Below are 57,021 nucleotides of genomic sequence, written 5' to 3'. Positions count from 1 at the left end.
TGTGCGATCGGACTGCTCATTCGCAATACCGATCAGAAGTCCAAGGATTACTCCGCGATAAAAGACCTGTTTCGCCCCGCGCACGCTGATTACACCTATCACCACAAATACGGTGTACGTGACTATCGAGGCGGGGGCCGCAGCTCGGCGCGGGAGACCGCGATGCGCGTGGCCGCGGGTGCTATCGCGAAGAAGTATCTGGCGAGCCAAGGCATTCAGGTACGCGGTTACATGAGCCAGTTGGGCCCAATCGAAATACCGTTCAAAACCTGGGACAGTGTCGAGCAGAACGCCTTTTTCTGTTCTGATCCGGACAAGGTGCCAGAGCTCGAGGCGTACATGGACCAGCTGCGCCGCGACCAGGATTCCGTTGGTGCGAAGATCACCGTGGTGGCCGACGGCGTGATGCCGGGTCTCGGGGAGCCCATATTCGATCGACTAGACGCTGATCTCGCGCATGCGCTGATGAGCATCAATGCCGTCAAAGGTGTCGAGATCGGCGCCGGATTCGCTGCGGTCGCGCAGCGCGGTACCGAGCACCGTGACGAGCTGACGCCAGAGGGTTTTCTGTCCAACAACGCCGGTGGCGTGCTCGGGGGTATCTCGTCCGGTCAGCCGATCGTTGCGCACCTGGCCCTCAAGCCGACGTCCAGCATCACGACGCCCGGCCAGTCCATCGATATCGAAGGCAATCCCGTCGAAGTCATCACAAAAGGTCGCCACGACCCTTGCGTGGGTATCCGTGCGACTCCGATCGCCGAAGCCATGCTGGCCATCGTGTTGATGGATCACCTTCTACGCCATCGCGCGCAGAATGCAGACGTGAAGGTGACGACGCCGGTGCTCGGCCAGCGCTGAGCAGCAGGTCTGCCGCACCCCTACGATGATTCTAAGTTCGAGCAGTAGTCGCCAATGAACACATTTCCTTATTGGCGACTATCGAGTTTTTACCTCTGCTATTTCTCGCTACTCGGTGCAACCGCGCCATTTCTCGCGCTCTACTTTGATTACCTGGGCTTCCCGCCGGCACGCATTGGCGAGCTCGTGGCCATTCCCATGCTGATGCGCTGCATCGCGCCCAACCTGTGGGGCTGGCTGGGCGATCGAACCGGAGAACGCCTTCGAATCGTTCGCTTCGGTGCGATTTGTACATTTCTCAGCCTCGCATTGCTATTCGTTGACCAAAGTTATGCCTGGCTGGCACTGGTCATGGCGCTGCACGCTTTCTTCTGGCATGCCGTGTTACCGCAGTTCGAAGTGATCACGCTTGCGCACTTAAAGGAGCGCACTGCGAACTATAGCCGGGTACGGGTATGGGGTTCCGTTGGGTTCGTGCTGGCTGTGGTGGGCCTGGGCAAGGCGTTCGAGCTGGCCGGGATGGGGATCTACCCATGGACGTTGCTGATCATCGTTGCCGGCATCGTCGTCAGCAGTTTCTGGGTGCCATCGGCGTCTCCTGTCGTTCGGGAACAACGCATCGATGTGGAGGGCTTCTTTGGGCAACTCCGGCGTCCCGCCGTACTGTGCTTCTTTGCCAGCGTCGCGCTAATGCAGTTGTCGCATGGGCCTTACTACACCTTTCTCAGCATTCATTTACAGACCTTGGGTTATACCCGTAGCGTCATCGGGCTGCTCTGGGCGCTGGGGGTGCTTTCGGAAATCGTACTTTTTCTATTCATGGCCAGCATCATTTCCCGTTTCGATGTGCGTCAGGTCTTGGTGGCAAGCTTTCTGCTGGCCGCATTGCGCTGGCTGCTGCTCGGTATATTGGCCGATCATCTTGCGGTGCTGCTATTGGCGCAGTTATTCCACGCTGCGACCTTCGGTGCGTTTCATGCCGCCGCCGTGCATTTCGTACAAGGTGCTTTCGGCCATCGCGAGCAAGGCCAGGGGCAGGCACTTTATGCCGCACTTGCCGGTACCGGTGGAGCCTTGGGCGCGCTGTATTCGGGTTACACCTGGAGCACGCTGGGCGCCGGTTGGACCTTCGCGATAGCGAGCCTCGCGGCGTTGGGCGCGGCGGGCATCATCTGCGTGCCGTCGACGCGGCGGAATCCCATATGAATCAACTCTGAAAAGGAATGGGCCAATGAATGCGTTGACCGTTTATCACGACCTTCACCCGGAGTGTCCTATAAAGATGTTGACGCATCTCGACGACATCGCCCGGACCTTGAGTGAAATCGATGTAGGCTTCGAGCATCTGGATGTCATCACGGCAAGCGCTTTCGCGATGACCGAAGCAGAGATCGCGGACCATTACCGGCGAGAGATCGATCGGCTCAAGACCGCACGGCATTGCCCGGTAGTCGATGTCATTCGCCTCGATCGTCAGGCATTCGATCGAGCAGCGGCGTATCCGGACTGGCGCGTCGAGCACGTTCAGAACGAGCCTGAGCTTTGGTTTGTGGTCGATGGCGCCTGTTTGCTCGCGCTACACGCCAGCGACCGGGTGTTTACGATCCACTGCAAGGCCGGCAACGTCATTGCCGTTCCAGCGGGATATGCCCGATGGTTCGATTTCGGCGAACGCCCGCATTTCGCCGCTATTCGGTTCCACGCTGAAACGAGCGGTCGTTTAACCAAGACATTGGAGAACGGTATCGCCGGGCGCTTTCCAGGGCTTGATGCCTGAGCGGTACAAGGTCCGCGAAGGCGCCATGGCTGAACTAATCGCCACATCGGCTTTCGTATGGCCCGTGGCTCATACCGGAGCAGCCTGCTAAGCTCGCCGCTTCATCGACCCGCTCAAGAGCGTAAGGAACAGGAATTAGCATGAGACAACATCGGTTGGCAGCAGCCGTGGCCCTGGTGGGCCTCGTTTTGAGCGGTTGCGACTCGCAAACCAGCGACAAAAGCGCCGAGATCGAACTGAATACGCCAGCGCAGAAAGCGTCCTATGGCATTGGCCTGAACATGGGCAAGAGCCTTTCCCAGGAAGGCATGGACGACCTCGATTCCAAGGCCGTCGCGCTGGGTATCGAAGATGCCATTGGCAAGAAAGAGCAGAAGATCAGCGATGACGATCTGATCGAGGCGTTCGGTTCGCTGCAAAAGCGTGCCGAGGAGCGCATGACCCAGCTCGCCGGCGAAACCGAGGCTGCAGGCAAGAAATTCCTGGAAGAGAACGGCAAGCGTGATGGCGTGACCACCACGGAGTCGGGCCTTCAATACGAAGTGCTGAATAAGGCGGACGGCGCTCAGCCGAAAGCTACCGATGTCGTGACCGTGAACTACGAAGGCAAGTTGATCGACGGTACGGTCTTCGACAGCTCCATCCAACGCGGTTCGCCAATCGATCTACCGGTTAATGGCGTCATCCCCGGCTGGGTTGAAGCCCTGCAGTTGATGCATGTTGGCGAGAAGTACAAGCTCTACATTCCGAGCGAGTTGGCCTACGGTGAGCAGAGCCCGAGCCCGGCGATTCCTGCCAACTCGGTTCTTGTATTCGAACTCGAGTTGCTCGGTATCAAGGATCCGCAGGAGCAGAACGGGGCAGCCCCAGAAGCGCCCGAAGCTCCGGAGCAAGGCGAAGAGCCTGCTCAGTAAGCGCTGCTTACGACAACGCCCCGCTTAGCGGGGCGTTTTTGTTTGGGCGATGGGGGCAACCGTTGCCGCCGTCGGCGGGTCTGTATTTAAGAGCGCAGCAGGCATACGGATTGGCGCTTGATTCGACCTACGGCAAAGTGGCGATTCATTCGTTCAAACCGCGATATGGATGCCTCAGCAAGCCGTTGGATAGTATCGATACGCATATCGCCACGGATGGTTATGCACATCCTTGTAGATATTCGCAAGACCGTAGCGCTAAATTTTCAGCGTTATGTGGTGATTTATAAGTCGCTGTTATTTAAGCGATTTTTGGATGAGCAAAAAACGCGCGATCTGTATCGGAGCCCCGTAAATCGGGCGATTGCGTAGGTCATCCCATATTTGTGAACAGGTTTATCCACAGCTTCTGTGGGTAACCTTCGCGATACCTTGTACCGCGCAGTATTGGAGGAAGTAATGAAGACGCCCTGGTACCTGCTTAGATTCGTTCCTGTTGCAAGAACGATCATGGCCAGTGGCCGTTTGCCGCTGTTGCTCGCCAATGTCGTTCGCAAAGGGCGCGCGCATGGCACAAGCAATATCAAGGGCGACCTGGGTCTACTCGCCGCATTGTGTCGGGCCTATTGGAAAGGCGAGTACCGCGCTGTCAATCCCAAGGCATTATTGGCGATCGTGGCGGCATTGGCCTATTTCGTTTCGCCGTTGGACCTGGTGCCGGACTGGATTCCCGTACTCGGCTTGCTGGACGACATGGCAGTCATTGGCTGGGTAATGAAAAGCTGGTCCACTGAGTTAGATGCGTTTCGGCGTTGGCGTGATCAGCAGCCGCAAGCGACTCAGCGGGCGTTAGACGCTCCGTTGGAAGGCGAAAGGCTGTAGCTCAGGTGCGGTGTTTATCCTCAGGTCCCCTTTAAGCAGCGCCGACGTTCAAGAAATCAGGGGTGTGGGAAGGCGCGGGGAGTGGATGGCTCAGCAGGTAGCCTTGCACCAGATCAATGCCCATGTCGGCGAGCGTTTGCAACTCTTCTGGCTGCTCGATGCCCTCGGCGATGACTCTCGCGCGTGACGCCTTGGCCATATTCAGAATGGCGCCGACGAATTCTCGTTTGACCGAGTCGTGATGAATGCCGTCGATGAAATGGCGATCAATTTTTACGTACTCGGGCCTGAGCTCGGACCACAGCTTCAAGCTTGAGTAACCCGCACCCAAGTCGTCGAGCGCAATGGCGAAACCTTGCGACCGATAGCAGGCAAGCGCACCGGCGAGCATCGCTGTGTTGCCCGTTGGCATGTCCTCGGTCAGTTCGATGACTACGCGGTGGGCAGGTATTCCGAGTGAGTGCATCAACGCAAGCGTGCTGCCGGATGACTGTTTGGGGGCGAGTAACGCCTCCGGTGAGACGTTCAAGAAAAGTTTGCCCGGCAGGTTCATCTCATGAAACCGCAAGCAGGCAGCATGACGGCACGCACGCTCTAATTCGGTACGCCGTCCAGCGCGCTGCGCCGTTTCGAACAGTGCTTGTGGGGTATGCAAATAGGAGTCGGCTGGGCCTCTGCTGAGGGCTTCGTAGCCATGGAGATCGCGCTGGGCGATGCTGAAAACAGGTTGGAACAGCGTCTGCAGATTATGCTGCGACAACAAGCTATCCAGGGCGTATAGCTGTTCGTCGGGGCTCATGTAAGGGTCCTGAATGAAACGTGCGTCTTAGGTCACTGCAACAAACGACTCGCGCTGACCGCATCGCCGTCCTTCTAACTGTGCTCTTAGGTCGGCGCTATTTCACGACAGTTTCGTGACACTTTAATGACTTGAGAGGCCCGGCAGCGAACTCGAACGAGCCCGCTGCCGAAAGGTAAGGTTACTGCTTGGCGACACGGGCCTGGAGGCCGAGGTAATCAAGCAGGATATGCCCGGTCTCGGTGAGGTACGCATCGTCTTCGGGCTTCACGTCCTTTTCGTTGCCCGTTACCAACGCTTCGTTTTCGTCCTCTGCCGCCAACTTCTTAAGCGGCTCCTCGCCCTTGGCGCGGCGACGGTCGTTTTCGATCGTCAGCTGTTTCGCCTCTATCCCATTCTGATAAGCCCGGCGCTTCTGCTCATTGAGGCTCACCGTGGTGTCCTTCATCAGCTCGCGGTTCAGGCTCAAGCGTTCACGACTGAACACGAAATCAGGATTGGTGGACGTGCGTTTCTCATGCTTGCTCTTAAGGTCGTCGATGAAGGGGCCGAATGGATCGGTGCGCGGACGAATCACTGCGCTGATGCTGTCCCAGGGCATGGCCTCCGGTAGAGCACTTTCGCCGATCTCTTTCGTGTCGACGATCGCAGGATACTCAATGTCCGGAATTACACCTTGGTGCTGTGTGCTCTGACCGGAGACGCGGTAGAACTTCGCTAGCGTCAGCTTCAGCTCGCCATGGTTCAGGGGCTGGATGGTCTGCACCGTCCCCTTGCCGAACGTCTGGCCACCGATAATCAGCGCACGATGGTAGTCCTGCATGGCGCCCGCAAAAATTTCCGACGCAGACGCGGAAAGCCGGTTCACCAATACCGCCATGGGGCCGGTGTAGAACGCATTGGTTTCTTCACCTGCGAGGACGTCGACGCGGCCATCGCTGTTGCGTACCAGAACCGTCGGGCCCTGGTCGATGAAGAGGCCGGTCAGCTCGGTGGCTTCCTGCAACGAACCACCACCGTTATTACGTAGGTCGATGACGATCCCATCGACCTTGTCTTTCTGCAGTTCGCCGATCAGGCGTTTCACATCACGCGTCGTGCTTTTGTAGTTCGGATCGCCCGCGCGGAACGCTTTGAAGTCGAGGTAGAACGCGGGTACTTCGATCACCCCGAGCTTGAACTTCTTGCCTTCATGATCGAGGCTGAGTACCGATTTTTTCGCCGCCTGCTCTTCAAGCTTGACGGCTTCCCGCGTGATCGCAACCACGCGCGTGGATTCATCGTTTGGTGCGTTGCTGGCAGGAATGACCTCTAGGCGAACCTTGGAGCCTTGCGGGCCACGAATCATCTTCACGACTTCATCGAGGCGCATGCCGAGGACGTCGACCATTGCGTCATCACCCTGAGCGACGCCCACGATCTTGTCGGCAGGGGCCAGTTGCTTGCTCTTTTCCGCCGGCCCCGCAGGCACCAGACGTACGACCTTTACGTGATCGTTGTCGCTCTGCAACACCGCGCCGATCCCTTCCAGGGACAAGCTCATATTGATGTCGAAGTTCTCGGCGTTTTCGGGCGACAGGTAGTTGGTATGAGGATCGTAGGTCTGCGCGAAGGCGTTGATGTACGCCTGGAAGATGTCCTCGCCACGAGTTTGCGCAAGGCGTGCCAGTTGGCTTTTATAACGCCGCGTCAGCAGTTCCTGTATCGCTTTCGGTTCCTTGCCGGTCAGCTTCTGCCGAAGGACTTCGTCCTTGACGCGCTTGCGCCAGAGATCGTCCAGCGCTGCGTTGTCCGCGGGCCAGTCGGCATTCTCGCGGTCGACCTGGAATTCCTCGTCAGCCGTGAAATCGATCTTGTCGATGCCGTTCTCGATCAGGCCAAGCGCGAACTCGAGGCGGACTTTCTGCCGATCGAGGTAGCGTTTGTAGATGGTGAAGCCAGGTTCGAGCTGGCCGTCGCGCAGGAAATTATCGAACTGCTTGCGCCAGGGTTCGAACTCGGCGATGTCCGCCGCAGTGAAAAAGCTGCGCGAAGGGTCAAGCATCTTGATGTAGCCGTCGAAGATTTTCTCCGAACGCGCATCATCCAGCGGCGGCTTGTTGTAGTGGTGACGCTTGAGTAACTCGACGACGTTCAGGCTTGCAATGACCTGGTCGCGGTCGGGCTGCAAGGCGTCCCATTCGTTCGTTGCCGGTTTGGCCTGGAGGGAAAAAGATCCGAAGGCCAGGGCAAGGGCAACGGTTGTACTTCCGATGAGTCGCTTCATGTGCATTCGACGCGCTGACAAGTGATAACGCATATTAGGCCGTCTAACAGGGGCGCGGTTCCTTGGGAAACGCGCCAAAAACGCGAAAAGCCAGACGGCAGGCGAAAGGGTTGAACGAAGTCAGATGGCGTCGAGTCAAGCCTGAAGATGCCGATTTCAAGGCGCAACGCGAATCGCTCGTTCAACCGCTCAAGCGCAGCGCTGGATGAGGTTCGGAAGTCACTATGGAGGCAGCGTGAAAGCATTGCAAGGTATTGAAGGGCGAGTGGAATGGGTCGATGCAAGCCCGCTGGCATGTAGCCCGGGGCAGATCAGAATCAAGGTTGCAGCAGCGGGGCTCAATCGCGCAGACCTTCTGCAACGTGATGGTTTGTACCCACCACCCCCGGGCGCTAGCCCTTATATAGGCCTGGAATGCGCGGGCGTCGTTGCCGAGGTCGGCGAAGGTGCGGCTTGGAACGTCGGTGACAAGGTGTGCGCGTTGCTTGCCGGCGGCGGGATGGCCGAAGAAGTGGTCGTGGACGCGCGCCATGCTTTTCCCGTGCCGGACGGACTGACGTTGCACGAGGCAGCGGCAATCCCGGAGGTGTATTGCACGGCGTGGTTGAATCTCTTTGAGCTAGCAGGCTTGCAGCGGGGTCAGAAGGTCCTGCTGCACGCTGGGGCCAGCGGTGTCGGTTCGGCAGGTATTCAGCTCTGCAGAGCCATGGGTAACCCCGTTTGGGTCAGTGTCGGTTCGGCCGAGCGTCTGGCGTACTGCGAGTCCTTGGGCGCCGAGGGTGGTGCCTTGCGTAAAGTCGATCTTGAAAGCCTGCGTGACTTCGCGCCATTCGACGTCATTCTTGATCCAGTCGGTGCGCCATACGCGTCGCTCGATGTCGATCTCTTAGGTATGGACGGCCGTTGGGTACTCATCGGGCTCATGGGTGGGCGCAAGGCTGAATTGGACCTAGCCAAGATCCTGGGCAAGCGAATCCAGCTCATCGGCTCCACCTTGCGCAGCCGGGACGCGGACTTCAAGGCGACGTTGATCGGCGACATGCGTGAGCGCGTCTGGCCGCTGTTCGCGGACCGCCAACTCAAGCCGCAGCTCGAGCGAACGTTCGCGGCGGAGGATGTGAGTGCGGCATTCGAAGCGCTGGCGAGTAACACCGTTTCCGGCAAAGTCGTCGTCGTGATCGATGGTGATTTGCACTGAGCCCGCCTGCGCGGATGGACATACCAGAAGCGGGGGATCGCAAATGAAGATGTTGGAGTTTGCCGATGGCACGCCAGTGCCTCGTATCGGGCAGGGAACGTGGCGGATGGGCGAAGTCCCCAGCGAGCGGCAGCGCGAAGTATCTGCCTTACAGCTGGGCATCGAGCAGGGAATGACCCTCATTGACACCGCTGAAATGTATGGGGAGGGCGGCGCTGAAAAAATCGTCGGCCAGGCGATCGAAGGACGCCGAGATCGTGTGTACCTCGTCAGCAAGGTCTACCCCCACAACGCGAGCCGGCGCGGCGTGATCGACGCCTGCGAGCGCAGCCTTCGCCGGCTGGGTACCGACAGGATCGACCTCTATTTGCTGCATTGGCAGGGTAGCTACCCATTAGAGGAAACGGTCGAGGCGTTCGAGCAACTCCAGCGCGACAACAAGATCGGTCAATGGGGTGTTTCCAACTTCGATACGTCGGACATGCAGGCGCTCGAAGCGCTGGATTTATCGGGATGTGCGACGAATCAGGTGATCTACAATCCGTCGCAGCGCGGGATTGAGTTCGACCTAATTCCCTGGGCCAAGGCCCGGGAGATGCCGCTCATGGCGTACTGCCCGCTGGGGCAGGGCAATGAGTTGCTGACCCGGGATGTATTGGTGGAGATCGCAAGGCGGCATGATTGCGGACCCGCGCAAATCGCCCTCGCGTGGGCTCTTCGCCAAGACGGCCTCATTGCAATTCCAAAGGCGGCGGAACCTGCCCACGTCAAAGCCAACGCAGCGGCGATGGCGCTTGTGCTGACCGCGGATGACCTGGACCTCATCGATCGCGCACTGCCTGCGCCGACGCGTAAACGTCCTTTGGTAATTGTGTGAGCGAGTCACTTCCCTCGCGAGGCGACGCTGACGCCTTCCAAGGTCGCAAATGAGGTGTCCTTCGCCGTTAATAGAAAGTCGCGCATGAACGGCGCATCCAGCATGTCGGCCCGGATGGCCGCATGGAGTGTCGAGAATAGGCCGCGTTCGCCTAGTTTCTTCGCGGTGACGTAGCCACGGGAGCTGTATTCATGCAGCGCCCAGTTCGGCAAGCAGCACACGCCGCGTCCAGACGCGACGAGCTGCATCATCATGACCGTCAGCTCGGATGTACGAATCTGCGCTGGCTCGGCGCCTGCGGGTTCGAGAAAGTGATTGAAGATATCCAGTCGATCGCGCTCGACCGGGTACGTAATCAGGACTTCCGGTTCGATATCTTCTGGCACCACGAACGCCCGTGTGGCCAGCGCATGCTGGTTCGCTACGGCAAGGAGCGCTTCGTAGGTGAACAGGGGGACATAGGTAATGCCTGGGATGTCGACGGGGTCCGCGGTCACCACCAGGTCCAGATCGCCGCGGGCCAACGCGGGGAGCGGTGCGAATGAAAAGCCGGAGGCAAGATCGAGCTCCACTTCTGGCCATGCATCTCGAAACTGGTCGATCGTCGGCATTAGCCATTGGAAGCAGCTGTGGCATTCGATCGCCATGTGCAGCCTTCCAGCAGTCCCACCTGCAAGCCTGGACAGATCGCGTTCGGCGCCGCGCAGTTGGGGCAAGACGTCGTCCGCCAATTGCAACAATCTGAGCCCTGCACTGGTGAATCGAACGGGCTTGGTCTTCCGTGTAAAAAGCTGAATGCCCAAGCGCTCCTCGAGTTCTTTGAACTGGTGGGATAGCGCGGATTGGGTGAGATGCAATCGTTCCGCTGCCTCAACCAGGCTGTCGGTTTCCCGCAGTGCATGAAGCGTTTTCAGGTGACGAATTTCCAGCATTACGGGGATCTCATGCAGGCTGCTCGCAGGGCGGGATACAGCGATAAGGTGTGGGCGTGCATCATGAAGCGCGCTAATGGACGCGAGTGTCGCGCAGGGTGGGGGGTGTGTCGAGGGCTGTGTGACATCGGCGCATCGTTCACCCGCGTGGATAAGGCGGCGCTGTTATCCACCCTACTTAGCTGAGGGCGCAATGTGCAGCGTTCATCTCGTGGGGTGGATGGCCGAAGCCATCCACCGGTGTATCGTGGGCGCGCTATCGAGGTATCTGAATGCTATGACTCCCGCCATTGATCTATTGAAAAAAGCAAAAGCCGAGCACCGCATACTGAGCTATGTGCACGACCCAAAAAGTGCGTCCTATGGGCTCGAAGCGTCGGAGAAACTGGGACTGGAACCGGCGCGCGTGTTCAAGACGCTGCTCGTGGCGACAGAGCGGCATGAATTGCTCGTTGCGGTCGTTCCAGTGACCGGTACGCTGGATCTCAAAGCACTCGCCCAGGCAGCGGGCGTCAAAAAAGTCGAGATGGCTGACCCGTCAATCGCGCAGCGTGCCACGGGTTATCTCGTCGGTGGGATTAGCCCGCTGGGGCAGAAGAAGCGTCTGCGAACCTTTATCGACAGTTCGGCGCAGGCACACGCAGCTATTTACGTGAGCGCTGGACGTCGCGGGTTGGAAGTGGAACTGGCCAGCGGCGTGCTGGCTCAACATGCATCAGCGTCGTTTGCAGCGATCGCTAAGCCCGGCTAGCCGGCGCGATTGGCAATGACTGGGTTGGCAGACCGCCTGGCGCTTCCGTCCGGCCCCTTCTATCGTTGCAGGCAAACGCTTCGTTCGAGTTTGCTCCTTGTATCCGCCAGTTGAGGTCACCATGACGAAATTATTCGAACCGTTCACTCTCCGTGAGCTCAAGCTGCCCAACCGGATCGCCGTATCGCCCATGTGTCAGTACTCGGCGCAGGATGGCGTCGCCAACGATTGGCATCTGGTCCACCTCGGCAGTCGCGCGGTGGGCGGCGCAGGTTTGGTCGTTGTCGAGGCGACGTCCGTTTTGCCGGAAGGGCGTATTACACCCGAAGACCTCGGCATCTGGGACGACAAGCACATCGAGCCATTGCGTCGTATCACGCAATTCCTCGAAGGGCAGGGGGCTGTGGCAGGCATCCAACTCGCCCATGCAGGCCGCAAGGCGAGCACGTGGCAACCGTGGCTGGGCAAGCAGGGCACCGTTCCGCCGAGCGAGGGCGGCTGGGTGCCGGTTGCGCCGTCCGCAATCGGCTTCGGTCCCGATCACGCAGAGCCCGAAGCCCTTTCGCAAGATGAGATTCAGGAGGTGATCGCGGCTTTTGTCGCCGCTGCAAAACGCTCCTTGGCGGCCGGTTTCAAGGTGGTCGAGATTCATGCGGCGCACGGCTACCTGTTGCACCAGTTTCTTTCGCCGCTTTCAAATCGTCGTGAAGATGAATACGGCGGCAACTTCGAGAATCGCATCCGCTTGCTTCTTGACGTCGCAGGTGCGATTCGTGACGTCTGGCCGGCGGCGCTTCCCGTGTTCGTAAGGTTGTCTGCGACCGACTGGGTCGAGGATGGCTGGAATGCCGAAGAGTCGGTCGCGCTCGCGCAGCGTTTGAAGTCATTGGGCATCGATCTGATCGATGTTTCCTCCGGCGGTACCTCGGCCAACGCCGAAATTCCAACCGGCCCTGGGTACCAAACCGCCTTCGCAGAGCAGATCAAACGTGAAGCCGGCATCGCGACGGGGGCGGTCGGCATGATTACCGAGGCTGTGCAGGCGGAGCACATCCTACGCACGGGCCAGGCCGATCTCATTTTTCTCGCGCGTGAGTTGCTGCGTGATCCCTACTGGCCGCTGCACGCCGCAGAGGCGTTGCATGAGCGCTCCGTACCGTGGCCGGCGCAGTACCTTCGCGCGGCGCATCGGGACACCCCTATCCGCGGAGCCTGAGTGCTGCGATCGAGTGCCTGACATCTCCGTCAGGCACTCTGGCGGGTATAGAATTCATCGGTCTGCGCCGGGCGATATCGATCACACCGGCCGCCTTAAAGAGGTGGTATCTGCGATAGGGCAGGCCATCGTGGTTAGCCTTCGATTTGATAAGGATCTGTCATGGCGTGCGAGGACCGTGATTCGCTGATGCAGCGATTCGTTGGTATCGGTGAAATCGAGTGCGTTACCCCTGATCTGAACGGTGTTCCGCGAGGCAAGGTGATGACCGCGGACGGGTTCTTCGAGGGGCGCCGACTGCAGATGGCTCGCGGCGTGTTGTTGCAATGCATCATGGGTGGGTATCCGCCGGCGCATTTCTACGGTGCAGATGATGGTGACGTGGAGATGCGGCCGGATTTGGGTCAGGCGCATCGGTTGACGTGGAGCGCCACGCCCAGGGCGTTGGCCATCTGTGATGCGGTGGAGCTTGACGGTCGCCCTTGTGCGCTTTCAACCCGGACAATTTTGAAAGAGGTGCTGGCGCGTTATGCAGCGGTCGGCCTTGCTCCGGTGGTGGCCACGGAACTGGAGTTCTTCGTTTTTGCACCCAATCCCGATCCGCAGAAATCGTTCGAGGCCCCGATCGGAATGGATGGCCGCCGCGAGATCGGCCATTCGGCGTTCAGTGTTTCTTCGAACAATGGCTTGCGACCCTTCTTCGAAGAGGTGTACCGCGTCATGTCCGACTTCGGCATGCCGCGCGACACGTTCATGCACGAGATGGGCACCAGCCAATTCGAGATCAACCTCCTGCACGGTGACCCGTTGTTATTGGCCGACCAGACGTTCCTGTTCAAGCACGCACTCAAAGAGATCGCGCTGAATCATGGGTTGATCGTGGTATGCATGGCCAAACCGCTGGCAGGTACCGCCGGTAGCTCGATGCATATTCACCAGAGCGTCGTCGAGGCGGACACTGGTTTGAACGTCTTCACCGATAAGGACGGGCAGCCGACGCCGGCGTTCCTGCATTTCATTGGCGGGCTCCAGGCCGCGCTAGGCGATCTGACGCTGTTGCTCGCACCGCACGTAAACTCCTATCAGCGACTGTGTAATCCTTACGCGTCGCCTAACAATTGTTGCTGGTCGCTCGATAATCGCGCGGCCGGTTTGCGCATTCCGGCAAGCTCGCCTGCTGCACGCCGTGTCGAGAACCGTTTGCCGGGGGCGGATGCGAATCCTTATCTCGCCATTGCAGCCAGTCTTGCCGCCGGCTTGCATGGCATGACAAAGCGCTTGGAGCCGGACGCCGCCGTTCAGGGCGACCTTGTGGTGCCGGACCGTTTGGTTTTGCCAAGCACCATGCTCGCCGCGCTGGATCGTCTGAAACGAAGCGAATTGGCCAGAGCGCTATTGGGTGACGAGTTCGTGGACGGTTACGTGGCGACGAAGTCCATGGAGCTATCGAGCTTCTTCGACGAAATCACGCCCTGGGAGCGGCGCGTTCTAGCCGCGCAGGCTTAAGGGTTCCGGTACTGTCAGGCAAGGTCATCCGCGGGAAAAACAAAAATAGCGAGTACGGAGAACGCACCGTATCGGTGCTGTCTCAGGTGTGGATTCATCACGGCAGCATGGACGGTTGCCGTTCACCACTTTGTGTTCTGGGCTCTCCAGTCTCGTCGTTTATTAGCGACGAGCCGGCCGTAGGCCCTTATTGGATCGGGGTTTCAATGCGTCTCATCTGGAAGTCTTTCCGCGCACTTTATTTCGCAACAGTACTCATGCTCCTGGGCTCGGGCCTGTTGAGTACCTATCTCGCATTACGCTTGTCCGAGTCCGTCGACGGGATCTGGGTCGGCGCGATGATGGCGGCGAATTACCTCGGTCTGGTACTTGGCGCGAAGACAGGGCATCGCCTCATCGCACGGGTCGGGCATATTCGCGCCTACGCGGCCTGCGCGGGTGCGGTAAGTGCTGCTGTGCTGGGGTTCGGGCTTATCGACTGGTTGCCGATCTGGCTGGCGCTACGGATGCTCGTAGGCCTATGCATGATGTGCCAGTACATGGTGATCGAGAGTTGGTTGAACGAGCAGGCGGAAGCCAAGTCAAGGGGCATGGTTTTCAGTGCCTACATGGTCGCGTCGTACATGGGATTGGTGCTGGGGCAGATGGTGCTAGTGGTGCACCCGTCCTTGGGCCCGGAATTATTGATGCTGGTGGCGATGTGTTTCGCCCTGTGCCTGGTGCCTGTGGCGCTGACTGGCAAGCTTCACCCGGCGGCCTTGCGACCCGCCCCGATGGAGCCACGGTTCTTTATCGAGCGCGTGCCCTTGTCGCTGATGACGACGCTTACCGCTGGGCTGACCATCGGAGCGTTCTACGGCCTGGCCCCGCTCTACGCTGCACGCATCGGTCTGCCGACCGAGCAGGTGGGCTTGTACATGGGCGCTTGTATCTTCGCGGGCCTGGTCGTGCAGTGGCCACTGGGTTGGTTCTCCGACCGTAGCGATCGGTCCAAGCTGATACGCGCCGCGGCGCTGGCGATGAGCGTGATGGCGTTGCCGTTGGCAATAATGCCGACGATCGAGTTGCCATTCCTCCTGCCGCTGGCCTTCTCCGTCAGCATGTTGCAGTTCTGCCTGTATCCACTGGCAGTGGCCTTCGCCAATGACCATGTCGAGGGCGAGCGGCGGGTATCACTTACCGCGATGCTGTTGGTGACCTTTGGTATTGGGGCGAGTATCGGGCCGTTGTTGGGCGGGCTGCTGATCAAGTACCTGGGTCCCAACATGCTGTACGCGTTCTTCTGCGTGTGCGGCCTCGTGCTTGCCTGGCGCGTCCGTCCCGACAAGGTCACGCATGAGCATCAGGTCGAAAACGCACCGCTGCTCCATGTGCCGATGCAGGACGGGACGGGCAGCTCCCCGCTGAAAGCGGCGCTAGATCCACGTGTCGACGAGCAGGTCGTGCAAGACGTCATGACCGACACGCCCGCCGAAGACTCGGAAGACGTAACGGCTGCGGAAACGGCGGGCAAGGAGGGTCCTGCGGTAGAGGACGTGGAGGCGGGTGTCGATGCTCGTTCGCCAAGCGTCGAGCCTAAGCCCTGAATGGCGTGGGCTCGCGCTCAGAATAGATCGCTATCGAGCTTTCGGGCCTCACGTTGCAATTGATAAACGAAACGCTCGACCTGCCGTTGAGCGGGGCCGCTGATCTGATGGAAGCGAACGCCGGCAAAGGTCGTGTCGGCCGCATCGACGTAATGGCAATGGCGAAGCTCGGCGGCCATCGTCAATTCACCGAAGGGCAGTCTGGCATTCAACGTTTCGTACACCTGGCCGGGTTGAAGCCGCTCGGTCACGTCGCCTGTGAAGCGCAGTTTGCACCCCGTGGCGGAGATATCGAGCATTTGTCCGGTCAGCGCGCCGCGTAACCGTTTTCCGCTCAATCCGACATCTACCAGCTCGGACATCTTGAGCGGGACCCTGAACGCATTTCGCCGCTGGTGATAGACGACCTCGTCCGGTAGATACCCCCAGTAGCACTTGGCGCCGCTCAGCTCACCAATCTGCAAGGCCTGAGTGTAGGTCCAGGAAATCTTCACCCCGTCATGGAAGCCATGCACGTCGAACGCTTCCGCCTCGGCGATGAAGCGTTCGCCGTCGTTGGGAATCAGCTCGTCGAGTGCGTAGACGCCACGCTCTTTGTCCACCGCGACAAGAAAACTCTGAAACACCTGGTTGCGCCCCTCGAAGCGAATGACGAGTGGATCACGACCTTCCTGGAGCAGACGCAGGTTGGCGTGAATTTCCAGCGAAGTCTTGAGGACGCGTGGGGGTTGCGGACCCTCGCTTTCGGCGAAAGGGATGGACACGTACGGCGCTCCCGTCGATTGTTGATCACCAGCATCCTGGCGTGGGCGCAGTATATTGCGTTGCTGCGTGAAGTGAAGGCCTGTCAGGCTTCGCTCAGCGGGCGCTGATAACCGCCTCTGGCGGTCGTGCCGCGACGGTCGTAAAGATTCGGGGTATCGTTACCGCCGCGCAGAATGCTCACAAGCTTGCCCACAGCCGCCTGGTTGGCATTGATAAGCCGGCCATTTCGCAGGTTGTATTCTCGGCAGCGCTCCAGCCGCTCATTGAGGGCTTCGCTTTTTTCGATCAGCAGGGCGCCATCCGGCGAGCGAGCGGCCAAGGCTTCGAGCCCTTGGCGATCCGCACTGAGTTGCGCCTTGCGCATGAGGTCGCCACGCGAGCGTGCGTGCTGGTCCAGCAATGCGAGCAAGGGCTGCTTCTCGGCAAGAATCGTTTGCAGGCGATCCAGCTCACGGTCCCGCAACGCCTCGAATTCGGCGTCGATCAGTTCGACCAGGCGATCAGCGTGAACGATATCTTCTTCAAATAATTGAAGCAGGGCAGTTTGCGGCATATTTAACTCTTCGAATCAGCATCCAATGGGGTCAGCGTCGACCCGATGGATCAACGCTGGGTTTCGAAATCGAGCAGCTTGCTTGCAACTTTCTGGCTGTCGACTTGGTAACTGCCGTCGGCAACGGCTGCCTTGAGTCGGGCCACTTTTTCACTATCCACGACCGGAAGATCTTTCATACGGTCGGTCAGGCCTTGAAGGTCTTGTGCTTCCTGGCTCAGCTGAACCCGTTCACCGCTGGGCGCGCTGGTGTCCTTGGTAACCTGGGTTTCGGCAGTTTTTGCCGTCTTTTCAACGGGTTGATTCGCCGTCGTTGCTGCGGTTCGGCCCGTTGATGGGGACGATGCGGCATTTGGCCGATTGAATTCGATGACCATGTTCCTAAACCTCGTAGTGGACGCTTGCCAAGCTTTTCGGCACTGCCTTAGAAAACTTGAGCGTCTTTTTTTCCCAACTGCCTGGAACGAGCAGCGGGGCCATTCTACACCTCCAGCGCTAGGGCGTCCGTCGCCTGAGGTGATGGCCGTACGAGGAAGGTCCGGATGGCGCTACATATCCACCTCGACCTGGCCTGGCCCGGTCACGCGTGCTTTGACCACGCGTTCGGAGCGTTGATTGCGAACCCTGATCTGTTGTCCTCGGGCACCGTCGGCCAAGGCTTCGCCGGGCATACGTACATCGATGACACCGCTGCGCGCCGAAATCACCACTTGGTCACCTTTATGAATTACCTCAGCTTCATCGAGAAAGGACGGGCTGAGTACCTGGTCCATGACCGTTGGGCGCGTGAGCTTCTTGCCCACGACCTGATCCACGGAAGTGATATACCCTTGTTTGATCAAACCGATGTCCCGTTCCGCCAGTGCGACCTGCTCCGGGCCCACAACAGCTAGGCGTTTGAGCGGTTGTGTCGTGACCACCACATTCCGGAAGAACTTCACTTGTCCGGGTACGAAGACGGTCCAGGGAGCGCTCCCGGTACAGCTGACGCGTACAGTGACTCGTCCGATGGGCTCGACGGGGCTTTCAAGCGCTGCGTCGAGTCCGGTATCGCAATAAGCGAGGCGCAAGCGCGAGTCGATGGAGTTGATGCTGATCTCATGCCGTGCTTCGATTGCGCTACGTTGTAGATAATCTTCCACGGCCCACTCAAGAAACCCTTGGGCAGTGCCGATAAGCTGGTTAGGTGTGGTGCTGGTTTCCTGAGCTTGTGCGGACGGCATCACCATAAGGCCGAGGCAGAGCGCGAACACCGCTACCCCACTCTCTATCGAGCGGTAGGGGATGAGCTGCCGGAAAAGTGACGTGAATGTATTCATATCCGGGTTTTAGCAAGAGGCATGCCTACTGCTAGGTCGGGGAATACGAATTTGTCTTTATGAGGTAATCGGCATGGCCGGTGTATTGGATTCGGTTAACCAGCGCACGCAACTGGTCGGGCAGAACCGTTTGGAACTCCTTCTGTTCCGCCTGGACGGCCCGCAGCTCTATGGCATCAACGTCTTCAAGGTGAAGGAGGTACTGCAGTGCCCGAAACTTGTCGTGATGCCGAAATCCAGCCCAGTCGTACGTGGTGTGGCGAACATTCGTGGCGGTACGCTACCGATCCTCGACCTGTCGCTGGCGACCGGACGTCGTGGGCTCGATGACATCAAGAACAGCTTCGTGATCATTACGGAGTACAACTACAAGGTTCAGGGTTTCCTGGTTCGCTCGGTGGAACGTATCGTCAACATGAACTGGGAGTCGATTCATCCGCCGCCCAAGGGAACAGGCCGCTCGCACTATCTAACGGCAGTGACGCGGGTCGACGACAAGCTCGTTGAAATCATCGACGTGGAGAAAATCCTTGCCGAGGTCGCGCCTACATCGGAAACCATCTCCGAAGGTGTGGTTAGCAGCGAAACGCAAGCCAGGGCGATGTCCAGGAAAGTGCTGATCGTGGACGATTCTTCCGTTGCCCGGAAGCAGGTGAAACGTTGTCTGGAAAGCGTTGGGCTCGAAGTGGTCGCGCTGAACGATGGCCGTCAGGCGCTGGGTTACCTGCATGAGTTGCTTGATGCAGGCAAACAGCCGACCGACGAGTTCTTGATGATGATTTCCGATATCGAAATGCCAGAGATGGACGGCTACACGCTGACGGCAGAGGTTCGGCACGATCCGCGGATGCAGAAGCTGCACATCCTGCTGCATACATCGCTGTCCGGCGTCTTCAACCAGGCGATGGTAAAAAAGGTCGGGGCGGATGACTTTCTACCCAAGTTCAAGCCGGATGAGTTGGCATCTCGTGTTGTCGAACGGATCAATGCGGTTCACGGAAGCTGATAGAGCAGCTTCCGTTCCCTTAGCTTTTCTTTGCGCATGAGGCGACTGAGTGTCATCGACTAACGCGGATTTCGAACAGTTCCGGGTCTTTCTCGAAAAGACGTGCGGGATCCTGCTCGGCACCAATAAGCAATATCTCGTCTCCAGCCGTCTGAATAAGTTGATGGAGCAGCAAAAGATCGGCTCGCTCGGCGAACTCGTACAACGCATGCAGTCGCCCACGCGAGGCAGTTTGCGTGAGCAGGTCGTCGATGCGATGACGACCAACGAAACGCTCTGGTTTCGCGATGCCTATCCTTTCGAAGTCATGAAATCGAAAGTGTTGCCAGAGGCGATCAAGGCCAGCCCAGGACAGCGCTTGCGGATATGGTCCGCCGCCTGCTCTTCAGGGCAAGAGCCTTATTCGCTGGCAATGACGCTCGACGAATTCGAGCGGTCGAATCCAGGGCAGTTGCGCGCGGGCGTACAGATCATTGCGACGGACCTTTCCGGGTCCATGCTGACGGCGTGCAAATCAGGTGAATACGACAGTCTCGCGATGGGCCGCGGTTTGTCCCCAGAGCGTCTGCAGCGCTTCTTCGACCCCAAGCCGCCGGGGCGTTGGGCCGTCAAGCCGCCGATCCGCAGCCGTGTCGAATTCAGGTCGCTCAACTTGCTGGACAGCTACGCGGTGCTGGGTAAATTCGATGTGGTGTTCTGTCGTAACGTGCTGATCTATTTCTCGGCTGAGGTCAAGAAAGACATCCTTACCCGCATTCATGCGACGCTCAAACCGGGCGGCTATCTCTTCTTAGGGGCCTCGGAAGCGCTGAACGGCCTGCCGCATCTCTACCAAATGGTCCAGTGCAGTCCTGGCATCATTTATCAAGCGAAGTAATCTTTTTTTGCCAGTTTGCTGCGAACTGCGTCACATTGCTTTGATTGGGCTTTGCCTAAACTTGCCGTCACTGCCAGGCCCATCAGGCGAGTCTGGCGCAGGATGCGTGCAGGAGCAGGTATGAGCTCGATCAGGCAAGGCGGTATGACCGAGGCGGTGTTTCTCTTTGATCTGGCAACAATTTTCAGGGAGATGCTGTTACCTGAATTTGATGCATTGCTTGACGGTTTCGCCCGCATCGATCGATTCTCCGGCATGCGAGTTAACGCGGCCTACGTGCTGATCGATAGCCACTTGTCCGTACGCTCATTGGTGTGTTTCCAGATCGGTTTCACTGCGACGGGCGTCCCTTCCTCCCAATGGAACCTGCCGCTGCGCCAAATGGCGGATCGTGCACGCTCATGCCAGATGCCTTGCGGCGACGTCATGCGCGTTGCCAGCTATTCGCGCTGCGAAGACAGAACGTTCGCCGATCATCTGTGGGATCCCACCGAGCGGCATCTACACGCCATCAAAGCAAGCGTCGCACGTAATCGACTGGGTATCGTGGCGTCGAATGACGCATCAAGGGATATGGGCGAGCGGCCGTCAAGCGAAACGAATACAGCGGACGCGCACTATATGGCGCGCATTACCGAATTACTGCGCGACCACAAGCGCGCGTTGGCGGCGCTCGAGAAGCAGCATGACGAAGCGCTAGCCCGCGTGCGCGAGGAAGAGCGCGCGAAGACCCGGCATTGGCATCAGACCGCGCTACGCTTGAATCGGGAGCTACTGGCATTGCGTGGCAGTATCGCGCAGGTATCCGATCATGGTGAGCTACGAAACGCCGCGGAGACTGCGGTAGGTGCACCATCGCGGGCTAGCGTGAGTTCCGTCTTCCGGGCAGAGGTGCCGCAGACAGAGATGCCACACACAGAGTGTGCTCCAGGCCGCAGGGATAGCCGGTTTGGCGGATGACTGGCCGCAAGCGCTCCTACAACGTATCGTCTTTCCATGGCTCGTCGATGCGCGCATTGAGCTTGCGGTACTTCGGCTCGATTGCATCGACCCTTCCGTCAACGGCAACAAACCTTTCAAGCTTGCGGGATACCTTGCAGAGGCCCGCGCGCGTGATGCCGACACGCTGATCAGCCTCGGTGGTCCTTATTCCAATCATCTGCATGCGCTCGCCAGCGTGGGTCGTCGAGAAGGCTTCCATACGGTAGGCCTGGTGCGCGGCCACCCTTGTAGAACACCTACGATCGATGATCTGGAAGCATGCGGCATGCACCTGCATTGGCTGGGCTACCAAGGCTACCGCGAACGTCATCGTCCAGGTTTCTGGGACGACTGGTTAGCGCGTTATCCCACCGCTATGGAGATTCCGGAGGGTGGCGGTGGACTCATGGGCGCGGTCGGGTGCAGTCCGATCGTCGACCTGATCCGTAAAAGCCTGCACGCGGTGGACTGGCCTGAATACGATCAAATCTGGATTGCGGCTGGCACGGGTACCACGCTGGCGGGGCTTGTACTGGCAGAAGCGGGGGCTCATCCGGTAGTCGGGGCGCTTGCCGTCCCTTGCGATCACGGCGTGCCAGAAAACGTTGGCCAAATATTCGCAGCTGCGATGCGGACGAATATGAGGTATCGACTCGTGGACGCCAGTCGACGCGGATTCGGACGGGTCGATGATGAACTGCTTGGGTTCATGCGCACATGTGAAGCGCAATGCGGCGTTCCGCTAGAGCCTATCTACACCGCGAAAACCCTGCTGGCGCTCAAGCAGGCGGTGGAAGCGAATGCCCTTGAAGCGGGCAGTCGTATCGTATTCGTCCATACCGGTGGCCTTCAGGGCCGTCGTGGGTTCGATGTCTACTGATTGCTGCTTCTTGCGCTACGGTGAGGAGGCTTGCGGCTCGTGCTCGAATTCTGGCCAATGATCATCCATCATCAGCACACGCTCCACCTCCTGCCAGGTAAACGCATCCTTCCGTTCGAAGCGTGCCAGCATCGTTCCGGGTAGCGGCTGTGGGCGTGCGTTGAGCCATGCCCCCGTCATCGTGTTATCCCAGCGTTCCTCATTCGTGCACAGTATCGGCGCGAACCATTGGCGACGGGTCAACGGCTGCCATTCGCCTGCGTCCTGAAGCGATTCCCATGCGAAGCGGCGTAGCCAACGGCTGCGAAGATGCAGTGGATGAACGCCCAAAGGGGGCGAGCACGGCGGCTCGGGATAAAACAAACATCCGCCCATCCACATCGATGCGCGAGGAATCACGTCCGTATAGGCGTTTAAAGCTGCTTGGCCTTCAGGCGTTCGTGTGATCGCCAATTGGCGGTTGCGTAGGCGCTCTACCTTTGTGCCCAACTGGTCCGTGACGTCAGTGCCTCGCCAGGCATACAGATCCGTAGCTTCTTGGGTTTCCGGGCCCAGGTAGAACTTCACGGCGAACTCGACATGGTGAACGCCTGCGTCATCTTGGTAGAGCAGATCCATTTCGCCGAGTGTGCGGCCGTGATCGCGTACTGGGACATTAGCCGCGACGACGGTGATGCCAGGCGCATGCGCCAAAGCAAACTGCCAGAGCGCCTCGTAGTAATGCCCAAGGCGGCGTGAGCGCACGCGCTCGACGTACGCCGTCAGACTGCTGTCATCGTGATCGAGCGCAATCAGCCAGTCGTTCAGCTGATCGGGCTTTTCGCTCCAGGTACTCGCACTGAGTGGATGTCGTTGATCTTCGGGTGAATGCAGCAGCGGTGGTGCGGTCAGAACCCAAGCGAGGTCACGAACCGTGGCGGAGCGCAGGCGGCCAAGCAGTTCAGGCCCTGTTTCGAAGATTGTCATGGTTACCGTGCCTTCATAGGGTCAACAGACCCTTGGGTTTGCCGCTGCGTTGTTCAGTGCTCATAATTCGTCCGATCCGCCTCAAGCCCGGGAGTCCCATGGAGCAGTTTCGCAATATTGGCATCATCGGCCGCCTCGGTAGCGCGCAGGTCTTGGACACGATTCGACGGTTGAAACGGTTTTTGTCCGACCGGGGGCTCAACGTCATCCTGGAAGAAACGATTGCCGATGTATTACCCGGGCACGGAATGCAGGTGTCCTCTCGCAAATCTTTGGGTGAAGCCTGCGACCTCGTCATCGTAGTGGGTGGCGATGGCAGCTTGCTGGGCGCCGCACGCGTCATGGCTCACCACAAAGTGCCGGTGCTCGGTATCAACCGCGGCAGCTTGGGCTTTCTGACGGATATTCGGCCAGATGAGCTGGAAGTGAAAGTCGCAGAAGTGCTGGAAGGCCAGTACATGATGGAGAGCCGCTTCCTATTGGAGGCGGAGGTCCGGCGTCAGGGCGAGCGGATCGGCCAGGGCGACGCGTTGAACGATGTGGTGCTGCATCCAGGCAAGTCGACCCGAATGATCGAGTTCGAACTGCACATCGATGGCCAATTCGTCTGCAGTCAGAAGGCGGACGGCCTGATCGTCTCCACCCCGACGGGCTCTACGGCTTATGCATTATCCGCAGGCGGGCCGATCATGCATCCCAAGCTCGATGCCATCGTCATCGTGCCGATGTATCCCCACACGCTGTCTAGCCGACCTATCGTGGTCGACGGTAACAGCGAATTGAAGATCGTCGTCTCACCCAACATGCAGATCTATCCGCAAGTGTCGTGTGATGGGCAGAACCATTTCACCTGCGCGCCGGGCGACACGGTGAAGGTGAACAAGAAGCCGCGAAAACTGCGGCTTATTCATCCGCTCGATCACAATTACTACGAAGTGTGCCGGACGAAACTCGGCTGGGGGAGTCGATTGGGCTCGTCGGGGGAGCAGTAGATGATGATGCTTGACCCTGCGAGAGGGTACGACCTGATCGGTGATGTTCATGGCTGCGGCCGAACGCTCGAGCACCTGTTGGAGCGTATGGGCTACCGCCGCAGCGGCGGCGTATGGAAGCACCCGCGCAGAATGGCCATCTTTCTCGGCGATATCCTCGATCGAGGCCCGCGTATCCGCGAGGCGCTGCATCTCGTTCACGACATGGTGGATGCCGGGCAGGCGATTTGCCTGATGGGCAATCACGAATACGACGTGATCGGCTGGCACACCTTGGCACCCGCTGGGAGTGGACGGCGGCACATCCGCGAGCACAGCGAGCGTAATGCCCGGATCATCAGCGATACGCTGCAACAGTTCGAAGGGCATGCCGGTGACTGGCGCGACTTCATGGCGTGGTTCTACACGTTGCCTGTTGCTGTGGATGCCGGAGCATTTCGCGTCGTGCACGCCTGCTGGGATGCAACGCTCACTGCAGCGCTGTTCGAACGCTTCCCTGAAGGGTGTGTGGACGCCGCTTTCGTCGAAGCGTCCGGGATTGCCGACAGCCTGGCCTGCCGCACCTTCGACAGGCTGCTTCGCGGAACGGGCATGCGCTTGCCGGATGGGCGTACGATTCGTGGGCGCGACGGGTTCGAGCGTTCCGTGTTCCGAACCAAATTCTGGGAGCCGGCGCCACGTACCCTTGGCGATGTGGTGTTCCAACCCGACGGGCTCCCCGCGGACATGATCAATTGCGAGCTGTCAGACGATCAGCGTAACCAGCTATTGTGCTATGGGCGGGACGAGCCGGCGCTGTTCGTCGGGCATTACTGGCGCAGCGGCACACCCGAGCCCATTACGCCGAACCTCGCCTGCGTCGACTACAGCGCTGTGCTGGGCGGAAGGCTTGTCGCCTATCGCTATGACGGCGAAGCAGCCCTGCGTACGGACAAGTTCGTTTGGGTGGACGTCGAGCGACCGGAGGCGGGGCCATGAGATCGGTTGAAGCGTTCCGCGTTGCACTCGATGTCGATCTGCGTGACTTCGTCAAGTTGCTGCGCGCGCTGCGTGTTCCGCATCGGGTCGTGGAGGCGGGTGACGCTCAGATTCTGCTCGTTACCGACGAACAGGTCGCCCAAGAGGTGCGCACGTTGTACGCCACCCATCCCAACGGCGCCGACCCTGCTGGAGTGGTCGTTCCCGACGCGTTGCAGGCGCACGTGGGGCGGGGCAAGGCGACCGATCAATTGCGCAACCATCCGATGACGGCGGCGGTGCTTCTGCTGACGTTCGCCGTCGCGGTCTTCACCGGTTTCGGGGATCAGTTTTCGACGATCCGCTACCTGAGCTTTCTTGATTTCCGCATCCAGGGCCAATACCTGTATTTCGCGCCCATCGACCACACGCTCAACTCGCAGTGGTGGCGCCTGCTCACCCCGATGTTCCTGCATTTCGGCTTTCTCCATCTCGCCATGAACGGGCTCTGGTTCTGGGAGCTGGGCAAGCGCGTCGAAAAGTGGCACAACGCATCGATCCTCGTAGCTTTAACGCTGTCGATCGGGCTGCTTTCCAACGTCGCCCAGTATCTCTATACCGGGCCGAGTCTTTTTGGCGGGCTTTCCGGTGTGCTCTACGGTTTGCTGGGTTACTGCTGGATCTATCAGAAGCTGGCGCCCAATCCGGTGTTCCGGCTCCCTCCCGGCGTTGTGGCGATGATGCTGGTCTGGTTGGTGGTTTGCATGAGTGGCCTGGTGAGTGCGCTGGGGTTTGGTGCGATCGCCAATGCAGCGCATGTCAGCGGGCTGATTGCAGGGTGTGCCTGCGGCGCGATTGGCGGCTTGATCGGACGGCGAGGCCAGGGCAGCGCCAAGAGGGACGATCGCTAGCCGCTTGGCCTGTGGGCGCTCGACGATAGGGGGTGCAGCCCCTAGAATGCGCGCTCCACGCTTTATGCCGAGGCCCGCATGTCCTCTTTCGCTCAGTTGATTCAAAACATCACGCCCGATATCTACGAGAGCCTGAAACTGGCTGTCGAGATTGGCAAATGGTCCGATGGTCGCAAGTTGACCCAGGAACAGAAGGAGCTCTGTTTGCAGGCGGTCATCGCCTACGAGGCCAAGCACCTGCCCGAGGACCAGCGTACGGGCTACATGGGGCCTCAGGAATGTAGCTCCAAGAGCACGCCGATCGAGAACATCCTGTTCAAGTCGGACGCCATACACTGATGATGGAACTCGCTCGCGGCACTCTCGAAAAGATGAGGGTGCATCTGGATGCCCCCGTGCAGTACGCATTTCGTCTGGGTGATACGGAAATTCCGGTCAACCCGCTGATCGGTAAGCAGGTGCGGCTCGAATACCTGGGCGCGATTCATTGCACGCATTGCGGTCGGAAGACCAACAAGAGTTTCAGTCAGGGCTACTGCTATCCCTGCTTCAAGAAGCTCCCTCAGTGCGATACCTGCATCGTTAGCCCGGAAAAATGTCACCACGAACTGGGTACCTGCCGCGATCCGGACTGGGGCATGCAGTTCTGCATGACCGATCATATCGTCTACCTCGCGAACTCTTCGGGTGTGAAAGTCGGTATTACTCGGGCGACCCAATTGCCGACACGCTGGCTGGATCAAGGCGCAACGCAAGCCTTGCCGATCCTGCGCGTCGCCACTCGGCAGCAATCAGGCTTGGTGGAAGATCTGTTGCGTAGCCAGGTCGCCGATCGCACCAATTGGCGCGCCATGCTCAAGGGCGACGCGGTCGACGTCGATCTCTTCGCGGTTCGCGACGCGCTGTTTGAGGGCCTGGCCGCGGGTATTCAAGTCTTGCAGGCGCGCTTCGGCCTACAGGCTTTGCAGCCGTTGACCGATGCCGAGGTGGTTACCATGCGCTATCCGGTGGATGTGTATCCCACGAAGATCGCCAGCCTGGACCTGGAAAAGACGCCTGTCGTGGAAGGCACGCTGATGGGCATCAAGGGCCAGTACCTCATGTTCGACACGGGCGTTATCAACGTGCGCAAGTTCACGGCTTACAACGTCGCGGCAAGCGTCGCCTGATCTCGGGTTGCCCGGTTTCTGCGCTTGGCCGCGCAGTAGCGCTTGGGTAATGTAGCCAGACGAAGCCATTCTTCCGCGCGCCTGATCTTACAGGCGCGCGTCACCACCTATGCGCGGCCTTGTCTATGGGCGGTCGCCGATAAGGAGTTCCCATGCGCACTGATCAGCCGAAAGTCATCCATCTCAAGGACTACAAGGCGCCGGACTACCTGATCGACGAGACGCATCTCACGTTCGAGCTGCACGAAGACCACACCATGGTCCATACGCAGTTGGTGATGCGCCGCAACCCCGAGCGGGCCGGTGAATCGGCGGACGTGGCATTGCCGCCACTGATGTTGGACGGTCAGGAGCTGGAGCTGGTCAGCCTGTTTCTCGATGATATCGAGCTGACCCGGACCGATTTCGTGCTCGACGACAGCCACCTGACCCTGCAGCCGACCGCCGAACGTTTCGTCGTGGACAGCAGCGTGCGCATCCATCCGGAGCTCAATACCGCGCTCGAAGGGCTCTACAAGTCTGGCAAGATGTTCTGCACGCAGTGCGAGGCCGAAGGGTTTCGGAAGATCACTTATTACCTCGACCGCCCGGATGTCATGAGCCGGTTCACGACGACCGTCAGTGGCGAGCAGGAACGCTACCCCGTACTGCTATCCAACGGTAATCCGATCGCCAGCGGCACCGACGAGTCCGGACGCCATTGGGCTACATGGGAGGATCCTTTCAAGAAGCCTGCCTATCTGTTCGCTCTGGTCGCGGGCGATCTCTGGTGCGTCGAAGACAGCTTCACCACCATGAGCGGCCGCAGTGTCGCATTGCGGATCTATGTCGACCCGGAAAACATCGACAAATGCCAGCACGCCATGGACAGCCTGAAGAAGTCGATGAAGTGGGACGAGGAGGTCTACGGGCGCGAATACGACCTGGATATCTTCATGATCGTCGCGGTAAACGACTTCAACATGGGCGCGATGGAGAACAAAGGGCTCAACATCTTCAACTCCAGCGCCGTCCTGGCGAAAGCCGAGACGGCGACGGATGCAGCTCATCAGCGGGTCGAAGCCATTGTTGCCCACGAATACTTCCATAATTGGTCGGGCAATCGGGTCACGTGTCGGGACTGGTTCCAGCTGTCGCTGAAGGAAGGTTTTACGGTATTCCGTGACGCCGAGTTCAGCGCCGATATGAACTCGCGCACGGTCAAGCGTATCGAGGACGTCGCCTACCTGCGCACGCACCAGTTTGCGGAAGACGCCGGCCCTATGGCGCATTCGATTCGCCCGGATTCCTTCATCGAAATCTCCAACTTCTACACCCTGACGATCTACGAAAAGGGTTCTGAAGTCTTGCGAATGATCCATACGCTGGTGGGCGCGGAAGGCTTCCGCAGAGGATCGGATCTGTATTTCGATCGTCACGACGGGCAGGCCGTGACCTGCGATGATTTCGTCAAGGCGATGGAAGATGCCAACGGTGTCGACCTTACGCAGTTCAAGCGGTGGTACAGCCAGGCAGGTACGCCACGCTTGGATATCAGTGAACAGTACGATGAAGCCGCCGCGCGCTATGCCCTGACGTTCCGTCAAAGCTGCCCACCGACGCCTGGGCAGGCGGAGAAATTGCCATTCGTGATTCCCGTCGAGTTGGGCTTGCTGGGAGCAGGCGGTCGTGAAATCCCGCTGCGACTGGAAGGCGAGGATTCAGCATCTGGGTTGAACAGGGTGCTTTCGGTCACCGATCCTGAACAAACATTCGTATTCGTCGATGTAACGGAAAAGCCGCTGCCTTCGCTTTTGCGGGGATTCTCGGCGCCGGTAAAATGGAGTTTCCCCTACACCCGCGATCAACTGATGTTTCTGATGCAGCACGACACTGACGGTTTCAATCGTTGGGACGCGGGCCAACAACTATCTGTACAGGTCTTGCAGGGGGTCATCGATCAGCACCAGCAAGGCGCCGTGATGCAACTGGATACGCGCCTGGTCGATGCATTTGCTCACGTACTGGCGGATACGTCGCTGGACCAGGCGATGGTAGCCGAGATGCTTAGCCTGCCGTCCGAGGCGTATCTGACAGAAGTCGCCCAAGTTGCCGATCCTGACGCCATTCATGCCGCACGCGAGTATGCCCGGCGCTTCCTCGCTGGCGCATTGTTCGATGTGCTGTGGAAGCGCTACGCGGAGAATCGCGCGATTTCGAAGGCCACGCCATATCGAGCGGAAGCCAACGAAATTGCCCGTCGGAGTTTGCAGAACATTGCCTTGTCCTATCTCATGCTCGAAGGGCAGGAGCAGGTCGTCGCGGCTTGCCTGGATCAGTTCGACGATAGCGACAACATGACGGAGAAGCTGTCGGTCATGGCCGTCCTGGTCAATTCCCCGTTCGAGGAAGCGCGGGCCGATGCGCTGCGGCGTTTCGCGGATACCTTCAAGGACAACCCGCTGGTGATGGACCAGTGGTTCAGCGTTCAGGCAGGCAGCCCGTTGCCCGGTGGGCTGGACCGGGTCAAAGCGCTGATGGAGCATCCTGCGTTCACCGTGAAGAACCCGAACAAGGTCCGCGCCCTGATTGGTGCGTTCGCTAACCAGAACCTGGTCAACTTCCATCAGAAAGACGGAAGCGGCTATCGCTTCCTGGCCGACCAGGTCATCACCTTGAACGCGCTCAATCCTCAGATAGCGTCGCGCCTGCTGGCGCCCCTCACGCGCTGGCGCAAGTACGATGATGCCCGTCAATCGCTGATGCGCGGCGAGTTGGAGCGCATTCTAGCGTCGGGTTCGCTGTCCAGTGATGTGTATGAGGTGGTGAGCAAGAGCTTGGCGTAGAGGGGGGAGGTGCATGCCTACAGCGACAAAGTGGCACTTTTTATTTGCACATCGGTGCGGCAGCCACCGAACCCTGTAGGGGCGACTTTAGTCGCGAAGGCGACTGCAAGTCGCCCAATACCGTGTCTAGCTGATTCAGCGCGTGTAACGGGGGAGCATCTATAAAAAGGTGAGCGAGAGCGTTAGCCATGGCGGCGAAATTAGGTCGTCTTCTAATCCATTAGGGCGGCTATAGCCGCCTTCGCGACTAAAGTCGCCCCTACAGGGCACCTCTAAAAACTACCTGAGTTGTCATCGCAGCGTTGAAAACATGCTCGAAACGCTCAGAACGCTCATTTACCAATCGTAAACTGCGCTTCCTCGCGTGTTTTTGCGGGGGCGCCGAGCTCTTGCACTAGCTGCCTCGCCCACGTTTTTAGAGGTGCCCTACAGGGAGCAGTGGCGTGCAGCAGTGGCGACGCGATCGCACTGGCTTGCGAATACGAATAATGCTCGTTAGGTTGCTTTGCTAATACAGGCGCGACCGGGCTGAACCCAAACTACACATCCATCAACGCCGCGTCGGTTGGCGCAGGATATACCCGGTGACAAACACGGCGCACGCCAGCAGGATCGCGCGCACGTAGGCAAGGTCGACTGTCCACGCCGAGAAACCGATGCCCAGCCACAGCAGAGCGATTGCCATGACTTTCGCTTTGACAGGCACGCCGCGGCCTTCGAGATAGTCGGCAATCCAGGGCCCCAGGTATCGATGGTGAATCAACCAGCGGTAAAAGCGCGGCGAACTGCGTGCGAAGCATGCGGCGGCGAGCAACAGGAAGGGCGTGGTGGGCAACAAGGGCAGGGCAATTCCAATGACGCCTAGCCCAATACTGACCCAGCCTGCAGCGAAGAGAAGGTGGCGGACGAGTGGATGGCGGCGCAGGGGCGCGCCGTCATCGTAGGGCACGCTTAGTGGCGCGGCTTGAGCAGGGCGGGCTTTTCATCCGGCGCGTTGCACAGCAGGTACAACGCGGTGAGCAGTTCCGGAATCTGTTCCATCATGCTGTCGACGAGATCGGCGTCGGCGGCGATATCCGCGAACTCGGCCTGCTCCTCGAACAATCCCGACCCCACCATGATAGGCAGGAGCAATTCGCTAACTTCGTCTTCCGAGCCTTCGAACCAAGTGGCTTCGCGGAGAAACACGCCTTCCATGAAGCCAATGCACCAGCCTCTGAGATCTGAGTCATCAGGGTCTTCGCCTAGATCGAGGTCGCAGGGCAGATGCATGTCCTCATCGCTGGCAAGTTGTCGGGCGATATGGGCCTTGAGTGCGACCAGCGCATTTTCGATGTCGTTACGCTCAGCGTCGTCGCGATAATGCGGCGGCTCGGCAAACAGGGCATCGATCCATTCGCGTTCGGGAACGTCGTCAGGACAGATGCACAAGGCGGTCAGGTAACCATGCGCGGCCACGTAGTCGAGCGCTTCCTCGTGCAGATCGTCGGCATCGAGAAATGCCTGAAGGCGGGTGAATTGCTCAGCGAAGGACATCGGCGGTTACCTGGTGATTTGAAACGGTGGAGGATTCTAGCCCGGATAGCCCAACGGGCGCGCCCGTCGATGAACTTTTTTGATGGCCATCGGTAGACCACGCGTCGGCGAAAAGTTGCTACTGCGGCATGCGTCCCGCCCATTGGTCCTATTTCAGGTCCGTGATCCGTATAATGCCGGCGTTTCTGCCACGGCCTTGCGTGGCGATTTACCGGAGTGTTCATGCTCGACCAAGCCCAACGCATACTTAAAGACGTGTTCGGATACGACGCTTTCCGGGGCGATCAGTCCGCGATCGTCGAGCAAGTGGCCGAGGGTGGTGATGCGCTGGTGTTGATGCCCACTGGGGGCGGCAAGTCGCTTTGCTACCAAGTGCCGGCGTTGCTCCGGGATGGATTAGCCGTCATCGTCTCGCCTTTGATCGCCTTGATGGATGATCAGGTTGCGACATTGGACGAGCTGGGCGTTGCCGCGGTCGCCTTGAATTCGACGCTGGATGCGAGCGCACAACGCGACATCGCGTTCCGCATTCGCCGTGGCGAAATCAAAATGCTGTATCTGGCGCCAGAGCGCCTTGTACAGCCGCGCATGCTGGATTTTCTGCGCGACTTGAACATTGCATTGTTCGCCATCGATGAAGCGCACTGCGTGTCGCAATGGGGTCACGACTTCCGCCCGGAATACCTGCAGCTGGGTCAGCTGGCCGAGCTGTTTCCCAGTGTCCCTCGCGTTGCGCTAACGGCAACGGCGGACCGGCGCACTCGCGAGGAAATCGTCCAGCGTTTGCAGTTGAGCAACGCCAAGCGCTTTCTTTCCAGCTTTGACCGGCCCAACATTTTTTATCGGATCCTGCCGAAGGATCAGCCGCGCAAGCAGCTTCTCGCCTTTCTCGGGCAACGCAAGGGCGACGCCGGCATTGTTTACTGCCTGTCCCGGCGTAAGGTAGAAGAGGTGGCGGCGTTCCTGTCCGAGCAGGGCTTCCCAGCATTGCCCTACCATGCGGGGTTATCCAACGAGCTTCGCGCACATAACCAGCGGCGTTTCCTCAATGAGGAGGGGCTGATCATGGTCGCGACGATCGCGTTCGGGATGGGCATCGACAAGCCCAATGTTCGCTTCGTCGCCCATATGGATTTGCCCAAGTCGTTGGAGGCCTATTACCAGGAAACCGGGCGGGCAGGGCGTGATGGTCTGCCGGCAGATGCCTGGATGGTGTATGGGCTGCAGGATGTGATCTTCCTGAAGCAGATGCTGGCCAATTCGGAAGGCGATGACCGTCACAAACGGGTCGAACAGCACAAGCTCGATGCGATGCTAGCGTTGTGCGAAGAGACGCGATGCCGTCGTCAGGCGCTGTTGGCGTACTTCGATGAAGACATGCCTCAGCCCTGCGGCCACTGCGACAATTGCATCGATGGCGTGCAGAGCTGGGATGCTACGGAACCGGCACGCCAGGCCCTTTCGACCATTTACCGCAGCGGCCAGCGGTACGGCGTCGGGCACCTGGTCGATATCTTGCTCGGGCGTGACAACGAGAAGATCCGTGCGGCGGGCCACCAGCATCTAGCGGTGTTCGGGATCGGCAAAGCGATGAACGAGGCGGACTGGCGCACGTTGTTTCGCCAATTGGTGGCACGAGGTCTGGCGGATGTCGATCTCGAAGGGTTTGGTGGTTTGCGCTTGACGGACAGCTGCCGACCGCTGCTGCGTGGAGAGGTCACTCTGGCATTGCGCCGTGACCTCAAGCCCCAGGCAGCCAAAGCCAGCGCCAGTGCGGCGAGCCAATTGGTGCGTGGAGAGGAGCGCGAGCTGTGGGAAGCGTTGCGTACGCTACGGCGAAAACTGGCGGAAGAGCATTCCGTCCCGCCATACGTCATCTTTCCCGACGCAACGCTGCTGGAGATGCTGCGCAGTCAACCACGCGATCTGTCGGAAATGGCACAAGTCAGCGGCGTTGGCGCGCGTAAACTAGAGCGGTATGGCCAGGCGTTTCTCGAGGTGCTCCAGGGCGGCGGCAATGCAGAGCGCGCGTCGGCGCCAACGGAGGCAAACGACTTGCGGCACGAACTCGTGAGCCTCGCGCGTGCCGGCATGACGCCGATGCAGATTTCGACGCAGCTGCAATGCAGTGAACGCAATGTCTATGCGCTCCTTGCCGAGGCGATAGCGGCGCAACAACTTACCCTGGATCAGGCCCTCGACCTGCCCGAGGAACTGCTTGAGGAGATTCAGGAAGCGTTCCTTGATGGAGAAGGCGAGTTGCCGCCGGTTGCGGCCATCGCTGAGCTGTTTCAAGGTCGGGTACCCGAGGCTGCTCTTCATTGCGTGCGCGCCGCATTGCAGGCGGAATTCGAAGTTTGAATCGGGTGGTACTTCGCACTTGAGTCTCTTCCGAACCATCAGTGGGTACGACAGGTCCGCTGTAGTGCCGATATTCAAGCGCCATTTCGAGGCGCGACGTGGGTTATCTCGTGGAAGCTCGAGATACGCCCTCAATTTTTTGCATTTGCTCCAGCCCCAGCAGTAGGAGATTGTCCATGAGCGATGTTCGCCTGATCGATCCATTCGGCCGGCGCATCAGTTATCTGCGATTGTCGGTGACCGATCGTTGCGATTTCCGCTGCACGTATTGCATGAGCGAAGACATGGTGTTCGCGCCTCGGTCGCAAATCCTCAGCCTCGAAGAGCTGGAGATTGTGGCGAACGCCTTTATAGACTTAGGTGTACGGCGCATTCGGATCACTGGCGGCGAACCCTTAGTGCGGAAGGGATTGGTCGGCTTGCTGGAAACGTTGGGCGCGCGAGCGGAGCTCGAAGACCTTTCCATTACCACGAACGGGTCGCAGCTCGCGACGCTTGCGCCCGCGCTGAGGGCAGCCGGGGTCGATCGGCTCAACATCAGTCTCGATTCGTTGGATCGCGAACGGTTCGCGGCGTTTACCCGGCGTGATCGCTTGTCCCAAGTGCTGGATGGAATCGAAGCGGCACGAGTAGCAGGGTTCAAGCGGATCAAGCTCAACAGCGTTGTGCAGAAAGGCAAGAACGACGATGAAGTGCAGGCGCTGGTAGCGTTCGCGGTCGAGAAGGGCCTCGATATCAGCTTCATCGAGGAAATGCCGCTGGGTACGGTCAGCAGCCATGAGCGAAAGGTGACGCTATGTACGAGCGAAGAAGTACGTCAGCAGGTCGAATCGCGCTTTGAATTGCTACCAAGCAGTCACCGTACCGGCGGGCCATCCCGGTATTGGCAGGTTGCTGGAACGCGCACGCAGGTTGGGTTCATTTCGCCCCACAGTCGCAATTTTTGTGGCGATTGCAATCGTGTCCGGGTCACGGCCGAAGGAAAACTGGTGCTTTGTCTAGGGCACGACGGCGCATTGGATTTGAAGGCTTTGATTCGTCGTTATCCTGGTGAGCCCGAACGCCTTCGCGATGCGATCATGACGGCGCTTCGCCTGAAGCCAGAGCGTCATCACTTCGAGGCAGATCAACAGGTTCAGGTCGTACGCTTCATGAGTGTAACGGGCGGCTAAGGGTTCCGACGGCAGTTGTGAGCTGTTCGGCATGCTTGTATGGAACTTTTTGCAATGGCTTGCCTGAGTCGTTCGTTTTGCCCGCTCCGAAAGCCCGGATCTTGCAAATTGCAATGCAAAGGTCTGGGCTTTTATTTTTAAGTAACTGATTTATAAAGATTTATAGTTTTTACGGTAATGGCACGGCAGCTGCAACTCAGTGTGCATCCTAGAATTGCGTCAATGGGAGCACATAAAAATGACCAGCATCGTCCAGCACATCATCAGCTCTTTCCCTGATTATTCGATTGCTAGCAAGCAACGCCCGGATGGCTTTCTCCTGGAGTTCACCCGCGCGGACAACAGCATCGAGTTTCGTCGTGTCCTGCCAAAGCAGTGCGCCTCTCAAACCGATACGGACGCCTTCATTCACGGCGTACGACGCGATCTGGCGTTATTGAACGGCCAGGTTCCGCCGCGCGATTCGCTCCGTAAGCTTCGTAACATCGGCCTGCCAAGCTATATGTAACCAGGGTTCCCTCCGGCACGGATGCCGTTTCACCGTGACGCGGTGTTTAGCGAGCTGGCGTGGCTATGTTCAGACGCAGCCAACCGCTCGCCATTTCTCTCCTTCTCAAGCCATATCAGGCTCTATTCCTCCAACGGATCAAGCGCCGCTCAGGTGTTGACCCATATCAATACCGTCCAAACGTGCCAAGCGCAGGCTGATGCTATCTCTCCCTCAGGAGTTCGGCATCATGTCCAGCCTCGTCGCGATTCACTTCCGTAGCGTTTGGAACCATGTTCTTACCTCTGTTCTGCTTGCTGTCATGGGACGCGGTCCCTCGCTTTTGATAGGACGCACGAGCTCGTTAGAAGCCTTTCGCCGTGAATTACGCGAGAAGGCAGAGTGCGCCTGCGGCGCACTGGGTGCCGTTGGCGGTTGATCTGGCATTGATCGGTTTTAACTGAACCAGGGATATCCGAATTGGGTCGATTGAACTAACAAAAGCCACTTTCGTGGGGCTTACGTCAGTTATCAACGCCAATTCGGAGGCGCCATGGATAATGCATCTGTCGTCTCTTTACTCAATGGGCTGATTGAAACGAGCCTAGATGGGGAGAGTGGTCTTCGCGAATGCGTTGACGACCTCCAATCTGCGCATTTTCGGCGAAACATTGATCTCTATGCTCAGCACTGTGCGCTTGCGGCCAACGAGTTGCAGCAGCTCGTTCGCGCCATGGGCAGTGATCCCTGTGCATCCGGTACCGTTTCTGGTGCGGTTCGTCGGAGCTGGGCAGGACTGAAGTCCTCGGTGGTCCGTCGTGACGACGCTACGATTCTCAGCCACTGCGAGCACGGCGAACGCCGTGCACAACAGCATTACCGAGAGGTACTTTCACAAGACCTGCCGGCCAATGTCCGCTTGATCGTGGAACGGCAGTTTCTAGGCGTTCAGCGCGATCGCGATGAGGTCAAGGCGATGTGTTTGCAAGCCAGGGTCGTCTGATGAGCAAGATTGATCTCTGCTAGGGCTCTTTCGAAAGGTCCCGACGGGACTGCCGTACACTCCAACGCCAAGGTTCCTATTCGCGCATTCATCTCTTGGGTTTACGCCAGGGCTGCATACATGCAGACTCTCGGGCTCGTGCGTCTGGCTGCAACTCGACGAGTCCCTTCCGCGATGTTGGCACCATATGCGTGCCACCCGCGAATATTACGTTGGATGCAGCCGAATGGAGCGCCGCCCCTGTACGCCTTAACGAGGAGACGCATTTCCGGTGTCTAGTCTGACTGCAGCTGAACTCGCGCTTGCCAGTGAAAATTGCGCGAAAGAGCCGATCCATGTCCCTGGAAGTATCCAGCCGCATGGCTTCATGCTCGTGTGTGACCAAGAAACGCGCGAAATCTTGCAGGTTAGTCAGAATGCAACGGAATGGCTCGGCATTGATAACGGGGCGCTGCTCGGCCGTACCCTTGACGAATTGATCGATAACGCACCGGTCGCGGTGGCACGAATGGATGAGCTCGTCGGTCAGGAAAACAACCCGTTTCATGTGGCCGACGTCTTGTTCAATACAGGCAGTAATACGCCGCAGACCCTGGCGATGCTGGCTCATCGGCACGATGGGTTATTGATCACCGAGTTCGAGCGACCGGTAGACGTCGAGTCGGCGTACAGCACGCTTTATCCGCTGATCCGGACCTATCTGGACGATTTGCAGGTTGCTGAGGATGCCGAACATCTTTGTCGGCTCTCTGTGGACGAGGTGAAGCGCATCTCAGGCTTCGGTCGTATCAAGGCGTATCGCTTCGATGCCGAAGGCAACGGTACGGTTATCGCTGAATGCGCTGACGACGATTATCCGCGCTATCTCGGGTTGTGTTTCCCCGTTTCGGACATACCGCAACAGGCGCGCCGCCTGTATTGCGCCAACCGCATACGGGTGATCGAGGACGCCTATTATCAACCGTCGCCGATCGTTCCTGAGATCAACCCGCGCACAGGGCGCCCGCTGGATATGAGCTTCGCCGCGTTGCGCAGCGTTTCGCCGGTCCATCTGCAGTACATGCGTAACATGCAAACACGTGCCTCGATGTCCATTTCGATCGTGGTGCGGGGCCAACTCTGGGGCCTCATCTCCTGTCACGACCTGGAGCGCCGCTCGGTCGGGTCGCAAACGCGCACGGCTTGTGAATTGCTGGGGCGCGTGTTGTCGCTGCAGATCGAGGCGAAGGAGGCCAACAGCAAGACGCAACGGTTGCTCGAATTGCGCCGCGATATCGTTCGCATGCTTTCGGCCATGGCCGACGTCGATGGCGTCAGCGAAGGGCTTTTAAGTTGTCCGCAAACGTTCGTTAACTTCGTCAAGGGCACGGGAGCGGCGATCGTAACGTCCTCGCGGTGCGAGTTGGTTGGGCAGACGCCCCCTGCCGCCCAGGTCAATGCGCTGGTGAAATGGCTGTCGAAACGCGATAGCTCCGATGACGTCTTCCATTCGGACAACATCGCGCGTGACATCCCGGAGGTGACCGAACTATCGCGGCATGCGGCAGGTGTCTTGGCCGTCGCGATTTCCGAGATCCACTCGCACTACCTGATCTGGTTCCGCCCGGAACAGGTGCGCACCGTCAATTGGGCGGGAAAGCCCGAGAAAATAGTGAGCGAGACCGGCAAGCTGCATCCACGGCATAGCTTCGATCTTTGGCAGGAGATCGTTACTGACTATTCTCTGCCATGGGATCCACTGGAGATCGAAGGCGCCTGGGAACTGCGGACCGCTACGCTGGGCATCGTGTTGCGCAAGGCCGAAGAGCTTGCCCAGCTCGCAGGCGAGCTGAAGAAGTCGAACAAGGAGCTGGAAGCCTTTTCCTATAGTGTGTCCCACGATTTACGCGCGCCGCTTAGGCATATCGCCGGCTATGCCGAGCTACTCGGTGATTTCGAAGGTAGCAAACTGTCCGAGCGCGGCATGCGCTTCCTCGATCATATTGGCGACTCGGCGCGTTTCGCCGGCACCCTGGTCGACAATCTTCTCAGCTTTTCGCAGATGGGGCGCTCGGCCCTGCGTCACTCGGACGTGGACTTGCAGGCCTTGGTAACCTCGATTCAGGCCGAGATGCAACCTGACTACGAGGGGCGCCGGATCGAATGGAAGCTCGACGCGTTGCCGGTCGTGATCGCCGACGCTGCGTTCCTGCACCTGGTCTTACGAAATTTACTCTCCAACGCCATTAAGTACACGCGTGGTCAAGACCCGGCCGTGATCGAGGTAGGTGTACGCGAAAACGCCGATGAAGTGGTCGTTTTCGTCCGCGACAACGGTGTTGGATTCGATATGGCTTACGCTAACAAGCTGTTCGGCGTCTTCCAGCGCTTGCATCGTATGGAAGAGTTCGAGGGCACCGGTATCGGTCTCGCAAGCGTAAGACGTATCATTGAACGGCACGACGGACGTGTCTGGGCGGAAGGCGCGCTGGGCGAGGGCGCTACCTTCTACTTCAGCCTGCCGAAGCGCGGGTACTCCGCGAACAATTCCGCTGATATCGACGAGAACGCCGATGCTCAAACCGATTCTCCTGATCGAGGATAACCCTCGTGATCTCGAGCTGACCCTGGTCGCACTCGAGCGCAGCCAGCTGGCTAATGACGTCATCGTCTTGCGTGATGGGGCTGAGGCCCTTGATTACCTGTTTCAACGGGGTACCTATGCGACGCGCGCAGACGGTAACCCAGCCGTCTTGTTGCTTGACCTGAAGTTGCCGAAGGTCGATGGGCTGGAGGTGCTTAAAGCCGTTCGCGAATCGAACGAGTTACGTAGCATCCCGATCGTGATGCTGACTTCGTCCCGAGAAGAGCCCGACCTGCAACGTGCCTACGAGCTTGGCGTGAACGCCTACGTCGTCAAGCCGGTCGAGTTTCGTGATTTCGTTGCAGCCATTTCTGAACTGGGCATTTTCTGGGCGGTCCTTAACGAGCCCCCGCCCGGTTCGCTGCGTCTACAACGGCACCGTTCGTCTGGGAACCAGACGCCTGACTGATACGGCTTTAGATGCTGCCCGAGAACTTAGAACTACTATTGATCGAAGACAGCTCGCATGATGCAGAGCTTGCCCTGCTGACGCTTGAAAAGAGCCTGGGTGCTTTCAAGTCGACCGTCGTACACGATCATGTCGGTGCTGAGCGGGCACTGCGAAGCGGACGTTTCGACGTCATTCTTTCGGATTACCTGCTCCCGGGTTCGTCTGGGGCGAAGACACTTCAAATCGCCCGTCAGCTTGCGCCGCAAACCCCGTTCATCTTTCTTTCCGGCATTTTTGGCGAGCAGCATGCCGTCGAAATGATGCGTTCAGGCGCTGTCGACTATGTCCTGAAGCAGAATCTTGCGTTCCTGCCAAAAGCAGTTGAGCGCGCGCTTGCGGAAGTGCATGAGCGGCAACAACGGCGCAGGGCCGAGGAAGCGTTGCAGGAAGTCGAGATGCGCGCACGGCTCGCCATTGACGCTGCGCGAATGGGGATGTGGGATTACGATCCGTCCTCGGATCGGTTCATCTGGGACGAACGAGGCCTCGAACTCTACGAGTTACCCCAGGCGACCGAATTGTCGCTGGAATTGTTCTTCCACCATTGCCATATCCAGGATCGTGACGCGCTCCGCCAGAAGGTTCACGAGGCGCTTTCCGTGGATAGCGGCAACGAATATCTCGCCGAATTTCGCCTTCAACTCGCCAGTGGCGCCGAGCGTTGGGTCTCCACGCGTGGCCGAGCGTTCTTCGAAAGCGGCATGTGTGTACGCTTCATGGGCGTTCTGACGGACGTCACGGAGCAAAAGCAAGCGACCGAAGCGTTACAGCGGTTGAATGAAATGCTCGGTGAACGCGTCGAGCGGCGAACCCGTGAGCGGGATCGTACGTGGGAGCTGTCGCGCGACCTGTTGGCCGTGATGCACTTCGATACCTCGCCTGTCGCACTGAACCCCGCGTGGGCCGAAACACTTGGTTGGACTCGCGAAAATCTCATGAGCGAACCCATGTGGAAGCTCATTCACCCGAGCGACGTTGACGCCACGCTTGCCGAGGCCAACAACGTGGCTGCAGGTAATGTCTCCTCGAGGTTCGTGAACCGCATGCGGCACGCGAATGGGGATTACCACTGGTTGTCCTGGACCATCGTTCCCGATAGTGGGTTGATGTATGGGTCAGCGCGAGATATCACCAGCGAGCGAATGGCCGTCGAGGAACTCGCGGCGACGAACCAGCGTTTGCGCGAGCAGATCGAGGAGCGTGAGCGGGTCGAGGCGACACTTCAGCAAATGCAACGGCTAGAGGCGGTAGGTCAACTTACTGCTGGCGTAGCCCACGACTTCAATAATCTGCTCACGGTCATCTTGACGAGCACCAGCTTCCTGATCCGGGACCTGGACTCGGGCAACTTGCAAAAAGCGCCCTCCAGGCTCCAGAACATTCGCGAAGCCGGCGAGCGCGGCGCGAAGCTCACCGCGCAATTACTGGCATTCTCCCGCCGGCAGCGTCTCGCTCCGGAGCCCGTCAATCTCAACGACACGGTATTGGGAATGCTCGAGCTCCTGCAGAGTACTCTTGGCGGAAGCATCTGGATCGAAACGCGCACGGCTGAGGACGTCTGGTATGCATTGGTCGATCCAACCCAGATCGAACTGATCATCCTGAACCTCGCGATCAATGCACGGGATGCCATGGGTATGAGCGGCACACTGCGCTTGGCGACCTTCAACGAGCGGATCGACGATTTGCCGGTTCGGCCCGAAGATCCGGAGCCCGGCCATTACGCTGTGCTTTCCGTTCAAGACTCTGGAAGTGGTATGACGGACGAAGTGCTGGCCAAGGCATTCGAGCCGTTCTTCACCACGAAGGAAGTCGGTAAAGGCTCGGGACTTGGGCTTGCGCAAGTGTTCGGGTTCGCCAAGCAATCAGGGGGCGGTGCAAGGATTTTCACGGAGGTCGGCGTTGGCACCACTGTCAATGTCTATCTGCCTTGCGTCCGCAACGGGTTGAACCAGGCATGCGCCGTCGACATCGAACCTGATCGAACGCTGAGCGATGGACGTCAGCACACGGTGCTTCTCGTCGATGACGATGCAAGTGTGCGCGAGGTGACTGCACTGATGCTGGATACCTTTGGGTATCAGGTGATCGAAGCTGACAGCGCGAGTGCAGCATTGAAGCTACTGGATGAGACGGTCGATCTCCTGCTTGCCGATTTTGCGATGCCGGGTATGAACGGCGGGGAGTTGGCAGAACTGGTACGCCAGTCATATCCGGCCCTGCCCATCGTATTCGTCACCGGCTATGCCGAGATCGAAGGCTTTGCCTGTAACGATACGCTTATCGTGCAAAAGCCCTATCGTGGCGACGAACTCGCGGAAAAATTAAGCCAGGCGCTGAATAATGCAGTGGGTAAACGGGAGTCGTAAATGAGCGCGCGGGCCTTTCTAAAGCAAGCAAGTGCGTCGTTGCACGAAGACGTCGACCAGGCGTTTTCGTCCTATTCGCTGGCGACACGTGACGGTTATCTTGGCTTTTTACAGGCGCATGCGTGGGCACTTTCACAAATCGAGCCGACGATCGAGCAGGCGGGTGTCGATCGTATCGTGCCCGATTGGCACGCGCGTCGACGTCGGCATGCCATCGCAGAAGATATCTGTGCGTTGGAGGCGGCACCTCCAGAAGCTAATGCACTTGCGGTCGAGATCGACGATGCGACGCTGTGGGGCATTCTCTATGTGCTTGAAGGGTCGCGATTAGGTGCGCGTTATCTGTCACGACAGGTGGGCAATGGCGCGGATTGGCAGGCCGATGAGCCGCCTCCGCTTGCGTACCTGACGCACGGGCAAGACACCGCATTGTGGCCGCAATTTCTGCAACAACTGGAGGCGGCGTCCGCCGAGCTCGATCAGGAACGGTTGCTGGAAGGTGTTCGCTGGTGTTTCTCAGTGTTCCTGGCTTCCGCTCGTAAAGGCATGGACAGGCCCCATGAGCGCCCGTAAGCACACCATCCTTTCAGGCTAGATACGCGATGTAACCGAAGGTATGCGGCTGTTAGCCGGTCCTAGGTCGTTCTCGGTAACGTTCAGAAATCGCCCAGTGCTAGTGCTCTCAGATGGCTTGCCAGATCGCTCGCGCCGGCCAGCAATAGCCCTTTACCCAGGGCCGCCGCTTCCGGGTTTTCCCGAGGAAGAATGAGGTATTCGACTGCTTCGGTGCGGCCCAGTGGTGCTAGTCGCGCATACGGCATGCCACTTTCGACCAGTAACGATAGCAATTCGGGATTTCCCCAACTTTCACTGGCAACCGCGAGTACGTAGTACCGCGCTGCAAGATTGCGCAGGCCAGCGTCGGAAAACGTGTAGCAGGTCAGGTCTGACACGAGCGGTACGTCTAGCTGCCGATGGCGAGCGTAGACCGCGGCGCTCGCCAGTGCTTCGACATCTTTGACACCCCCAACGTAAAACCCGTCGTCGCGCCAACCGGCTTGCCATGCGTTCACGTGTTGCGTTCCGCCGGGTAGGGCGCGGGCAAGGGCTTTTTGAAAATCGTTGTAGCTGATAATGCGCACGCTGCGTTTTTCGCGGCTGGCAAGGTAGGCGTCGAAGCTCTGAAATGCATCGAGGTCATCATCATCGGAGACGACGCCTCGAATACGTTTTATATCGATCTCGACGCCTTGGTCGAATGTACGATTAATTGTTCTGATGAGCGCGGCACGTGCTTCGGCTTTGTCCTCTTGAACAGGGCCTGCCAGCGCGCCGTGAGGCAGTTCATGTAGGCGTTGCCAAAGGGTGCCACTGTACCAGTTGATGCTGGTGATATCGTTGCCCAGCGCAGGAAAGCGCAGACGAAGCCGGCCTGCGGTTTCCATGATTTGACGAGGCGTCTGAGGCTGAAGCCCGAGGCGTTGCGCCAGGGACCCAAACCGGGCAGATAATCGCGAGGGAAGAAGACTCATGATGCGTTCATCCTCTGACAGAGTCTGGCGCCGGAGCAACACTAGGAGGCTCGGTGACGCGTCCTTGCTTTGATTCGATGGAAGCCTTCCCGCCGCATCGAGCCGTTCGCGTACGGCTATTTCGATATGTGCGGTCCGAATACCGTGGAGACGCTACACCATTACGGTAAAGCGAGGCTATGTCTGGCGACATGATCGACAAGGCAATTTCGGACCTGCGTGCATACGTATGGTTCCATCGGTCTTCGTGTTGCGGCTGTAAGCACTTATACCGTGACCGTGGCGGTGCCCCTATTGGCCCGTCTCACGATAGGGTCGAGCCAAGAGCGACACTGTTATAATCGCCGCTCATTCATTTCTGGCAGCCACGTCTTCATGTACAGCCTGGCACGAAACGCGCTATTCAAGCTCAATCCGGAAACATCCCACGACTTGACGCTGGACCTACTCGGTGCAGCCGGACGCCTGGGGCTCGCCAGGCGCTTCGTGCGGCAACCGGCGAACTTTCCGGTGACCGTTATGGGGCTCGACTTTCCCAATCCCGTTGGGCTCGCGGCAGGGTTGGATAAGAATGGCGATGCAATTGACGGCCTAGCCGGGCTTGGCTTCGGATTTGTGGAAATCGGCACGGTCACGCCTCGTCCGCAGCCGGGCAATCCGCGGCCACGTCTGTTTCGGTTGCCGCAGGCCGACGCGATCATCAACCGCATGGGCTTCAATAATCGTGGTGTCGATTATTTGCTTCAGCGGGTAGGTAACGCGCGTTACAACGGGATCTTGGGAATCAATATCGGCAAGAATTTCGACACACCCGTCGAGCGTGCCGAGGACGATTACCTGATCTGTCTGAACCGTGTCTACGACGCCGCAAGCTACATTACCGTCAATGTGAGTTCGCCCAATACACCGGGTCTGCGCAGCCTTCAATTCGGTGATTCCCTAAAGCAGTTGCTTGCATCCTTGAGCGTTCGCCGGGAAGCACTCGCGTTGGCTCGCGGGCGGCGTGTGCCAGTCGCGATCAAGATTGCACCGGATATGACCGACGAAGAAACAGCCTTGGTCGCCATCGCGATCCGTGAAGCCGGCATGGACGCAATCATCGCAACGAACACCACGTTGAGTAGAGAGGGTGTGGAGATGCTCGCGCATGCCAACGAAGCAGGCGGTTTATCCGGTGCGCCGGTGCGCGAGAAGAGCACGCATACGGTTAAGGTGCTCGCTGACACGCTTGGCGGTTCCCTACCGATCATTGCGGTGGGCGGTATTACCGAAGGCGCGCATGCGGCGGAAAAGATCAAGGCTGGCGCGAGCTTGGTCCAGCTGTATTCCGGCTTCGTATACCGCGGCCCGGATCTGATTCGGGAATCGGTGGATGCGATAGCGGCAGGCTTGGTTTGATCGGAGGGAAGGGACTCCATATGGAGTCCCTGGGCTTTTGGCCCGACGCCCGGGTAGGGCGCGCTGGTCGCTGAATGAATGCGGAATGAATAGGTCAGCGCGATCCTCTGTCAGCCAACAGCTCTTAACTCGTTTAGTCGATGAATGCCGGCGGTGCCGATCAGTCCATCCCAATTGTCACCTCGGCCCTCACGCCAGCCGTTGATCCAGGCTTGACGCGTATTGGGATGGGTGAAAGGGCAATTATCCCGGGATTTTCCGTGTATGCCATGCTGATAGCCGCGTAGAAATGCTCGTTCCAACGGATCACGCTTGAGTCTTCTCATAGGGTATCGCCCTCTAGTAATGACTGTTGTCCCGTTTGTTGCATTTCGCCCGGTTGGGCGTGGCGAATGGATCGCCTGCGATACGGGCTGCCGGCGTAGCCCATATCTGCCGCCGCCATTGCGACAGCGACTTAACTGAGTTCTAAACCAGTAAACCTGCCATGTGAACGATCTTTTTGTCATAAGAACGAAATGCAGTTGTGATGCACGTGGTCATCGGTGAGTGGCCTAGAATGACCACACGATACGTCGAGTCACGAAGTGAGCGATCCATCGTTCGTTTACCGACCGCATCCTTTAGCACGTGAATACCCCTTGAACCGCGCGATGGGGAGGATCGAGGCCATCACCGAAGAGAGCCTTGCTTGCTCCGTATGCGCCAATGCGATTCGCGTTAAAGTGGATTTTTTTAGCGCCGAAAGATGACGCTGGAGGGGTATAAGGCGTCATCTTTTTCCATATGGGTCATGTTGCCCTCTCTATTTTTCTGACTGGCGGACGTCTTTTTCGATTAGCCAGCCAAACTGACTTTTCCAGGAATACCTGATGTCGCTATTGCAAGAATTGGTTTTAACCTGCCCCAAAGGCCTCGAAGGGCTCCTAAAAGACGAAGCCACCGCGCTTGGTATGAACGAGACCAAGGAGCAGACGGCCGCTGTCAGAGGCGTCGCCGACATGGAGACCGCTTACCGGTTATGCCTGTGGTCGCGGCTGGCCAATCGGGTGTTGCTGGTGCTCGGGCGCTTCCCGGTTGAGAACGCGGAAACACTGTATCAGGCCATACGGACAGTCGACTGGAGCGAGCATCTGGACCCGACGGGTACGCTCGCCATCGAATTCAGTGGGCAGGGCTCGGGCATCGACAATACCCACTTTGGCGCGCTGAAAGTAAAGGATGCCATCGTCGATCAGTTGCGCGAGCGTCATGGACAGCGCCCGTCGGTCGACAAGATTCGCCCAGATCTCCGTATACATGTTCGCCTCGACCGAGGAGAGGCCGTGCTATCGCTGGACCTGTCCGGGCAGAGTCTGCACCAGCGTGGATATCGGCTTCAGCAAGGTGCGGCACCGTTGAAGGAAAATCTTGCAGCGGCCGTCCTGATCCGGTCGGGGTGGCCACGAATCGCTGCCGAGGGCGGTGCGCTGGTTGATCCCATGTGCGGCGCGGGTACCTTTCTCGTCGAAGCGGGCCTGATGGCAGCGGACATTGCGCCGAACATTCGACGCGAGCATTGGGGATTCAGCCGTTGGTTGGGCCATGTGCCTGCGATCTGGAGCCGGTTGAAGGAGGAGGCCGCTGAGCGTGCCGCTGCGGGGCTCGCACGCGCACCGCTGTGGATTCGCGGTTACGAAGCGGACCCACGTCTCATTGGCCCTGCACGCAACAATATCGAACGGGCAGGGCTCGCCGATTGGATCAGGGTGTATCAGGGGGAGTTGGCAAACTTCGAGCCGTCTCCTGACCGCAACCAGGCGGGCCTTGTGATATGTAACCCTCCGTATGGTGAACGTCTGGGCGACGAGGCGAGCCTGCTCTATCTCTACCAGCACCTTGGCGAGCGTTTGCGTCGCGTATGCGTCGGTTGGGAGGCCGCTGTGTTCACGGGCGCGCCGGAGCTGGGTAAGCACATGGGGCTACGGAGTTACAAACAATATGCGTTTTGGAATGGCGCGCTGCCCTGCAAGTTGCTGCTCTTCAAGGTGCAAACTGAGTTCTTCGTAACTGGTAACCGTGAGCGACCCGAGGCGGCGGCCGCGCCGCAAACGCAGCCCGCCGAAGATGCGACAGCGCCAGCCCGCCTGTCCGAAGGTGCGCAGATGTTTGCCAACCGGCTGCAGAAGAATGCACGGCAGTTGGCCAAGTGGGCGAAGAAAGACGGCGTCGAATGCTATCGACTGTACGATGCGGACATGCCCGAGTATGCGGTCGCCGTGGATCGCTACCGCGATTGGGTACACGTTCAAGAGTACGCAGCCCCGCGATCGATCGACCCGGAAAAAGCCAAAGCGCGTCTGCTCGATGCGCTGGCCGCAATCCCGCGAGCGCTCGAGCTCGATCCTGCCAAGGTCGTGGTGAAGCGCCGCGAGCGTCAGGGGGGAACCCGCCAGTACGAGCGTCAGGCCAATACCGGACGCTTCCTCGAAGTGACCGAAGGGCAGGCCAGGCTACTGGTCAATCTGACGGACTATCTCGACACCGGCCTGTTTCTCGATCATCGCGCCATGCGCTTACGGATCGCACGCGAATCTTCCGGCAAACGCTTCCTCAACCTGTTCTGCTACACGGGCACGGCGACCGTCCACGCGGCGCTGGGCGGCGCTCGGCAAACGGTGAGCGTCGATATGTCGCGCACCTATCTCGATTGGGCGCGACGCAATCTGTCGCTCAATGGCCTATCCGACAAGCATAAGCTGGTGCAGGCCGATGTCGTCGCCTGGTTGGACGAGGACAGGGAACAGTACGACCTTATCTTCATCGACCCGCCGACCTTCTCGAACTCGAAGCGGATGGAAGGCGTGTTCGATGTACAGCGTGACCACGTTTCGCTGCTCGATCGGGCAATGGCGAGGCTTGCGCCTGGGGGCACGCTTTATTTCTCGAACAACTTCCGACGTTTCGAGCTGGAGCCGCATGTAAGCACGCGTTATGCGGTCGAAGAAATCAGTCGGCAGACGCTGGACCCAGATTTTGCGCGTAACCCGAAAATTCACCGCGCCTGGAAGATCACGACGCGCGGTTGATCTGGAGAAGCGGCGCACTCGTGTGGCGGTAGTCCCAGGGTGCGCCGCCCCCAATGCTCGGGGCGACGTTTCCCTGACCGAACACGCTTATCGCCCGGTCTTCGGCTCGCGATAGACGTCCAGCAACACCTGATCCAACGTTGCGGCAGCGCCCCATGGACGTGGATGGTTAAGAATCGCAACGACCGCCCAACTGTTGCCGTTGCGGTCCCGGGTGAAGCCCGCAATGGCCCGGACATTGTTCAAAGTGCCGGTCTTGATGTGCGCTTGCCCCTGCATTTCGGTGGTGCGTAGACGTCTGCGCATCGTGCCATCCATGCCGGCGAGGGGTAACGAGCTGATGAACTCCGCCGCGTAGGGGCTGCGCCATGCGGCCCGTAGGATCAACGCCATTTCCCGTGGGCTGATGCGTTCGTCACGAGACAGCCCAGAACCATTCTCAAGTACCAGATGCGGCGCGGTGATTCCCTTGCGCGCGAGCCAGTCGCGAATGACCCGTTGCGCGGCTTTCGAGTCGTCCGCATCTGCGCTGGTGCGGTAGCGCGCGCCGATGCTCAGGAAAAGCTGCTGCGCCATCGTATTGTTGCTGTACTTGTTGATGTCACGAATGATCTCGACGACATCGGGCGAGACGGCGCGCGCGAGCAGACGCGCATCGCTCGGTACGCTTGCCAGGCGATTACGGCCCAACAGGGTACCGCCCAGCTCCTTCCAGATGGCCCGCACCGTGGCCGCGGCATAGCCCGGATGGTCGAGAAGGGCCATGTAGGCTTGCGCGTTGCATCCCTCGGCCAATTTGCCGGTAGCCATGACGGTGACGCCCTCGACGCCACTGACCGGGCTATAGCGGATCTCGGGATATTCGCTGCATTTGCCCGCGGGCAGGGAGGTGATGCGACTTTCGATACGAACACCATCGAGTGTCGGCTCGCTTACCACTCTGACCGTACCGCCTTCGCTGCGCGCGATCATGCGCACGGATTTAAGGTTGACCAGCAGCGAGTCGGGACCGACCAGATACGGCTTGTAGGGGTCGTCACCGTCGTCGTTGAACGGCTTCAACTGCGGGTGCTTGAAATAGCTGCGATCCATGATCAGGTCACCCGTGACCTGACTCACACCGTTGTTTCGAAGATCGCGCATCAGCAGCCAAAGCCGCTCCATGTTCAGCTTGGGGTCGCCGCCGCCCTTGAGGTACAGGTTGCCGTGCAGCACACCGTTCTTGACCTGGCCGTCGGTGTAAAACTCCGTTCGCCACTGATAGGTCGGGCCGAGCAGTTCCAGTGCGGCGAACGTGGTGACGAGCTTCATGGTAGACGCCGGATTAACCGATACATCCGGGTTGATGTAGGTTTCGATGCCGGGCGCAGAGAGTGGCAGGGTCACCACCGACAGTGCGTCGTTGCCTATCTTGGCGGACTTCAACATCTGCTGAACGCTCTCGGGAAGCGTGGCATTCGACGTGGATGTTTGGGCGGGAGCGGAAAGGGGCAGAAGGCCAGCGATGACGAGTAAAAGCAGTCGTTTCATAGGAAAGAATACAAGGCAGGTGAAAGAAATCCGTCCGATAGTTCGAGAGGTAACAGACGGTACGTCGGTAGCGGTGAACGTGTGACGCGCGCCGCATTATGACGATCGATCGTACGTACGCACAGTGCCAGTACGGACACGCAACCGGGAGATCGACGGGCTGCCGTGGCGTATACGCCGCCAGCGCGGTCAGGGAACACGGTTTGGATCGTCGCTGGCGTGGGTTTCACATGGGATAGAACTCCCAGGCTCTCCACTCGTTGCCGCTACAGAAGAGGCGGTCGACGCAAGTATCCGCGCGTCTCGTCGCTCGCCCCATTTCTGGCTGAGGCGATCTGCGATCAGCACCATCGTGAGCGCGATAGCGGCACCATAGACGCCATTTTCCAAGCGCTGCATCGCGAAGTACCAGTCGCGAGACAGCGCTTCTGCGAGAAGCACGAAACACACCAATACCTGGAGAATGTAGGCCGCGTAGCGTCTCGCGAGAAAGGCGCGAGTGGCGTACACCAGCGCCAGGATGACCAATACGAGATGCTGAGGGCTTTGCAGGCTGTGACCAAGCACGGAGACTAAAAGCAGCACGACGAGCGCGACAATTGCGGCACGCAAGGCATTGCGCGCACTGAAGCGTGGGTCCAATTGCAAGACCGCGAAGGTGGCCAGGGTCATCCAGTAGTCTCGAGGGAGCTCGAAAAATGTCGCGATGAGCCCTGCCAGTGCCGTGCTTATGGCCGCGACGGTCGCAAAGAGAACCCAGCGGTAGCGGGGCAGCTGGCGATTGTGCCGTCGCTGAACGCGGGACACCACGCGAAGGCTTGGCAGGTCGGGCCACATGCGCAGGCCATGGATGCCGCGCAGGCCGAAGCCGAGAAACATGACCCAGCAGCCGCCCAATACGAACAACGTGCCTACGGCTAAACCGCTGTGCAGGGCGCCGATTCCATGTTGACCATGGCCTAGGCATAGACAGATCGCCAGGCAAAAGCCAAATTTCCCAGCTTCACGTCCTTGGCGTTGCAGCCATGCGAACACCAAACCGTAAAGGCCGAAAAGCAGCCCGCTTGCAACGGGGTCGCGGTCGCTCCAGAAGCCTATCCCCGCGCTGACTGCACCGAGGCCGACGAGCAGGCACATGTGCAACATACCGAGCCGCTGGAGCGGTTTCGCCAACGCAGCGATGAAGGCGCCGGTCGCTGCCCAGATAAAGCCGCTGTGCCCACTGAACAGCCCGAGGAGCAAAGGGAGCGCGCAACCCAAGGTTGCAATCAGTGCCGGGCCGAAAGCAGGCGTGGCGGGCTGCCAGCCCAGGCGGCGAACGATATGGGAGGGGGTGTAGGCCATGCTTAGGTTGGACTAGAGCGACCGGTCATTTCACGAGCCATTTCGGTTGCGTAACTGTCGGTCATGCCGGCGATGAAGTCGATGACCCTCATGAACGCCTCGTAAAGCGATGCGTCGACGCGTGGGGCGTTGTTGCCAAGAAGGTCGAGGATACGTCGGTTCTTGAAAGAAGGCGAACGCCCGCCATGCTGCTCCAGGGAGGCGCCGCAGAACGCATTGAGCAGGATTTCCAGGGTGGTGTAGGCGCCAATTTCATGCAGGGTCTTGCGCTTGTCCTGGAAGATTTTTTCGCGAGCGATGGACTTTGCGCGCTGTACGCATTGCTTGGCCGGTCCATGCATGTGCTCGACCAGATCGCCTTGCAGTGTTCCAGTCAACAACGCGGTGTGCTGGGCAACGAAGGCGCGCGCCGCAGCATTGGTCAGGTGCTCAATAGCCTTGCCGCGGAGAATCGCAAGCTTACGGCGCCGAGAGTCTTGCGGGCCGAGTTGGCGATAAGTCTCAGGCAAATCATCGCCGACCAGATCGAGCAGCAGCGCTTCGACTTCGGCGTAGGCGAGCAACTCCATCTCCAGGCCATCTTCCAAATCGATCAGCCCGTAACAGATGTCATCCGCCGCCTCCATCAGGTACACCAGTGGATGCCGTGCCCAACGCTGCTCTTCGATGAGGGGAAGGCCGAGTCGTTGGGCAATTTGTTCCAGCAGCGGCAGCTCGCTCTGATAGCAGCCGAACTTGTGCTTCTTATATCCCAAGGCCTCCGCGTGACGCGCAGTCCACGGGTATTTCAAATAGGTGCCCAGGGTCGCGTACGTCAGCCGTGTACCGCCATCGAACTGGTGATATTCCAGCTGCGTAAGGACGCGGAAGCCTTGCGCATTTCCTTCGAAGTTCAGAAAGTCGCCGCGTTGCTCGTCGGTCATGTCGTCCAACCAACCTCGGCGCGCAGCCTGCTGGAACCAATGCCGGATCGCGTCCTCGCCTGAATGGCCGAACGGCGGGTTGCCAATATCGTGCGCCAGGCATGCGGACTGAACGATCACGCCCAGATCGCTAGGCGAGCACCAGTCCGGCAAGTCATCGCGCAACATCTCGGCGACGCGCATACCCAACGAACGGCCTACGCAGCTGACTTCCAGGGAGTGCGTCAGCCGGGTATGGATATGATCGTTGCTCGAAACCGGATGGACCTGTGTCTTGCGTCCGAGTCGCCGGAACGCACCGGAGAAGATGATCCGGTCATGGTCTTTATGGAATGGACTGCGGCCAAGCTCTGCGGTGCTATGGCTGGCTTTGCCGAGCCGTTCTCGCGTTAGAAGTGTATGCCAGTCCAAAACCGGTCCTCGTGACGCAGTGAATACAGGGCTGCCCCGTCAAGTGCGAATCGAGAGAGGGCCGCTAGAGCTTCGTCGCAAAGCACGACTTACGCAAGTAGGCCCGGCAATGCCGGGCCTACTTGTTGGGCGGTCGAGCGAACGCCTTACCTGGGGGATTTGATCTTCAGCACGAGGGGATACGCGGTGATGGCGAGACGGGCCAGCTTGCCCACCTTGCCAAGCCGCTTTCCGAACAACGCGAGAAAAACCGTAGCTGCGCCAATCCACATCGGGCTACCCGCCGATTCCTCGCCGACCTTCGACGAGCGATTGCTGGAGAACAGCAAACTGGTGATGCCAGAAAGCGGATGCCGCACAGGTTGAGAATGATAGAGCAGCTGTTGACGGTACATATCCATACGTAACCGGATTAGATCCTTGCGCATCTTGCGTTCAGCTGAAGTCGACATGGCTTTACTCATGGCAGCAAGCGCTCCCTATTACGTGCCAGTTCTTCCAGCGTAGCGTGGAATGGAGCCTCTCCACGGCGGACCAATTGGATCGCCCGGAAAACGCATGCCAAAAGCCCGAGGCCATACAGCAGGCACAGTCCGAGGACCGCGCTGAGCCGATATTCATCCCAGCAGGCAACTAGGATGGCCGCCGAGGCACCAATGATCACGAGCAAGCCGAAGATCAAGCTGAGCCCCGAGAAGATGAACAGCTGGAACGTCCGCGACTTCTCTTCCTGCAGCTCAATCCCCAACAGTTCCAAGTGGCTCTGAAACAACCCGACGGCGGCGCCGCCGAGACGTTTCAGCGATGGCCTCGGTGCCTCCTGCGATGGCGGAACAGGGCGCTGCGCAGTGATCTCGTCGTCCATCGGGTGCTCCAAAGTCAACGGCGGGAAGACAGCAGACCCAGCAGGAAGCCTACGCCTGCGGCAATGCCCACCGATTGCCACGGATGCGTGACGACATACTCTTCGGTCGCTTGCGCTGCTGCGCGGCCTTGCTCACGCAGGCTCGCTTCTTGTTCCTTCAACGCAGCCTTGGCGCGCTCTAGGTTTTCGTTCAGCTTCACGCGCAGTTCGTCCGCTTGGTCGCCGGCCGCGTTGGCGGTGCGCTTGAGCAACTTCTCAGTGTCGTTCACGAGCGTACGGAACTCCTTGACGAGTGCGTCCTGCGCTTCGTTCAGATTGCGTTTGTGCGCGTCCTTGTCTACGACCGGCTCTTTCAGCGATGCGGCCGTGCCTGGAGTGGTTCCTTCAAGGGGGCTGTTGACGGTCATATTGATCTCCTCAAGTGAATGGTGCCGTAGTGGATGATGCCGCACTGGATCGTCTCATTGAAAAGTTCGAACCTTCCGACACGTTGGAGGTTCCGCCCGTCTTGCTCATAAGGTGCATCGTCGATTGCATTGGACAGTGAGGGGCGGGAACATTGGCACCCTTCGAGCCAAGAGGACGGGATGTGCTGATACAGGGCTACTTCGATTTGCGCTTCGAGCGCGTCCGCGATTCATTCGCGGCCTTGTTCGAGAATCCACAAGAGCGCGGTGCGGCATTGTGCATCCAGGTCAGCGGCGAAACGGTGGTCGATCTCTGGGCGGGGGCGATGGATAGGGATCGCGAAGCGACATGGCGCGAGGACACATTGGTCAACGTGTTTTCTTGCACCAAGCCGTTCGCAGCCGTGGCGCTTCTGCAAGCGGCTGCCGATGGTCGCTTGGATCTGGATGCACCCGTCAGTCGCGTCTGGCCGGAATTTGGGCAGGCCGGCAAAGAGGGGATCACCGCACGCCACTTGCTCAGCCATACCGCTGGGATGCCCGCGATTCACGAATCGCTACCACCAGAAGCCCTATACGATTGGCATCGGGTTACGGTCGCGCTTGCTGGGCAGTCATCCTGGTGGACGCCAGGGGCCGAGCATGGTTATTCGCCGATTACCTATGGATGGACGATCGGTGAGCTTCTCCGGCGTATCGATGACATGGGGCCAGGCAAAGCGGTCGAGGCGCGAGTCTGTCGACCGCTTGGACTCGACTTCCATATTGGCCTTGCCGAGGGGCAGTTCGAACGCGTCGCGCATGTCGGCCGTGCCAAAGGGTGGACGGGAGATGCGGCGGCGCAACGCATGTTGAATGCCATGATGCGCGAGCCGAATTCGCTCAGTACGCGGTCTTTCACCAATCCACCTGGTGTGATGACGAGCACTAACAAGCCTGAATGGCGCGGTCTGGAGCAGGTTGCAGCCAGCGGGCATGGTAACGCTCGAAGCCTGGCTGGTTTCTACGCAGGTCTTTTGAGTGGGGCATTGTTAGATTCGGAAATGCTATCTGAAATGACCCGTGAGCATGCGGTCGGAGACGACCGAACATTATTAACCTCGACGCGTCTCGGCCTAGGGTGCATGCTCGACCAACCCGGGGTAGCCAACGCAACCTACGGCCTCGGCCCAAGGTCCTTCGGGCATCCAGGTGCTGGCGGTTCTACCGGATTCGCCGATCCGGATCTTGATATCGCGTTTGGTTTCGTCACCAACACTTTAGGGCCATATGTGTTGATGGACCCTCGAGCACAAGCGCTGGCCAGGGCCCTTGGTGATTGCCTGGATGTCAGTGCTGCGTAGCGTGCCGACCGAAATGAGGACGACGTCGTTTGTCTACCGTGTTTGAGATTTGAGCAGGACGCGTCGGTTGGTCATCTACCGAGTGATCGGACGATGGATGATGGCGCCTTGCAATACGAAGCATGCCCCAGAGCATTGCGATTGCGACCGCGAACCAGCCTAAAACCATTAATGTGAGCGTCAGGGCGGGACTAATCATGATCTACCTCCGCGTCTTTGCTGCGTATAAGGTAGACCCACGCCGTAGATTTCGGTTTGAGCGTGCTGACCAATGGTAGCGAAGCGGCATCACATCAAAATCTGTGGTCGATTTTTCCCCGCTGCGCTCGACGAGCGGAGCGCACGCGCCTGACAGGTGCGTTTTTGAGCGGCTACACTGGCTTGCAGGACGCATAGAGGAGCAACGCTGATGGATACGTCGACGAGCAATCTGCTCGAAGTGGTTTCCGGTGGAACGGAGACACGCTCAAGCAGGGCATTCATCGACAAGATTTTGCATGCCGTACGCCTCCACTTAGGGATGGATGTTGCGTTCGTATCGCGATTCAGAAACGACGAGCGAGTCTTCACACACGTCGATAGCGTCAGCTCTGGACCCTTGAAACAAGGTGATGTGATGCCGCTGGATGATGGCTACTGCAGTCGTATCACACGTGGTGAATTACCTGAGTTGATTGCTGATACTTCGATGATTTCTGGAGCCCAAGCGCTCCCGGAAACGGCGAACGTCCCGATCGGGGCGCATATCGGCGTACCGATATGCCTCGAAAACGGGCGCCTTTACGGCACGTTTTGCTGCTTTAGTTACAAGCCTGATCTCACGTTGAGCGAGCGTGACCTAGAGATTGTCCGGGTATTCGCCGAACTGATTGCCGACAAGATAGACAGTGAACTGACGCTGACAGACAAGCTGGACGAGAAAGAGGCGCGAATACGTCGAATCATCGCGGCGAACCAGCCAATCGTGTTCTATCAGCCTATCTATTCGCTGGACGACATGCGGATTACGGGGTGGGAGAGTCTTTCTCGTTTTCGGTGCGAGCCGGTTCGAAGCCCGGATGTTTGGTTTCAGGAAGCGGCCGAAGTCGGTTTGGGGAAAGTGCTGGAGTTATGTGCGATCCGTACCGCGCTCAAGGGGCTGACGTTACTACCCGCCAATACCTACGTTTCATTCAATTGCTCCGCCGAGACAATGCTGGACGGTGAGTTGATGCATCTACTCGACCCGGTCCCACTGGATCGGGTCGTGCTGGAAATTACCGAGCATGACGTCGTGGCTGATTATGAGGCGATCGTCAAAGCGCTCGCGCCTCTGCGGAAACGCGGTATGCGGCTGGCTATCGACGATGCAGGCGCGGGTTACTCCAGCCTGCAACACATTCTTGAATTGGATCCTGATCTCATAAAGCTGGACATGAGCCTTGTGCGCGAGATCGATAAGGATTCACGGCGTCGGGCACTAGCCTCCGCATTGATCGCTTTCGCCCGCGAAACCAACACCTTCATCGTCGCAGAAGGTGTGGAAACACCTGAGGAACTTGCCGCATTGCGCGCACTGGGCGCCGATAAAGGACAGGGCAACTTGCTCAGTCGTGCGGTAAACCTGGAGGAGGCATGTCAGTTGCCTAGGCGCTCATTTCAGGGCGGTCAAACATTCAGGTAGTAGGTGTCGATACGTGCGGCATTTCGGATCGGATAAGAATCGACATCTCGCGCGGTCACCGCGGCGGCGTTTTTAGGCTGAACGCGGTGGCAGTGTGTAACTCGTATCCGTAAGCGGGCAAGTGATCACACGTTAGCGTGAACGCTTTTGTAAGTCGCCGTTTCCGTTGCCTCGTTTCCATCGATGCGCCAGCTCCTTGCGCATGATGACGAGTTCACGAGGCGCTCGAATCGTCAGGCGTACGCTGCCGCGCTGGATAGACACCTGGATTTGTAATGGGTGTCTGGCAAGTTGCTCGATACTGATGGCGCGTGTGTCGTCGATGAAAAGCACAATTTCCTCGCCCACGTAGCGACCGAGTGACAGTCCACCGAAAGGCGTGTCGAGCAATGAGTCGACTTCGAGTATGCGCATTCCCGGCGGCGTCTCGACCTTTATGTGCGCCTGATTACGAGTGGCGCTGACAACCTTGATATTGATGCCGGTACGCTGCAAGTCGTGAAGCAAGTCTTGTGGGTCAGTGCGGGGTTCGAGTGTCAAGACGATTGCTTGATTAGTGGAGCGACTACTAACTGACATTCCCATCCGGTGGTTTCATCTCTGCAGAAGGTGTGCAGGCCGGAATACAATGCTCGGCCGAATAATGTGATCTTATTCACATTTTTCGAAAAAAAGGAGGTCTGTTCGGCTAAAACTTTTACATCGTCACATCTAGAAAAGGTTGCACGCTTGATGGGGGCATTGTGCAGGCCCAGTGAGGCTAGTGGTATTT

At 58.8% G+C, this 57,021-nt stretch carries 52 protein-coding genes and 1 pseudogene (1 of these 53 running past the window's edge); 34 read left to right on the top strand and 19 right to left on the bottom strand.

The features are described from left to right. From aroC to IEY47_RS07305, 5 genes are all read left to right on the top strand, one after another. A protein-coding gene (gene aroC / locus IEY47_RS07325; protein WP_188982515.1) for a chorismate synthase crosses the window boundary here: on the top strand, positions 1–858 show its 3' portion. 234 nt of this gene lie to the left of the window's left edge; the window shows 858 of its 1,092 coding nt (coding positions 235–1,092); the start codon falls outside the window, past its left edge; its stop codon occupies positions 856–858. A gap of 54 nt (positions 859–912) precedes the next feature. Then, entirely contained in the window at positions 913–2,064 is a 1,152-nt protein-coding gene (locus IEY47_RS07320) for an MFS transporter (protein ID WP_188982514.1), read from the top strand. A 25-nt stretch (positions 2,065–2,089) separates the two neighbouring features. Continuing rightward, positions 2,090–2,635: an acireductone dioxygenase gene (locus IEY47_RS07315; protein WP_188982513.1), complete on the top strand. Its 546-nt coding sequence runs from the start codon at positions 2,090–2,092 to the stop codon at positions 2,633–2,635. Between the two features lie 140 nt (positions 2,636–2,775). Then, positions 2,776–3,549 carry a BamJ family beta-barrel-assembly machinery protein gene (gene bamJ / locus IEY47_RS07310; RefSeq protein WP_188982512.1) on the top strand — a complete coding sequence of 258 codons (774 nt, stop codon included), beginning with the start codon at positions 2,776–2,778 and terminating at the stop codon, positions 3,547–3,549. A gap of 459 nt (positions 3,550–4,008) precedes the next feature. Further along, entirely contained in the window at positions 4,009–4,431 is a 423-nt protein-coding gene (locus tag IEY47_RS07305) for a YkvA family protein (RefSeq protein WP_188982511.1), read from the top strand. Positions 4,432–4,501: 70 nt separating this feature from the next. Here the strand turns inward: IEY47_RS07305 and IEY47_RS07300 are convergent. Next, positions 4,502–5,230, bottom strand: a pseudogene (locus tag IEY47_RS07300) (EAL domain-containing protein); the annotation flags it as partial. Between the two features lie 181 nt (positions 5,231–5,411). Next, positions 5,412–7,496, bottom strand: a complete 2,085-nt coding sequence (locus IEY47_RS07295; RefSeq protein ID WP_373293534.1) for a carboxy terminal-processing peptidase — start codon at positions 7,494–7,496, stop codon at positions 5,412–5,414. A 235-nt stretch (positions 7,497–7,731) separates the two neighbouring features. On the opposite strand from IEY47_RS07295, the gene IEY47_RS07290 reads away from it, so the two are divergent. Both IEY47_RS07290 and IEY47_RS07285 read left to right on the top strand, forming a co-directional pair. Further along, complete coding sequence (locus IEY47_RS07290) at positions 7,732–8,694, top strand: NAD(P)H-quinone oxidoreductase (RefSeq protein ID WP_188982508.1); 963 nt, start codon at positions 7,732–7,734, stop codon at positions 8,692–8,694. 43 nt (positions 8,695–8,737) lie between these two features. Further along, positions 8,738–9,571, top strand: coding sequence for an aldo/keto reductase (locus IEY47_RS07285; protein WP_188982507.1), 834 nt, complete (start codon positions 8,738–8,740; stop codon positions 9,569–9,571). 5 nt (positions 9,572–9,576) lie between these two features. Here the strand turns inward: IEY47_RS07285 and metR are convergent, their stop codons facing one another. Beyond that, positions 9,577–10,503, bottom strand: coding sequence for a transcriptional regulator MetR (gene metR / locus IEY47_RS07280; RefSeq protein WP_188982506.1), 927 nt, complete (start codon positions 10,501–10,503; stop codon positions 9,577–9,579). A 277-nt stretch (positions 10,504–10,780) separates the two neighbouring features. On the opposite strand from metR, the gene ybaK reads away from it, so the two are divergent. The 4 genes from ybaK (at position 10,781) to IEY47_RS07260 (ending at position 15,562) form a co-directional block, all read left to right on the top strand. After that, a complete protein-coding gene (ybaK, locus tag IEY47_RS07275) occupies positions 10,781–11,254 on the top strand; it encodes a Cys-tRNA(Pro) deacylase (protein ID WP_188982505.1) in 474 nt (157 codons plus the stop codon). A 121-nt stretch (positions 11,255–11,375) separates the two neighbouring features. Further along, positions 11,376–12,470, top strand: coding sequence for an NADH:flavin oxidoreductase/NADH oxidase (locus IEY47_RS07270; RefSeq protein ID WP_188982504.1), 1,095 nt, complete (start codon positions 11,376–11,378; stop codon positions 12,468–12,470). A gap of 162 nt (positions 12,471–12,632) precedes the next feature. Next, the gene (locus tag IEY47_RS07265) at positions 12,633–13,976 is read left to right on the top strand and encodes a glutamine synthetase family protein (protein WP_188982503.1); all 1,344 of its coding nucleotides are present in this window, start codon (positions 12,633–12,635) and stop codon (positions 13,974–13,976) included. Between the two features lie 206 nt (positions 13,977–14,182). After that, complete coding sequence (locus IEY47_RS07260) at positions 14,183–15,562, top strand: MFS transporter (protein ID WP_188982502.1); 1,380 nt, start codon at positions 14,183–14,185, stop codon at positions 15,560–15,562. 17 nt (positions 15,563–15,579) lie between these two features. On the opposite strand, the gene IEY47_RS07255 is transcribed toward IEY47_RS07260, so the two are convergent. The 4 genes from IEY47_RS07255 to flgA form a co-directional block, all read right to left on the bottom strand. Beyond that, a complete protein-coding gene (locus tag IEY47_RS07255) occupies positions 15,580–16,326 on the bottom strand; it encodes a flagellar brake protein (RefSeq protein WP_188982501.1) in 747 nt (248 codons plus the stop codon). Positions 16,327–16,409: 83 nt separating this feature from the next. After that, entirely contained in the window at positions 16,410–16,880 is a 471-nt protein-coding gene (locus IEY47_RS07250) for a flagella synthesis protein FlgN (RefSeq protein WP_188982500.1), read from the bottom strand. Between the two features lie 50 nt (positions 16,881–16,930). Further along, entirely contained in the window at positions 16,931–17,257 is a 327-nt protein-coding gene (gene flgM / locus IEY47_RS07245) for a flagellar biosynthesis anti-sigma factor FlgM (RefSeq protein ID WP_188982499.1), read from the bottom strand. A gap of 171 nt (positions 17,258–17,428) precedes the next feature. Then, the gene (flgA, locus tag IEY47_RS07240) at positions 17,429–18,199 is read right to left on the bottom strand and encodes a flagellar basal body P-ring formation chaperone FlgA (RefSeq protein WP_188982498.1); all 771 of its coding nucleotides are present in this window, start codon (positions 18,197–18,199) and stop codon (positions 17,429–17,431) included. Between the two features lie 73 nt (positions 18,200–18,272). On the opposite strand from flgA, the gene IEY47_RS07235 reads away from it, so the two are divergent. The 4 genes from IEY47_RS07235 to IEY47_RS07220 all read left to right on the top strand — a co-directional run bounded on the left by IEY47_RS07235 (position 18,273) and on the right by IEY47_RS07220 (position 21,943). After that, complete coding sequence (locus IEY47_RS07235; protein ID WP_188982497.1) at positions 18,273–19,205, top strand: chemotaxis protein CheV; 933 nt, start codon at positions 18,273–18,275, stop codon at positions 19,203–19,205. 49 nt (positions 19,206–19,254) lie between these two features. Next, complete coding sequence (gene cheR, locus IEY47_RS07230) at positions 19,255–20,082, top strand: protein-glutamate O-methyltransferase CheR (RefSeq protein WP_188982496.1); 828 nt, start codon at positions 19,255–19,257, stop codon at positions 20,080–20,082. A gap of 120 nt (positions 20,083–20,202) precedes the next feature. After that, positions 20,203–21,042 (top strand): hypothetical protein, encoded by an 840-nt coding sequence (locus IEY47_RS07225; RefSeq protein ID WP_188982495.1) that lies wholly within the window; start codon positions 20,203–20,205, stop codon positions 21,040–21,042. After that, entirely contained in the window at positions 21,032–21,943 is a 912-nt protein-coding gene (locus IEY47_RS07220) for a 1-aminocyclopropane-1-carboxylate deaminase/D-cysteine desulfhydrase (RefSeq protein ID WP_229779300.1), read from the top strand. The genes IEY47_RS07225 and IEY47_RS07220 overlap by 11 nt, the downstream gene beginning before the upstream one ends. A 15-nt stretch (positions 21,944–21,958) precedes the next feature. On the opposite strand, the gene IEY47_RS07215 is transcribed toward IEY47_RS07220, so the two are convergent. Next, a complete protein-coding gene (locus tag IEY47_RS07215) occupies positions 21,959–22,909 on the bottom strand; it encodes a DUF1853 family protein (RefSeq protein ID WP_188982494.1) in 951 nt (316 codons plus the stop codon). A gap of 98 nt (positions 22,910–23,007) precedes the next feature. On the opposite strand from IEY47_RS07215, the gene IEY47_RS07210 reads away from it, so the two are divergent. The 6 genes from IEY47_RS07210 (at position 23,008) to pepN (ending at position 29,763) form a co-directional block, all read left to right on the top strand. Then, positions 23,008–23,901 (top strand): NAD(+) kinase, encoded by an 894-nt coding sequence (locus tag IEY47_RS07210; RefSeq protein ID WP_188982493.1) that lies wholly within the window; start codon positions 23,008–23,010, stop codon positions 23,899–23,901. Positions 23,902–23,907: 6 nt separating this feature from the next. Next, entirely contained in the window at positions 23,908–24,879 is a 972-nt protein-coding gene (locus tag IEY47_RS07205; RefSeq protein ID WP_188982936.1) for a metallophosphoesterase, read from the top strand. After that, positions 24,876–25,769, top strand: a complete 894-nt coding sequence (locus tag IEY47_RS07200; RefSeq protein WP_188982492.1) for a rhomboid family intramembrane serine protease — start codon at positions 24,876–24,878, stop codon at positions 25,767–25,769. The genes IEY47_RS07205 and IEY47_RS07200 overlap by 4 nt, the downstream gene beginning before the upstream one ends. A 78-nt stretch (positions 25,770–25,847) precedes the next feature. Continuing rightward, the gene (locus IEY47_RS07195; protein WP_188982491.1) at positions 25,848–26,108 is read left to right on the top strand and encodes a YeaC family protein; all 261 of its coding nucleotides are present in this window, start codon (positions 25,848–25,850) and stop codon (positions 26,106–26,108) included. Then, positions 26,108–26,938: a DUF2797 domain-containing protein gene (locus IEY47_RS07190; protein WP_188982490.1), complete on the top strand. Its 831-nt coding sequence runs from the start codon at positions 26,108–26,110 to the stop codon at positions 26,936–26,938. The genes IEY47_RS07195 and IEY47_RS07190 overlap by 1 nt, the downstream gene beginning before the upstream one ends. Before the next feature lie 152 nt (positions 26,939–27,090). Further along, positions 27,091–29,763, top strand: a complete 2,673-nt coding sequence (gene pepN / locus IEY47_RS07185) for an aminopeptidase N (RefSeq protein WP_188982489.1) — start codon at positions 27,091–27,093, stop codon at positions 29,761–29,763. Between the two features lie 550 nt (positions 29,764–30,313). Here pepN and IEY47_RS07180 read toward each other — a convergent pair. Together IEY47_RS07180 and IEY47_RS07175 are read right to left on the bottom strand one after the other, a co-directional pair. Beyond that, positions 30,314–30,712: a YbaN family protein gene (locus tag IEY47_RS07180; RefSeq protein ID WP_229779295.1), complete on the bottom strand. Its 399-nt coding sequence runs from the start codon at positions 30,710–30,712 to the stop codon at positions 30,314–30,316. A gap of 2 nt (positions 30,713–30,714) precedes the next feature. Next, positions 30,715–31,299, bottom strand: coding sequence for a UPF0149 family protein (locus tag IEY47_RS07175; protein ID WP_188982488.1), 585 nt, complete (start codon positions 31,297–31,299; stop codon positions 30,715–30,717). A 222-nt stretch (positions 31,300–31,521) separates the two neighbouring features. On the opposite strand from IEY47_RS07175, the gene recQ reads away from it, so the two are divergent. From recQ to IEY47_RS07130, 9 genes are all read left to right on the top strand, one after another. Then, complete coding sequence (recQ, locus tag IEY47_RS07170) at positions 31,522–33,660, top strand: DNA helicase RecQ (RefSeq protein WP_188982487.1); 2,139 nt, start codon at positions 31,522–31,524, stop codon at positions 33,658–33,660. Between the two features lie 176 nt (positions 33,661–33,836). Beyond that, positions 33,837–34,832 carry a GTP 3',8-cyclase MoaA gene (gene moaA, locus IEY47_RS07165; RefSeq protein ID WP_188982486.1) on the top strand — a complete coding sequence of 332 codons (996 nt, stop codon included), beginning with the start codon at positions 33,837–33,839 and terminating at the stop codon, positions 34,830–34,832. Positions 34,833–35,070: 238 nt separating this feature from the next. Then, positions 35,071–35,340 carry a DUF3509 domain-containing protein gene (locus IEY47_RS07160; RefSeq protein ID WP_188982485.1) on the top strand — a complete coding sequence of 90 codons (270 nt, stop codon included), beginning with the start codon at positions 35,071–35,073 and terminating at the stop codon, positions 35,338–35,340. 229 nt (positions 35,341–35,569) lie between these two features. Then, positions 35,570–35,758, top strand: coding sequence for a hypothetical protein (locus IEY47_RS07155; RefSeq protein WP_188982484.1), 189 nt, complete (start codon positions 35,570–35,572; stop codon positions 35,756–35,758). Positions 35,759–35,872: 114 nt separating this feature from the next. Continuing rightward, a complete protein-coding gene (locus IEY47_RS07150) occupies positions 35,873–36,322 on the top strand; it encodes a PA2169 family four-helix-bundle protein (RefSeq protein ID WP_188982483.1) in 450 nt (149 codons plus the stop codon). Between the two features lie 271 nt (positions 36,323–36,593). Further along, complete coding sequence (locus IEY47_RS07145) at positions 36,594–38,906, top strand: ATP-binding protein (protein WP_188982482.1); 2,313 nt, start codon at positions 36,594–36,596, stop codon at positions 38,904–38,906. Then, positions 38,875–39,354, top strand: coding sequence for a response regulator (locus tag IEY47_RS07140; RefSeq protein ID WP_188982481.1), 480 nt, complete (start codon positions 38,875–38,877; stop codon positions 39,352–39,354). The genes IEY47_RS07145 and IEY47_RS07140 overlap by 32 nt, the downstream gene beginning before the upstream one ends. Positions 39,355–39,365: 11 nt before the next feature. After that, entirely contained in the window at positions 39,366–41,765 is a 2,400-nt protein-coding gene (locus IEY47_RS07135; protein WP_373293532.1) for a response regulator, read from the top strand. Beyond that, positions 41,766–42,338 (top strand): biliverdin-producing heme oxygenase, encoded by a 573-nt coding sequence (locus IEY47_RS07130; protein ID WP_188982480.1) that lies wholly within the window; start codon positions 41,766–41,768, stop codon positions 42,336–42,338. It abuts the gene before it with no gap. 83 nt (positions 42,339–42,421) lie between these two features. On the opposite strand, the gene IEY47_RS07125 is transcribed toward IEY47_RS07130, so the two are convergent. Further along, the gene (locus tag IEY47_RS07125; RefSeq protein ID WP_188982479.1) at positions 42,422–43,297 is read right to left on the bottom strand and encodes a DUF6685 family protein; all 876 of its coding nucleotides are present in this window, start codon (positions 43,295–43,297) and stop codon (positions 42,422–42,424) included. Positions 43,298–43,672: 375 nt separating this feature from the next. On the opposite strand from IEY47_RS07125, the gene IEY47_RS07120 reads away from it, so the two are divergent. Further along, on the top strand, positions 43,673–44,695 hold the full coding sequence (locus tag IEY47_RS07120; RefSeq protein ID WP_188982478.1) for a quinone-dependent dihydroorotate dehydrogenase: 1,023 nt from the start codon (positions 43,673–43,675) through the stop codon (positions 44,693–44,695). A 110-nt stretch (positions 44,696–44,805) separates the two neighbouring features. Here IEY47_RS07120 and rmf read toward each other — a convergent pair whose 3' ends face one another. After that, positions 44,806–45,021 carry a ribosome modulation factor gene (rmf, locus tag IEY47_RS07115; RefSeq protein ID WP_188982477.1) on the bottom strand — a complete coding sequence of 72 codons (216 nt, stop codon included), beginning with the start codon at positions 45,019–45,021 and terminating at the stop codon, positions 44,806–44,808. Between the two features lie 546 nt (positions 45,022–45,567). Between rmf and rlmKL the strand changes: the two genes are divergently transcribed. Beyond that, positions 45,568–47,763 (top strand): bifunctional 23S rRNA (guanine(2069)-N(7))-methyltransferase RlmK/23S rRNA (guanine(2445)-N(2))-methyltransferase RlmL, encoded by a 2,196-nt coding sequence (gene rlmKL / locus IEY47_RS07110; protein WP_188982476.1) that lies wholly within the window; start codon positions 45,568–45,570, stop codon positions 47,761–47,763. 87 nt (positions 47,764–47,850) lie between these two features. On the opposite strand, the gene dacB is transcribed toward rlmKL, so the two are convergent. The 6 genes from dacB to IEY47_RS07080 form a co-directional block, all read right to left on the bottom strand. Then, positions 47,851–49,293 carry a D-alanyl-D-alanine carboxypeptidase/D-alanyl-D-alanine endopeptidase gene (dacB, locus tag IEY47_RS07105; protein ID WP_188982475.1) on the bottom strand — a complete coding sequence of 481 codons (1,443 nt, stop codon included), beginning with the start codon at positions 49,291–49,293 and terminating at the stop codon, positions 47,851–47,853. Positions 49,294–49,482: 189 nt separating this feature from the next. Continuing rightward, positions 49,483–50,637 carry an FUSC family protein gene (locus IEY47_RS07100; protein WP_188982474.1) on the bottom strand — a complete coding sequence of 385 codons (1,155 nt, stop codon included), beginning with the start codon at positions 50,635–50,637 and terminating at the stop codon, positions 49,483–49,485. A gap of 2 nt (positions 50,638–50,639) precedes the next feature. Continuing rightward, entirely contained in the window at positions 50,640–51,971 is a 1,332-nt protein-coding gene (locus IEY47_RS07095) for a deoxyguanosinetriphosphate triphosphohydrolase (protein ID WP_188982473.1), read from the bottom strand. A 146-nt stretch (positions 51,972–52,117) separates the two neighbouring features. After that, positions 52,118–52,435, bottom strand: a complete 318-nt coding sequence (locus IEY47_RS07090) for a hypothetical protein (RefSeq protein ID WP_188982472.1) — start codon at positions 52,433–52,435, stop codon at positions 52,118–52,120. After that, on the bottom strand, positions 52,432–52,836 hold the full coding sequence (locus IEY47_RS07085) for a phage holin family protein (RefSeq protein ID WP_188982471.1): 405 nt from the start codon (positions 52,834–52,836) through the stop codon (positions 52,432–52,434). Before IEY47_RS07085 ends, IEY47_RS07090 begins: the two co-directional genes overlap by 4 nt. Positions 52,837–52,850: 14 nt before the next feature. Continuing rightward, positions 52,851–53,243, bottom strand: coding sequence for an ElaB/YgaM/YqjD family protein (locus IEY47_RS07080; protein WP_188982470.1), 393 nt, complete (start codon positions 53,241–53,243; stop codon positions 52,851–52,853). A 182-nt stretch (positions 53,244–53,425) separates the two neighbouring features. Between IEY47_RS07080 and IEY47_RS07075 the strand changes: the two genes are divergently transcribed. Both IEY47_RS07075 and IEY47_RS07070 read left to right on the top strand, forming a co-directional pair. Further along, complete coding sequence (locus IEY47_RS07075; RefSeq protein WP_188982469.1) at positions 53,426–54,586, top strand: serine hydrolase domain-containing protein; 1,161 nt, start codon at positions 53,426–53,428, stop codon at positions 54,584–54,586. A gap of 409 nt (positions 54,587–54,995) precedes the next feature. Then, positions 54,996–56,249: a sensor domain-containing phosphodiesterase gene (locus IEY47_RS07070; protein WP_188982468.1), complete on the top strand. Its 1,254-nt coding sequence runs from the start codon at positions 54,996–54,998 to the stop codon at positions 56,247–56,249. A 132-nt stretch (positions 56,250–56,381) separates the two neighbouring features. Here the strand turns inward: IEY47_RS07070 and IEY47_RS07065 are convergent, their stop codons facing one another. Further along, on the bottom strand, positions 56,382–56,789 hold the full coding sequence (locus IEY47_RS07065) for a carbon storage regulator (RefSeq protein WP_188982467.1): 408 nt from the start codon (positions 56,787–56,789) through the stop codon (positions 56,382–56,384). Positions 56,790–57,021 lie beyond the last annotated feature (232 nt).

Origin of the sequence: Pseudomonas matsuisoli, from assembly GCF_014647635.1 — a bacterium.
In the GTDB taxonomy this organism is placed as follows: Bacteria; Pseudomonadota; Gammaproteobacteria; order Pseudomonadales; family Pseudomonadaceae; genus Pseudomonas_P; species Pseudomonas_P matsuisoli.
The sequence above is the reverse complement of the archived record's forward strand: the minus strand, read 5'-3'. Positions and strand labels throughout refer to the sequence as shown.

What these genes read in the sequence shown, in the direction of transcription:
- IEY47_RS07100 (WP_188982474.1), bottom strand. Translation starts at nt 50,637, where the DNA reads ATGGCCTACACCCCCTCCCATATCGTTCGCCGCCTGGGCTGGCAGCCC.
- IEY47_RS07140 (WP_188982481.1), top strand. Translation starts at nt 38,875, where the DNA reads ATGCTCAAACCGATTCTCCTGATCGAGGATAACCCTCGTGATCTCGAG.
- IEY47_RS07190 (WP_188982490.1), top strand. Translation starts at nt 26,108, where the DNA reads ATGATGGAACTCGCTCGCGGCACTCTCGAAAAGATGAGGGTGCATCTG.
- IEY47_RS07130 (WP_188982480.1), top strand. Translation starts at nt 41,766, where the DNA reads ATGAGCGCGCGGGCCTTTCTAAAGCAAGCAAGTGCGTCGTTGCACGAA.
- IEY47_RS07295 (WP_373293534.1), bottom strand. Translation starts at nt 7,496, where the DNA reads ATGAAGCGACTCATCGGAAGTACAACCGTTGCCCTTGCCCTGGCCTTC.
- IEY47_RS07125 (WP_188982479.1), bottom strand. Translation starts at nt 43,297, where the DNA reads ATGAGTCTTCTTCCCTCGCGATTATCTGCCCGGTTTGGGTCCCTGGCG.
- pepN (WP_188982489.1), top strand. Translation starts at nt 27,091, where the DNA reads ATGCGCACTGATCAGCCGAAAGTCATCCATCTCAAGGACTACAAGGCG.
- IEY47_RS07150 (WP_188982483.1), top strand. Translation starts at nt 35,873, where the DNA reads ATGGATAATGCATCTGTCGTCTCTTTACTCAATGGGCTGATTGAAACG.
- IEY47_RS07315 (WP_188982513.1), top strand. Translation starts at nt 2,090, where the DNA reads ATGAATGCGTTGACCGTTTATCACGACCTTCACCCGGAGTGTCCTATA.
- recQ (WP_188982487.1), top strand. Translation starts at nt 31,522, where the DNA reads ATGCTCGACCAAGCCCAACGCATACTTAAAGACGTGTTCGGATACGAC.
- flgA (WP_188982498.1), bottom strand. Translation starts at nt 18,199, where the DNA reads ATGAATACATTCACGTCACTTTTCCGGCAGCTCATCCCCTACCGCTCG.
- moaA (WP_188982486.1), top strand. Translation starts at nt 33,837, where the DNA reads ATGAGCGATGTTCGCCTGATCGATCCATTCGGCCGGCGCATCAGTTAT.
- IEY47_RS07285 (WP_188982507.1), top strand. Translation starts at nt 8,738, where the DNA reads ATGAAGATGTTGGAGTTTGCCGATGGCACGCCAGTGCCTCGTATCGGG.
- rlmKL (WP_188982476.1), top strand. Translation starts at nt 45,568, where the DNA reads ATGTCGCTATTGCAAGAATTGGTTTTAACCTGCCCCAAAGGCCTCGAA.
- bamJ (WP_188982512.1), top strand. Translation starts at nt 2,776, where the DNA reads ATGAGACAACATCGGTTGGCAGCAGCCGTGGCCCTGGTGGGCCTCGTT.
- IEY47_RS07160 (WP_188982485.1), top strand. Translation starts at nt 35,071, where the DNA reads ATGACCAGCATCGTCCAGCACATCATCAGCTCTTTCCCTGATTATTCG.
- flgM (WP_188982499.1), bottom strand. Translation starts at nt 17,257, where the DNA reads ATGGTCATCGAATTCAATCGGCCAAATGCCGCATCGTCCCCATCAACG.
- IEY47_RS07090 (WP_188982472.1), bottom strand. Translation starts at nt 52,435, where the DNA reads ATGAGTAAAGCCATGTCGACTTCAGCTGAACGCAAGATGCGCAAGGAT.
- IEY47_RS07270 (WP_188982504.1), top strand. Translation starts at nt 11,376, where the DNA reads ATGACGAAATTATTCGAACCGTTCACTCTCCGTGAGCTCAAGCTGCCC.
- IEY47_RS07070 (WP_188982468.1), top strand. Translation starts at nt 54,996, where the DNA reads ATGGATACGTCGACGAGCAATCTGCTCGAAGTGGTTTCCGGTGGAACG.
- IEY47_RS07265 (WP_188982503.1), top strand. Translation starts at nt 12,633, where the DNA reads ATGGCGTGCGAGGACCGTGATTCGCTGATGCAGCGATTCGTTGGTATC.
- IEY47_RS07235 (WP_188982497.1), top strand. Translation starts at nt 18,273, where the DNA reads ATGGCCGGTGTATTGGATTCGGTTAACCAGCGCACGCAACTGGTCGGG.
- ybaK (WP_188982505.1), top strand. Translation starts at nt 10,781, where the DNA reads ATGACTCCCGCCATTGATCTATTGAAAAAAGCAAAAGCCGAGCACCGC.
- IEY47_RS07225 (WP_188982495.1), top strand. Translation starts at nt 20,203, where the DNA reads ATGAGCTCGATCAGGCAAGGCGGTATGACCGAGGCGGTGTTTCTCTTT.
- IEY47_RS07320 (WP_188982514.1), top strand. Translation starts at nt 913, where the DNA reads ATGAACACATTTCCTTATTGGCGACTATCGAGTTTTTACCTCTGCTAT.
- IEY47_RS07205 (WP_188982936.1), top strand. Translation starts at nt 23,908, where the DNA reads ATGCTTGACCCTGCGAGAGGGTACGACCTGATCGGTGATGTTCATGGC.
- IEY47_RS07155 (WP_188982484.1), top strand. Translation starts at nt 35,570, where the DNA reads ATGTCCAGCCTCGTCGCGATTCACTTCCGTAGCGTTTGGAACCATGTT.
- IEY47_RS07085 (WP_188982471.1), bottom strand. Translation starts at nt 52,836, where the DNA reads ATGGACGACGAGATCACTGCGCAGCGCCCTGTTCCGCCATCGCAGGAG.
- dacB (WP_188982475.1), bottom strand. Translation starts at nt 49,293, where the DNA reads ATGAAACGACTGCTTTTACTCGTCATCGCTGGCCTTCTGCCCCTTTCC.
- IEY47_RS07120 (WP_188982478.1), top strand. Translation starts at nt 43,673, where the DNA reads ATGTACAGCCTGGCACGAAACGCGCTATTCAAGCTCAATCCGGAAACA.
- IEY47_RS07215 (WP_188982494.1), bottom strand. Translation starts at nt 22,909, where the DNA reads ATGACAATCTTCGAAACAGGGCCTGAACTGCTTGGCCGCCTGCGCTCC.
- IEY47_RS07200 (WP_188982492.1), top strand. Translation starts at nt 24,876, where the DNA reads ATGAGATCGGTTGAAGCGTTCCGCGTTGCACTCGATGTCGATCTGCGT.
- IEY47_RS07080 (WP_188982470.1), bottom strand. Translation starts at nt 53,243, where the DNA reads ATGACCGTCAACAGCCCCCTTGAAGGAACCACTCCAGGCACGGCCGCA.
- IEY47_RS07210 (WP_188982493.1), top strand. Translation starts at nt 23,008, where the DNA reads ATGGAGCAGTTTCGCAATATTGGCATCATCGGCCGCCTCGGTAGCGCG.
- rmf (WP_188982477.1), bottom strand. Translation starts at nt 45,021, where the DNA reads ATGAGAAGACTCAAGCGTGATCCGTTGGAACGAGCATTTCTACGCGGC.
- metR (WP_188982506.1), bottom strand. Translation starts at nt 10,503, where the DNA reads ATGCTGGAAATTCGTCACCTGAAAACGCTTCATGCACTGCGGGAAACC.
- IEY47_RS07260 (WP_188982502.1), top strand. Translation starts at nt 14,183, where the DNA reads ATGCGTCTCATCTGGAAGTCTTTCCGCGCACTTTATTTCGCAACAGTA.
- IEY47_RS07250 (WP_188982500.1), bottom strand. Translation starts at nt 16,880, where the DNA reads ATGCCGCAAACTGCCCTGCTTCAATTATTTGAAGAAGATATCGTTCAC.
- IEY47_RS07175 (WP_188982488.1), bottom strand. Translation starts at nt 31,299, where the DNA reads ATGTCCTTCGCTGAGCAATTCACCCGCCTTCAGGCATTTCTCGATGCC.
- IEY47_RS07135 (WP_373293532.1), top strand. Translation starts at nt 39,366, where the DNA reads ATGCTGCCCGAGAACTTAGAACTACTATTGATCGAAGACAGCTCGCAT.
- IEY47_RS07195 (WP_188982491.1), top strand. Translation starts at nt 25,848, where the DNA reads ATGTCCTCTTTCGCTCAGTTGATTCAAAACATCACGCCCGATATCTAC.
- IEY47_RS07305 (WP_188982511.1), top strand. Translation starts at nt 4,009, where the DNA reads ATGAAGACGCCCTGGTACCTGCTTAGATTCGTTCCTGTTGCAAGAACG.